Origin of the sequence: Enterovibrio gelatinilyticus (genome assembly GCF_028683095.1) — a bacterium.
GTDB lineage: Bacteria > Pseudomonadota > Gammaproteobacteria > Enterobacterales > Vibrionaceae > Enterovibrio > Enterovibrio gelatinilyticus.
Genome location: NZ_JAJUBC010000020.1, coordinates 1 through 57,671, shown reverse-complemented (window position 1 = coordinate 57,671; position 57,671 = coordinate 1). Strand labels below are relative to the sequence as shown.

General features: G+C 45.9%; 50 protein-coding genes and 2 riboswitches (1 of these 52 running past the window's edge). Of the genes, 26 read left to right on the top strand and 24 right to left on the bottom strand.

Going from position 1 to position 57,671, the window contains the following annotated elements:
* A protein-coding gene (gene mukB, locus LRP50_RS16585; protein ID WP_274165580.1) for a chromosome partition protein MukB crosses the window boundary here: on the top strand, positions 1-1,880 show its 3' portion. The gene continues 2,584 nt to the left of window position 1, outside the view; the window shows 1,880 of its 4,464 coding nt (coding positions 2,585-4,464); its start codon lies beyond the left edge, outside the window; its stop codon occupies positions 1,878-1,880.
* Between the two features lie 98 nt (positions 1,881-1,978).
* On the opposite strand, the gene LRP50_RS16580 is transcribed toward mukB, so the two are convergent.
* The 3 genes from LRP50_RS16580 to LRP50_RS16570 all read right to left on the bottom strand — a co-directional run bounded on the left by LRP50_RS16580 (position 1,979) and on the right by LRP50_RS16570 (position 5,853).
* Positions 1,979-4,294, bottom strand: a complete 2,316-nt coding sequence (locus tag LRP50_RS16580; protein ID WP_274165579.1) for a methyl-accepting chemotaxis protein — start codon at positions 4,292-4,294, stop codon at positions 1,979-1,981.
* Positions 4,295-4,626: 332 nt separating this feature from the next.
* Positions 4,627-5,133, bottom strand: coding sequence for a GNAT family N-acetyltransferase (locus LRP50_RS16575; RefSeq protein ID WP_274165578.1), 507 nt, complete (start codon positions 5,131-5,133; stop codon positions 4,627-4,629).
* Between the two features lie 24 nt (positions 5,134-5,157).
* Positions 5,158-5,853 carry an aspartate/glutamate racemase family protein gene (locus tag LRP50_RS16570; protein ID WP_274165577.1) on the bottom strand — a complete coding sequence of 232 codons (696 nt, stop codon included), beginning with the start codon at positions 5,851-5,853 and terminating at the stop codon, positions 5,158-5,160.
* Between the two features lie 149 nt (positions 5,854-6,002).
* Here LRP50_RS16570 and LRP50_RS16565 point away from each other — a divergent pair, with 149 nt between their 5' ends.
* Positions 6,003-6,134: a hypothetical protein gene (locus LRP50_RS16565; RefSeq protein WP_274165576.1), complete on the top strand. Its 132-nt coding sequence runs from the start codon at positions 6,003-6,005 to the stop codon at positions 6,132-6,134.
* A 191-nt stretch (positions 6,135-6,325) separates the two neighbouring features.
* On the opposite strand, the gene LRP50_RS16560 is transcribed toward LRP50_RS16565, so the two are convergent.
* Positions 6,326-7,543 (bottom strand): EAL domain-containing response regulator, encoded by a 1,218-nt coding sequence (locus LRP50_RS16560; RefSeq protein ID WP_274165575.1) that lies wholly within the window; start codon positions 7,541-7,543, stop codon positions 6,326-6,328.
* Between the two features lie 255 nt (positions 7,544-7,798).
* Between LRP50_RS16560 and LRP50_RS16555 the strand changes: the two genes are divergently transcribed.
* Entirely contained in the window at positions 7,799-8,680 is an 882-nt protein-coding gene (locus LRP50_RS16555; protein ID WP_274165574.1) for a DMT family transporter, read from the top strand.
* A 146-nt stretch (positions 8,681-8,826) separates the two neighbouring features.
* Here LRP50_RS16555 and LRP50_RS16550 read toward each other — a convergent pair whose 3' ends face one another.
* Positions 8,827-9,309 (bottom strand): MarR family winged helix-turn-helix transcriptional regulator, encoded by a 483-nt coding sequence (locus tag LRP50_RS16550; protein ID WP_028024093.1) that lies wholly within the window; start codon positions 9,307-9,309, stop codon positions 8,827-8,829.
* Between the two features lie 303 nt (positions 9,310-9,612).
* On the opposite strand from LRP50_RS16550, the gene LRP50_RS16545 reads away from it, so the two are divergent.
* The 6 genes from LRP50_RS16545 to mepK all read left to right on the top strand — a co-directional run bounded on the left by LRP50_RS16545 (position 9,613) and on the right by mepK (position 17,079).
* Positions 9,613-10,869 (top strand): imelysin family protein, encoded by a 1,257-nt coding sequence (locus LRP50_RS16545; RefSeq protein WP_274165573.1) that lies wholly within the window; start codon positions 9,613-9,615, stop codon positions 10,867-10,869.
* A 71-nt stretch (positions 10,870-10,940) separates the two neighbouring features.
* Positions 10,941-12,317 carry a di-heme oxidoreductase family protein gene (locus LRP50_RS16540; RefSeq protein ID WP_274165572.1) on the top strand — a complete coding sequence of 459 codons (1,377 nt, stop codon included), beginning with the start codon at positions 10,941-10,943 and terminating at the stop codon, positions 12,315-12,317.
* A 12-nt stretch (positions 12,318-12,329) separates the two neighbouring features.
* Entirely contained in the window at positions 12,330-13,385 is a 1,056-nt protein-coding gene (locus LRP50_RS16535; RefSeq protein ID WP_274165571.1) for an imelysin family protein, read from the top strand.
* A gap of 2 nt (positions 13,386-13,387) precedes the next feature.
* Positions 13,388-14,476 carry a DUF1513 domain-containing protein gene (locus LRP50_RS16530; protein ID WP_274165570.1) on the top strand — a complete coding sequence of 363 codons (1,089 nt, stop codon included), beginning with the start codon at positions 13,388-13,390 and terminating at the stop codon, positions 14,474-14,476.
* 101 nt (positions 14,477-14,577) lie between these two features.
* Positions 14,578-16,224: a L,D-transpeptidase family protein gene (locus LRP50_RS16525; protein WP_476397360.1), complete on the top strand. Its 1,647-nt coding sequence runs from the start codon at positions 14,578-14,580 to the stop codon at positions 16,222-16,224.
* A 303-nt stretch (positions 16,225-16,527) separates the two neighbouring features.
* A complete protein-coding gene (gene mepK / locus LRP50_RS16520; protein ID WP_274165568.1) occupies positions 16,528-17,079 on the top strand; it encodes a peptidoglycan L,D-endopeptidase MepK in 552 nt (183 codons plus the stop codon).
* Positions 17,080-17,168: 89 nt separating this feature from the next.
* On the opposite strand, the gene olsF is transcribed toward mepK, so the two are convergent.
* The gene (gene olsF, locus LRP50_RS16515; RefSeq protein WP_274165567.1) at positions 17,169-18,947 is read right to left on the bottom strand and encodes a bifunctional ornithine lipid synthase OlsF; all 1,779 of its coding nucleotides are present in this window, start codon (positions 18,945-18,947) and stop codon (positions 17,169-17,171) included.
* A gap of 35 nt (positions 18,948-18,982) precedes the next feature.
* On the bottom strand, positions 18,983-19,867 hold the full coding sequence (locus LRP50_RS16510; protein WP_274165566.1) for a UDP-2,3-diacylglucosamine diphosphatase: 885 nt from the start codon (positions 19,865-19,867) through the stop codon (positions 18,983-18,985).
* A gap of 219 nt (positions 19,868-20,086) precedes the next feature.
* Here LRP50_RS16510 and LRP50_RS16505 point away from each other — a divergent pair, with 219 nt between their 5' ends.
* A complete protein-coding gene (locus LRP50_RS16505) occupies positions 20,087-20,740 on the top strand; it encodes an MBL fold metallo-hydrolase (RefSeq protein WP_274165565.1) in 654 nt (217 codons plus the stop codon).
* Between the two features lie 12 nt (positions 20,741-20,752).
* Here the strand turns inward: LRP50_RS16505 and LRP50_RS16500 are convergent, their stop codons facing one another.
* Positions 20,753-21,448, bottom strand: a complete 696-nt coding sequence (locus LRP50_RS16500) for a DUF2982 domain-containing protein (protein ID WP_274165564.1) — start codon at positions 21,446-21,448, stop codon at positions 20,753-20,755.
* Between the two features lie 271 nt (positions 21,449-21,719).
* Between LRP50_RS16500 and LRP50_RS16495 the strand changes: the two genes are divergently transcribed.
* Entirely contained in the window at positions 21,720-22,097 is a 378-nt protein-coding gene (locus tag LRP50_RS16495) for a MarR family transcriptional regulator (protein ID WP_274165563.1), read from the top strand.
* Between the two features lie 346 nt (positions 22,098-22,443).
* On the top strand, positions 22,444-22,854 hold the full coding sequence (locus tag LRP50_RS16490; protein ID WP_274165562.1) for a hypothetical protein: 411 nt from the start codon (positions 22,444-22,446) through the stop codon (positions 22,852-22,854).
* 121 nt (positions 22,855-22,975) lie between these two features.
* Here the strand turns inward: LRP50_RS16490 and LRP50_RS16485 are convergent, their stop codons facing one another.
* On the bottom strand, positions 22,976-24,385 hold the full coding sequence (locus tag LRP50_RS16485) for a basic amino acid/polyamine antiporter (RefSeq protein WP_274165561.1): 1,410 nt from the start codon (positions 24,383-24,385) through the stop codon (positions 22,976-22,978).
* A 227-nt stretch (positions 24,386-24,612) separates the two neighbouring features.
* Positions 24,613-25,140: a SulA-like leucine-rich domain-containing protein gene (locus tag LRP50_RS16480; protein ID WP_274165560.1), complete on the bottom strand. Its 528-nt coding sequence runs from the start codon at positions 25,138-25,140 to the stop codon at positions 24,613-24,615.
* A 273-nt stretch (positions 25,141-25,413) separates the two neighbouring features.
* On the opposite strand from LRP50_RS16480, the gene LRP50_RS16475 reads away from it, so the two are divergent.
* Positions 25,414-26,055: a thiopurine S-methyltransferase gene (locus LRP50_RS16475; RefSeq protein WP_274165559.1), complete on the top strand. Its 642-nt coding sequence runs from the start codon at positions 25,414-25,416 to the stop codon at positions 26,053-26,055.
* A 101-nt stretch (positions 26,056-26,156) separates the two neighbouring features.
* Here LRP50_RS16475 and purT read toward each other — a convergent pair whose 3' ends face one another.
* From purT to sbcB, 7 genes are all read right to left on the bottom strand, one after another.
* Positions 26,157-27,332, bottom strand: a complete 1,176-nt coding sequence (purT, locus tag LRP50_RS16470; protein WP_274165558.1) for a formate-dependent phosphoribosylglycinamide formyltransferase — start codon at positions 27,330-27,332, stop codon at positions 26,157-26,159.
* 176 nt (positions 27,333-27,508) lie between these two features.
* Positions 27,509-28,393, bottom strand: coding sequence for a DMT family transporter (locus tag LRP50_RS16465; protein ID WP_274165557.1), 885 nt, complete (start codon positions 28,391-28,393; stop codon positions 27,509-27,511).
* 121 nt (positions 28,394-28,514) lie between these two features.
* Entirely contained in the window at positions 28,515-29,402 is an 888-nt protein-coding gene (cdd, locus tag LRP50_RS16460) for a cytidine deaminase (protein ID WP_274165556.1), read from the bottom strand.
* A 135-nt stretch (positions 29,403-29,537) separates the two neighbouring features.
* Complete coding sequence (locus tag LRP50_RS16455; protein ID WP_420791233.1) at positions 29,538-30,242, bottom strand: CidB/LrgB family autolysis modulator; 705 nt, start codon at positions 30,240-30,242, stop codon at positions 29,538-29,540.
* On the bottom strand, positions 30,242-30,589 hold the full coding sequence (locus LRP50_RS16450) for a CidA/LrgA family protein (RefSeq protein ID WP_274165554.1): 348 nt from the start codon (positions 30,587-30,589) through the stop codon (positions 30,242-30,244). Before LRP50_RS16450 ends, LRP50_RS16455 begins: the two co-directional genes overlap by 1 nt.
* Positions 30,590-30,706: 117 nt before the next feature.
* Entirely contained in the window at positions 30,707-31,207 is a 501-nt protein-coding gene (locus LRP50_RS16445) for a hypothetical protein (protein WP_274165553.1), read from the bottom strand.
* A 134-nt stretch (positions 31,208-31,341) separates the two neighbouring features.
* Complete coding sequence (sbcB, locus tag LRP50_RS16440) at positions 31,342-32,766, bottom strand: exodeoxyribonuclease I (RefSeq protein ID WP_274165552.1); 1,425 nt, start codon at positions 32,764-32,766, stop codon at positions 31,342-31,344.
* A gap of 262 nt (positions 32,767-33,028) precedes the next feature.
* Between sbcB and LRP50_RS16435 the strand changes: the two genes are divergently transcribed.
* The 8 genes from LRP50_RS16435 to LRP50_RS16400 all read left to right on the top strand — a co-directional run bounded on the left by LRP50_RS16435 (position 33,029) and on the right by LRP50_RS16400 (position 42,254).
* Positions 33,029-33,919 carry a TauD/TfdA dioxygenase family protein gene (locus LRP50_RS16435; protein ID WP_274165551.1) on the top strand — a complete coding sequence of 297 codons (891 nt, stop codon included), beginning with the start codon at positions 33,029-33,031 and terminating at the stop codon, positions 33,917-33,919.
* Between the two features lie 548 nt (positions 33,920-34,467).
* Positions 34,468-36,123, top strand: a complete 1,656-nt coding sequence (locus LRP50_RS16430; RefSeq protein WP_274165550.1) for a peptide ABC transporter substrate-binding protein — start codon at positions 34,468-34,470, stop codon at positions 36,121-36,123.
* Between the two features lie 9 nt (positions 36,124-36,132).
* Positions 36,133-37,080, top strand: a complete 948-nt coding sequence (locus LRP50_RS16425) for an ABC transporter ATP-binding protein (protein WP_274165549.1) — start codon at positions 36,133-36,135, stop codon at positions 37,078-37,080.
* Between the two features lie 10 nt (positions 37,081-37,090).
* Positions 37,091-38,107, top strand: a complete 1,017-nt coding sequence (locus LRP50_RS16420; protein ID WP_274165548.1) for an ABC transporter ATP-binding protein — start codon at positions 37,091-37,093, stop codon at positions 38,105-38,107.
* Positions 38,104-39,072, top strand: coding sequence for an ABC transporter permease (locus tag LRP50_RS16415; RefSeq protein ID WP_274165547.1), 969 nt, complete (start codon positions 38,104-38,106; stop codon positions 39,070-39,072). The genes LRP50_RS16420 and LRP50_RS16415 overlap by 4 nt, the downstream gene beginning before the upstream one ends.
* Positions 39,069-40,013 carry an ABC transporter permease gene (locus tag LRP50_RS16410; RefSeq protein WP_274165546.1) on the top strand — a complete coding sequence of 315 codons (945 nt, stop codon included), beginning with the start codon at positions 39,069-39,071 and terminating at the stop codon, positions 40,011-40,013. Before LRP50_RS16415 ends, LRP50_RS16410 begins: the two co-directional genes overlap by 4 nt.
* Positions 40,014-40,189: 176 nt before the next feature.
* Complete coding sequence (locus LRP50_RS16405) at positions 40,190-41,377, top strand: NnrS family protein (RefSeq protein ID WP_274165631.1); 1,188 nt, start codon at positions 40,190-40,192, stop codon at positions 41,375-41,377.
* A gap of 88 nt (positions 41,378-41,465) precedes the next feature.
* Complete coding sequence (locus LRP50_RS16400) at positions 41,466-42,254, top strand: class II glutamine amidotransferase (RefSeq protein WP_274165545.1); 789 nt, start codon at positions 41,466-41,468, stop codon at positions 42,252-42,254.
* 90 nt (positions 42,255-42,344) lie between these two features.
* On the opposite strand, the gene LRP50_RS16395 is transcribed toward LRP50_RS16400, so the two are convergent.
* Complete coding sequence (locus LRP50_RS16395) at positions 42,345-43,115, bottom strand: nucleotidyltransferase family protein (protein WP_274165544.1); 771 nt, start codon at positions 43,113-43,115, stop codon at positions 42,345-42,347.
* A 343-nt stretch (positions 43,116-43,458) separates the two neighbouring features.
* On the opposite strand from LRP50_RS16395, the gene LRP50_RS16390 reads away from it, so the two are divergent.
* Positions 43,459-44,094 (top strand): 2OG-Fe dioxygenase family protein, encoded by a 636-nt coding sequence (locus tag LRP50_RS16390; RefSeq protein WP_274165543.1) that lies wholly within the window; start codon positions 43,459-43,461, stop codon positions 44,092-44,094.
* 99 nt (positions 44,095-44,193) lie between these two features.
* Positions 44,194-45,594 carry a MipA/OmpV family protein gene (locus LRP50_RS16385; protein WP_274165542.1) on the top strand — a complete coding sequence of 467 codons (1,401 nt, stop codon included), beginning with the start codon at positions 44,194-44,196 and terminating at the stop codon, positions 45,592-45,594.
* Between the two features lie 214 nt (positions 45,595-45,808).
* Here LRP50_RS16385 and LRP50_RS16380 read toward each other — a convergent pair whose 3' ends face one another.
* The 4 genes from LRP50_RS16380 to LRP50_RS16365 form a co-directional block, all read right to left on the bottom strand.
* Positions 45,809-46,285: a hypothetical protein gene (locus LRP50_RS16380; RefSeq protein WP_274165541.1), complete on the bottom strand. Its 477-nt coding sequence runs from the start codon at positions 46,283-46,285 to the stop codon at positions 45,809-45,811.
* A gap of 196 nt (positions 46,286-46,481) precedes the next feature.
* Positions 46,482-47,081 carry an FMN-dependent NADH-azoreductase gene (locus tag LRP50_RS16375; protein WP_274165540.1) on the bottom strand — a complete coding sequence of 200 codons (600 nt, stop codon included), beginning with the start codon at positions 47,079-47,081 and terminating at the stop codon, positions 46,482-46,484.
* Between the two features lie 292 nt (positions 47,082-47,373).
* On the bottom strand, positions 47,374-48,072 hold the full coding sequence (locus LRP50_RS16370; protein ID WP_274165539.1) for a TSCPD domain-containing protein: 699 nt from the start codon (positions 48,070-48,072) through the stop codon (positions 47,374-47,376).
* Positions 48,073-48,140: 68 nt separating this feature from the next.
* On the bottom strand, positions 48,141-50,297 hold the full coding sequence (locus tag LRP50_RS16365; RefSeq protein ID WP_274165538.1) for an adenosylcobalamin-dependent ribonucleoside-diphosphate reductase: 2,157 nt from the start codon (positions 50,295-50,297) through the stop codon (positions 48,141-48,143).
* A 623-nt stretch (positions 50,298-50,920) separates the two neighbouring features.
* Between LRP50_RS16365 and LRP50_RS16360 the strand changes: the two genes are divergently transcribed.
* Positions 50,921-51,601: an HAD family hydrolase gene (locus LRP50_RS16360; RefSeq protein ID WP_274165537.1), complete on the top strand. Its 681-nt coding sequence runs from the start codon at positions 50,921-50,923 to the stop codon at positions 51,599-51,601.
* A 115-nt stretch (positions 51,602-51,716) separates the two neighbouring features.
* Here LRP50_RS16360 and LRP50_RS16355 read toward each other — a convergent pair whose 3' ends face one another.
* The gene (locus LRP50_RS16355; RefSeq protein ID WP_274165536.1) at positions 51,717-53,108 is read right to left on the bottom strand and encodes an alanine/glycine:cation symporter family protein; all 1,392 of its coding nucleotides are present in this window, start codon (positions 53,106-53,108) and stop codon (positions 51,717-51,719) included.
* A gap of 111 nt (positions 53,109-53,219) precedes the next feature.
* A riboswitch (glycine riboswitch) is annotated at positions 53,220-53,343 on the bottom strand.
* A gap of 20 nt (positions 53,344-53,363) precedes the next feature.
* A riboswitch (glycine riboswitch) is annotated at positions 53,364-53,443 on the bottom strand.
* A 323-nt stretch (positions 53,444-53,766) separates the two neighbouring features.
* Here LRP50_RS16355 and LRP50_RS16350 point away from each other — a divergent pair.
* Both LRP50_RS16350 and LRP50_RS16345 read left to right on the top strand, forming a co-directional pair.
* Positions 53,767-54,921: a hypothetical protein gene (locus tag LRP50_RS16350; protein WP_274165535.1), complete on the top strand. Its 1,155-nt coding sequence runs from the start codon at positions 53,767-53,769 to the stop codon at positions 54,919-54,921.
* Between the two features lie 65 nt (positions 54,922-54,986).
* On the top strand, positions 54,987-56,141 hold the full coding sequence (locus LRP50_RS16345; protein ID WP_274165534.1) for an amidase family protein: 1,155 nt from the start codon (positions 54,987-54,989) through the stop codon (positions 56,139-56,141).
* A gap of 536 nt (positions 56,142-56,677) precedes the next feature.
* Here LRP50_RS16345 and LRP50_RS16340 read toward each other — a convergent pair.
* On the bottom strand, positions 56,678-57,671 hold a 994-nt coding region (locus LRP50_RS16340; protein ID WP_274165533.1), incomplete at its 5' end, for a hypothetical protein.

Genomic DNA, 57,671 nt, shown 5'->3' with positions numbered 1-57,671 from the left:
AAATTCGCAGCCAACTGACGGGTGCAAAAGAAGCCATTGCGTTGCTGAACAAGCTTCAACATGTGGTGAATGCACTCGAAGATGACGCGGTGGAAGCACGCTTAGAAGAAGTTCAGGCACGTTTGGCACAAGCTGATGAAGCTCGCCATTTCACCCGTGAGCACAGCAAGACATTGGCGGAGCTAGAGCCACTCCTGTCCACGCTTGATGCCGACCCAGAGCAGTTTGATGCATTGAATGATGCTTATGTTCACGCTGATGAGTCCTTGCAGTTTCTTAAGAAGAAATTGTTTGCGCTGTCAGATCTTGTTGAGCGTCGTCACCATTTTGGTTATCAAGATGCGGTGGCATTACTTGATAAGAGCAGTGAGTTAAACGAACAGCTAAAAACCAAACTGGTTGATGCTGAACGTGCACGTACGCGTTCTCGTGAACACGTTAAGCAAGTTCGCGATCAGGTGAACCAGTACAACCAATTGCTGGCGTCTTTGAAAAGTTCGCACCAAGCGAAGCAAGAAACCGTCGCTGAGTTTAAGCGTGAACTGACGGAGTTGGGTGTTCGCGCTGATGTGGAAGCCGAAGAACGTTCACGTATTCGTCGCGATGAGTTGAATGCACAGCTGTCCCAATCTCGTCAGCGTAAGAGCGAACTAGAGAAAGGCTTAACTTCGGTTGAGCTTGAGATGAAGTCGCTGCTCAAAACACTGAAAAAAGTGAGCAAAGAATATGCTGACTTGCGTACCTTTGTTGTAAATGCGAAAGCGGGTTGGGTTGAAGTCCTCAAAATCGCACGTAATAGTGGTGTTGAGAAGCAGCTTAACCGTCGTGAAATGGCGTACATGTCGGCGGATGAATTACGTTCATTGTCTGATAAATCCTTGGGTGCATTGCGTCTTGCTGTTGCAGACAACGAAACGCTTCGTGACGCACTGCGTTCGTCAGAAGACATGGCGCGTCCAGAACGCAAAGTGTTGTTCTATGTCGCGGTGTACCAGCACCTTCGTGAACGTATTCGCCACGACATTATTCGCACGGATGACCCAGTAGAAGCTATCGAAGAGATGGAAGTTGAACTGGGTCGTTTGACGGAAGAACTGACGCAGCGTGAGAAACGTTTGGCGATTAGCTCTGAGTCGGTTGCGAATATTATTCGCAAAACGATCCAGCGTGAGCAAAACCGTATTCGCGTCTTGAACCAAGGCTTGTCGAATATTGGCTTTGGCCAGGTGAAAGGCGTTCGTCTGAATGTGTCTATTCGCGAGACGCACGCGCAACTTCTTGCTGGCTTGGCGGAAAATGCCGAACAACATCAAGATTTGTTTGGTAACAATCGACTGACCTTTTCTGAAGCGATGGCGAAATTGTTCCAACGTTTGAACCCACACATCGATATGGGCCAACGTTCACCACAAATTTTGGGCGAAGAGCTTCTGGATTACCGCAATTATCTTGAGTTGGGCATCGAAGTTAACCGTGGTACAGACGGTTGGTTACGTGCTGAATCTGGTGCGCTGTCGACGGGTGAAGCGATCGGTACAGGTCAAGCTATCTTGTTGATGGTCGTTCAGAGCTGGGAAGAGGAATCACGCCGCCTTCGAGGTAAAGACGTTATCCCTTGTCGTTTGTTGTTCTTAGATGAGGCTGCACGTTTGGATGCGAAGTCGATTTCGACCTTGTTCGAGCTTTGTCATCGTCTAGATATGCAGCTTCTTATCGCAGCACCAGAGAACATCAGCCCAGAACAGGGAACAACCTATAAGCTTGTGCGTAAGATCTTTAACGATAAAGAACATGTGCATGTTGTTGGTTTGCGCGGTTTTGGTGAGGTGTCACAGCCAAGCATATCGAATCAAATGCCTTTAGAAGCGACCGTCGAGTAACACTCGATAGTACCTAAATAGCAAAGACAAAAATGCCAGCATTGCTGGCATTTTTTATTCTTAATGATCAGTGGGCTTTGGTCATTTTTAAAACGCACTCAAGAAATTTTAAACATGCCAATTTGATGAGTAAGCTTAGTCGCTTGCTCATCAATACTATGTGCCGTATCCGTCGTGTCGTGCGCACGCTCGGACACAGAGTTTGCTGAACGCGCTATGTTATTCACATTCATCGTGATCTCTTCGGTCACCGATGATTGCTCATTTGTTGCAGTGGCTATTTGTGCGTTCATGTCATTTATTGCCGTCATCATTTGGGCGATTTCTTCGAGCATGTCATTGTTTTTATCGCAATTACCCACACTGCTCGCCACGAATTGGTTAGCGCCACTGATACCGCTAACAACTTTCTTCGTTTCCGCTTGAAGCGATTCAACTTTCGCCCGGATTTCTTCTGTTGAGGTTTGGGTTCGGATGGCTAGAGATCTCACTTCATCGGCGACGACTGCAAATCCACGGCCTTGTTCGCCAGCACGAGCCGCCTCTATGGCAGCGTTTAGGGCAAGAAGGTTAGTTTGTTCTGCAATTCCCTGAATAACATCAAGGACAGTACCGATCGAATCACTCTCAGCAGATAATTGCTGCATAGACTCAGTGGCGTCTCCCATTCGAGTGGAAAGTTGCGAAATTTCGCCGACGAGTTGCTGACCGACATCGGCGCTTTGGCGGATAGACTGCACGACAGTTTCTGATGACTCCGATGCATTGTTTGCATAACCAGCGACTTCATTGATTGACGCACTCATTTCGGTGGCGGCTGTTGCTACCTGATTTGAGTTTGTTGCCTGCTGGTCGACTTCATTTCGCATGGAGTCAATATTGCTTTGAATGTTTTTCGATGCAGTACCAAGTGATTTTACCGTAGTATTAGCACCTTGAATGACGTTCATAAAATCTTCAAGCATGATGTTCATCGATTTTGAAAGTTCAGCAATCTCGTCTTTCCCCGAGGCGTTCAATCGTAGGGTCAAATCATGTTCTTTCGCAATGTGAGAAATACGTTTTGTGAGCGCCGTTATCGGTTTACTGATGCTTCCAGCGACAAACCATGCGAGAACCAAAGAGCCTAGAATCAATACACCGCCGATTGCGATGGCGAGTTGGTGTAAGGTGCCTTGCAGTTGATGCACTTCATAGAGCGATTCTGCTGTCTCAATCTCTGCAATCAGCGCCCATTCCTGTCCCAGTATCGAAATGGGACGATAGGCAGCAAATACATTTTTACCTACGTGATTGACGCCAGAAACAAAGCCGGTCTCTCCACCCAGTGCTGCGTTGGTATGCGCGGAATTGATCATCTGTTGTCCCGAAGACGACTCGGTGAACGCAATTCTCTCTACGACCGTATCCGGAATGCCGCTTTTTAGTAAGGTATCAAGATAGGTTTCTTTGTTTTCAGCAAGCATACGTGATTGAGAGCGTATTAATTTGTCTGGACCTACGAGGAAAGTTTCTCCTGTATCGCCCATTCCATCTAATTTCCAGTTTCCTTCATAGGTCATGATGGAATTAATGCTATCTATGGGCATTTGGAAGATAAGCACACCAACATTTTGGCCATTTTTGACGACGGGTGTTCCTACAAATGAAGCTGGGCTGTCGTAAGAAGGGTAGTACGGCGCAAAATCAACGAAACTGAATGCCCCTTTTTCCAGATCTTTGGCCTGAACAAAAGCATCAGCGAGACCGCTTTTACTGTAGGGGCCGCTAATCAAATTTGTGGCGTAATCGAGCTCTTTGAATACCGAATACACGACATTGCCGCCGTTATCCACCAAGAAGATATCGTAATAACCAAACGATTCTAAAAAGGTTCGATAATTACTATGAAAAACATCGTGGATCTCGCTATAAGTCGTTTCATCAGAGGCTTTATCCAACAAATGTTTGTTTCCAAGTGGGTGCTCATTCAGGCCAATGTATGCTTGCTGTAATAGTTTTCCATTGAGACCTATGGTGTCGAGATTTTGTAATACGTCGGATTGTTTGCCGTTTGTTTCGGTGTAGGTGCTGCCAAATTCGTTGGAGTAGTAACCTTTCAGGATCTCTGCTTGATTGGGGGCAAGCACGGCTTCAGTTTCTACACTTTGAAAACTCTGTGAAAACTGGAGCATGGCGTCTTCAGTCATGGTGGAGTTAGCGAGATTTGTTAATTGCTTAACGATAGTGTTGAAGTAGCGCTCAATTTCAGATTTTTTAACTTCTCTCGCTGACATCAACTGGTTTTTGATTTGATGCTCCATTGCTTCGCCGGAGGCTTTGTCTGCCGTGATTGTGAGCAGCGCTGCAGAGATGATGACAGCAGCGGCGCTCACGGTGACGAAAGCAGCTTTAATTTTTGTTGAGATGTTCATGCTGTTTGCTCCAAATTTTAGTCATTGGTTGCAAATTTGATTCTCATTAAGTGTAGGAAAGCTGGCATGATTTGTTACGGAATTCGATATTTTTCCTACAAAGCAAGGTTAACGTTATGAATTTGAACATTAATAAATTAATTGTATTAATTTCCATAGCTTGTCATCGATAGATTGAAGAGTAAGTCGTGAAATGACAGGTAAAGCCTCAATGTTTGTTTGGCTTTTTACGATGTTGAAAGCGTCTGACGAGACTAAATAAATAGACATGACCAAATGGTGTGATCATGTCTGTTAGAGTAGGGGTTGTATGGCAAAAATTCGTTGTTATTTTAATGATCTAGTGTGGTTTTTTCCAAAATAGCAACTGAGTAGTACTGCTCAAATTTGTAGCCAACATCTGTTAGGTATCCCACTTGTTTGAATCCAAATTTTTCATGCAAGCGTAGAGAGGCGGGATTGGGTAGTGTAATGACTGAATAGGCGCGTCGGATAGGGGACCTGTTCATTTTTTCCAGTAGCGCAGTCATGAGTTCTGAGCCCATTCCTTTTGCTTGTCTTTCATGATGTAAGTAGATAGTTATTTCACTACTGATTTTATAGGCGAGCTTTTCTCGAAATTCACCGTTGTAAGCAAATCCTACAATCATTCCCTGTGCATCTTCTTTGACCAGTACATGGTAATAACCATCGCTGTTTAATAGTTTTTCAAACCATGCTTGTCGGCGCTGTATCGACCAAGGGTCATAATCAAATGTAATTGCTGTGTTCAACACATAGTGGTTATAAATGGCATTGATAGCATCAAGGTCTAAAGCTGTCGCATATCTTATTGTCACTCGGTTATTCCTTTTACAGGGCGACTATTCTTCATTTATCGCTAGTTTAACGGCAGCAGAGGCATGTAACTCTGTGGTGTCATACAGCGGAATGGCTGTGTGTTTTTGTTGAATGAGCAAGCCGATTTCTGTACAGCCAAGGATGACCGCTTCGATGCCTTGCTTGTGAAGGTCATCAATCACAGATAGATATTGTTTGCGGGAATGTGCAGAGATTTTCCCTTGGCAGAGTTCTTGGTAAATAATCTCGTGAATAATGTCTTGATGCCACTCTGGTGGTACAGATACCTCGATACCATGCTCGTTGAGTCGCTCTTTGTAAAAAGGCTGAGACATGGTGAAGCGGGTACCTAGTAAACCAACGTGTTTGATTCCGTCATGCTTTAACTGCTGGGCCGTCGCATCGGCGATATGAAGTAAAGGGATCGAGATCACCGCTTGCACTTCAGAAGCAACTTTGTGCATGGTATTTGTGCCTATCAAAATAAAGCTGGCACCGGCAGTTTCTAGCTTTTTTGCTTCATTGGCGAGTATGGCTGCTGCTGCTTGCCAATCTCCAGCGCGTTGGAGAGATTCAATGTCAGCAAAATCAACACTACTAAGAATCATTTTCGAAGAGTGATGACCGCCAAGCGCTTCCTTTGTTTTTTGGTTGAGCATGCGATAGTAAACCGCTGTGGATTCCCAACTCATTCCACCGATTAACCCAATTGTTTTCATTTGCGTGATCCCTACAGTCCGTTGCTGAAGAAACGATGTTGTCTGCTTCCGCTAACTTACCAGTAAATACCATATAATCTGTGAAAAGACACTGTCGCTAACCAAATTGAAATCAATCCGATCAGTTTTGGTGTCGTACACGATGGAATATGAAATATGAAATATGGAACTTGATGTATGAAGTTGTGTGTTTGGCCGAAGGCTTGATCGTGCTTGGCGGGGGAGACGTCATCCAAATTGATTCGCCCACAGGCGGTTCGCTTAAGAAAGATCTTGAATGAGATTGCTCAAGAACCGGACGTTAGTCTTGAGCAGATCATTTATGCATTTGTTCATCGCTTGCCGAATCGCCATCACCGATCGCGGGCTCTGAAAAAATTCAGCGTGTCCGGTCCGCTGCTGTGGCGAAGTTTCTTGTTTTTAGTCGGGAACTTTTTTGTTTTAAGTCAGGAACAAGGGTGCTGTGTTTAGCTTAGCCGCTCGTTTTTGACGTAGCGCCGACACCTTTCAACCAACTGTTGTACCAGTTCTTCAAGCTTTCTATGGCTTTCGGTCGACAGATTAAAAAACCCTGTAGCAGTATGCCGGGGTATCTTGAAGAAAGATATTCCAGATCTTCAAAGTGTTCTATACCTTCGGCGACCAAATCTACATCAAATGAGTTTGTAATTTCAGCGAGTGACTGAACAATCACCTGACTGAATTGATCTTGATGAATGTGGTTGATTAAAGTTCTGTCAATTTTCACTTCAGTAAAAGGTAAATTACGAAGTTGATTGATATTGGTAAATCCCGTTCCAAAGTCATCCATTGACAACCCATACCCTCTTATCCTGAGCCGATTGAGTGACTCCATCTGTTCGGGCGTTTTCAGGGCATACTCTTCGGTGATTTCTAACACGATGCGTGATTTATCAATGTGTTTTTCTTTAAAGAGAATTTCGAGTCGATTGGGGATCTCTAAATCAGCGAGTTGCTGAGCGGACAGGTTGATGCTGACATGTACGTTGTCGCCAAAGATTTTCGAGAGTTCATTCATATCGTTGGCAGTGCTTTCTGCCAGTTGCATTGTTATCAGATCCATCAGGTCATGCTTTATTGCTGTGGGTATAAAGCGCCCTGGTAGCACAGCATCTGTTTCTCCTGGCAATCGAATACGTGCAAGGACTTCGAGGCTTTGGACAAGGTTTGTTTCAGGGTTTAATTTGGGTTGGTAATAGGGGATAACTTGATGACGTTCTATACAGTTCAAGAGCTCAGCTTTACCCATTTTCTTAAAGTGGGTAAAACGCCGTTCTTCAATTTGCTCCATTCTATCAAGTATTAGTTTCAAGGCATCGACTTTTATCGGTTTGGAAACGTTACCCAATAGGCAAATAGACTGTTGCCTTGCGACTTCAGCTGCGAGTTCAATGATCCGCACGTCAAGGTCGGACATGATGCAAACGCCACCTTTGAAATCAATCTTTCCTAGCTCTCTTATCACGCCCATTCCATCAATCTCAGGCATATTAAGATCGGTAAGGACGATGTCATACTTGGTAGGAAATTTATGTAATTCATCAATGACTTGAGTCGGTGACGAAAAGCTAGTGACGTCTCGATAGCCAAGCTCTTTCAGCATTCCCTCTACCAAGGCTAAGATAGCGATGGAATCATCGACAATCAGTATTCGCCTTTCTTTGTGCATTTCTATTCCCTTGAGAAAAGTGTATCACTATTAAAACTAGATGCATCTCAGAAAAACACAAACGTCAGTTGAGTATGAAAAATCATACAATGCGGAGTCGGACGTAAATTTTGAATCGGTTTAAGCGCTTAGTCATTGTTCATTGATTTGAAGCAATACGTTATTGCCGTCTTGTTGATATGGCCGATTCTGGCGAAAGAGATGCGCGAATGCGGTTAGTATGGTTTCCAAGGGTATCTCAACGCAGGATTTTTCATGGAAATTAACAGAAAAGACTCCTTGGAACTGGTGTTGCTCGCCGCACTTTGGGGGGCTTCTTTTATACTTATTCGTTACGCTGTACCCGAATTTGGGCCGTTTTCTCTCATTTTAGTTCGCGTTGGTCTTGCAGCTTCATTGTTGCTGCCAGTTCTCATTGTACGTCGTCAATTCCCTGTGTTGAAAGCGCATTGGTTCCACGCATGTGTTGTAGGTTTATTCAGTTCTGCCGTGCCTTTCTTGTTATTTGCCTATGCGATGATGAGTGTTACAGGAAGCTTCGCATCTATCGTCAATGCCGGAACACCAATATGGGGGGCAATCATTGCCTATTTGTGGTTAGGGGAATCCATGACCAGAAATCGCGTTTTTGGCCTTCTTTTGGGCGTGGTTGGCGTCGTGATTCTTGTTTGGGGGAAACTTGACTTTGGTGACCAAGGATTGGGTTTTCCTGTGTTAGCGGTATTAGGAGCGACCTTTATGTATGGAATCGCTGCGAGTTATACCAAACGCTTCTTACATGACATTCCTCCGCTTGTTACTGCGACGGGCAGTCAGATAGGGGCAACATTGTCTTTACTTCCTTTTGGTATTTACTTTTGGCCCGACGCAGCGCCGAGTGGTGCTGGATGGATTGCAGCAATGGTGCTGGGATTTGCCTCTACGGGCTTCGCGTATGTGATATTTTTTAGGCTAATTGCTAACGTTGGCCCTGCGAATACGATGACAGTGACATTTTTGATCCCCTTGTTTGCAGCAGTATGGGGTGCGATGTTCTTGGGCGAAGTGATTACCATAAGAATGATGCTCGGTGCGCTTACCATTTTCTTGGGAACTGCACTAGCAACTGGGTTTCTATCGCGAAGAAAAACGGGGTAGATGTGGGTGGTCAACAATGAGTAGCCATGATGCGCGGTGATTGAGCAGATAGCTATCGACCTGAGGGTTAATAAAGCTAGTCGACAAAGACCGGTAGAAACAAAAAAGAGCCCCAAAAGGCTCTTTTTTTGTCTACGCCTACGAGGCTATTGAGATTCTGACGTTGTTAACGCAGAAACTTCCAGCAGAGGCGCAGCATCAATATTGTCAGCATTCATCATCGAAGAGATTCGCTGTACGGAGGAGATGAGCAAGGATTGCTCCCACTCTTCCAGTGATTGAAAGCGAGAAATGAAGCTGTCCTGCAAAGGCTTAGGCGCTTGCTCAAGCGCTTTTTCACCCTCTGGTGTTAAATGAGCGTGCACCTTTCTTTTGTCTAAGTTACTTCTTACTCGAACGATAAGGTTTCGGCTCGCGAGGCGATCTAAGATGGTCGTCGCGGTGGCTTGGCTCATATTGGTATGGTTAGACAGTTGACGAATAGTCACTTCATCCAATTCGTGAATAGCACTCATTAATACAAGCTGAGGACCTGTTAGGCCTGCGACTTTGTTTAGCTTACGTGAATGTAGGTCAATGGCTCGGATAATTTGTCTAAGCGCAACCAGCACCTCTTCGTGCTTCTCCATCGAAGCGTCTCCTATAACTGCAGCAGGGTGAAAAACCGCGAAATTATCTGCGTAAAACGCAAATAATAAAAGGCTTTTTCAATAACCTTACACACAGGAAGCGAAAGATGCGATATCGAGTAGTCACAGAATCTCATTCGGGGTCGAAAACGATGTCATAGATGGCGCATTTGCAGCATGTTAACAATAATGCGCATTCAAATGATATTTTTTATCATTATCATTTGAAAAGGTTGATAGTGAATGTAATAATCATTCGCGTTTGTAATAACTGGTTACATATCAACTTTTCAAGGACAGATTATGATGTATTCCTCTCGTGCCATGGCTCTCTCTGTATTTTCACTTTCGCTAGCTTCTTTTCCCTCGTTGGCAGCGACGCCAGATCAAGTTGTTAGCCACTATGCCGATCTCGCTCATGCGGTTTATAGCGATTCGCATCGCACGGCAATACAGCTTGATACGGCAATCAACGCGCTGATTGATAAACCGTCAGCACAAACGTTGGCGACAGCGAAAACAGCGTGGCTTGCAGCTCGAGTACCGTATCAGCAATCTGAAGTGTTTCGTTTCGGCAATGCCATTGTTGATGACTGGGAAGGGCAACTGAATGCGTGGCCTTTGGACGAAGGTTTGATTGATTACGTGGCAACGGATTACCAGTATGAATTGGGTAACGAAGGCGCGGTAGCTAATATTATTGCTAGCAAGTCGATTAGTGTGGGCAATGAAACCGTTGATATTCAGCAGATCACGCCGGAGCTTATTGCATCATTGAATGAACTGGGAGGGTCTGAAGCTAACGTGGCGTCAGGATATCACGCCATTGAGTTTCTGCTTTGGGGGCAAGATCTGAATGGCACGAGCAGTGGTGCGGGTGAGCGTTCTTATACCGACTTTGCTTACGGTGAGTCATGCACAAGTGGAAATTGTGATCGTCGCAGAGACTATCTGAAAGCGGCATCTGAATTGCTGATCACTGATCTGGCGTGGATGGAAAACCAATGGTCAGCGGGTGTAAGTGGTAATTACCGTGAAACCCTGCTTAACGAAAACGTTGAAAATGGTCTGCGTAAAATGTTGTTTGGCATGGGGTCTTTGTCGTTAGGTGAATTGGCGGGTGAGCGTATGAAAGTGGCTCTTGAGGCCAACTCTTCAGAAGACGAGCATGATTGCTTTTCGGACAACACTCACAACTCCCATTATTACAACGAGCAAGGGATCTATAACGTCTTCACCGGCAGCTACTCTCGTGTAGACGGCTCTGAAGTGAGCGGTCCATCTTTGTATGACATGGTGAAAAAAGCGAACCCTGAAAAGGCGGGTGAGATCCTTGCCGAATTCGATTCAGCGCGCAGTGCCGTCTTCAAGATGGTGGAATCAGCTGAAGTGAACGGTGTGTATTTCGACCAATTGATTGCCACTAATAATGCAGATGGCCATCTAGTGATAAACAACGCGATTGCTGCACTGGTTGATCAAACTCGTGGCATTGAGTCTATTGCTGGTGAGTTGGGTATTAGCAATCTTAATCCAGATAGTGCCGATCACCAGTTCTAAGAAATAAACAATTAAATAGGGAGTTGCGGCAGGTCTGTTGCAGCTCCTTTTGACGTATTTGGAAAGTAGTCATGAAATACACGGTTTTACTGTTTAGTGTCTTTGCATCGTTGTCATTTGCAGGCGAAATAAAGTCGGGTGGAGACACGACAACAAGCAAGCAAGGCGCGAATGCTTTTTCTCAACCCGCCACCAACCTTCCCCTCAGCGAGCGCATTGACTTCAGTGTTGGCAACAGTTTTTTTCGAAACCCTTGGGTAAGCGCTCCAGCATCGACTGATGCCAGAGACGGCCTTGGGCCTCTGTTCAATACCAATGGATGTCAGAACTGCCACATTAAGGATGGGCGAGGCCACCTACCTCTGGCAGGCGATCAAAATACAGTATCGCTGCTTATCCGCCTAAGTATTCCAGCCATGACTGATGCGCAAAAAAAGCAGCTTATCTTGTCCGGGAATATTCCCGAGCCCACTTATGGTGGACAGTTACAAGACTTTGCACTTCCTGGCGAAAAACCCGAAGGTAGAATTGTCGTTAATTTCGATTATCACACTGAAACGTTTAGCGATGGACACACTGTTGAGTTACGCAAACCAAAGATAACGATTGATGACTTGAACTATGGCGCGATGCACTCCGAAACCCAAATGTCCGCACGCATAGCGCCACCAATGATTGGACTAGGCTTGCTGGAATCGATACCTGACGCGACGTTATTGGCCATCGCCGAGCAGCAACGAAAGGAAAATAAAGCCATTTCAGGGCGTCCCAACTATGTGTGGGACGTAGTGCAAGAGAAAACTGTAATTGGTCGCTTTGGCTGGAAAGCGGGTCAGCCAAATTTAATGCAACAAAATGCGGCGGCGTTTAATGGAGACTTGGGCTTAACCAGTACTTTGTTTTCTGATGAAAACTGCTCGGTAGCGCAAGACTTATGCCAGCGTTTACCAAACGGTGGTCAACCTGAAGTCACTGAGAAAATACTCAATTTTGTCGAGTTCTATTCGCAACACCTCGCAGTGCCGATGCGTAGAAACCTTGCCGATCCTTTAGTGCAACATGGTGAGGTGTTGTTCCAAGAAGCGGGCTGCGCAAGTTGCCATCAATCTACGATACAGACAGCAGAGCGAAAAGATAGGCCAGCACTTAGCCAGCAAACGATCCACCCCTATACCGATTTACTTCTGCATGATATGGGACAAGGGCTGGCAGATAACCGAGGCGAGTTTCTCGCGACCGGACAAGAATGGCGAACGGCACCGCTTTGGGGTATCGGTTATACCCAGGAGGTGAACGGACACACAGAGTTTCTGCATGATGGACGTGCTCGAACGGAAATGGAGGCGATTCTTTGGCACGGTGGAGAAGCAAAAAACAGTAAAGAAGCAGTGTTAGGGTTCAATGCGAGCCAGAGAGCCGCATTGATAGCATTTCTCAAGTCGTTGTAGGAATGGAATGTGATGATTGATTTAGCTAACAGAGCACACTGGCTATGTGGATTTTCCCTTTTGGTGACGCTGTCACTTATTTCTGGGTGTGACAGCCAAGCGACTAACATCTCCGTTTCAAATATGCAGCTGGGAGAGCAACTTTGGGGTATTCAAAAACAATCAACGTCATCATTTATACGTGAAGCCAAGGTGTTAGAATCTGAAATTGCTGCTCTGTGCGAAGTGAAAACGCATGAGGCACTTGCTGGGAGTCAGACGCAGTGGGTGAAAACCATCAAAGCGTGGCAGTCCGTGGCGGGCGCGAATTATGGCAACGAAGCGGCGATGTCCTTGAGTTGGCAAATTCAATTCTATCCTGACAAGAAAAACACCATTGGACGTCAGATCGGGAAATTGCTTAAGAGTGACAAGGACATGTCCGCGTTATCGCTAGAAAATCAAAGTGTCGCGGTGCAAGGTCTTGGGGCACTTGAGTGGTTACTTTTTGATGGCATGCAGAAGGGTGAATCTAAGATCGATATATTGGTATCACGCTGTCCATTGACTCAAGCAATTTCATCACATCTGGTGTTTTCGTCAGAGCTGATGGCTTCGGCATGGCAGGACAATCTTTGGAAGGGGGCGGCCAAAGAACAGCGCGAGAGGGATGCGTTGAATATCTTGGCTAGTCAACTGGACTCAGCCATTAAAACCCTGTCTCTGCCAATGGGAAAGCCTGGTTATCCTAAGCCATATCAGGCGCAAGCATGGCGTTCAGGTCAATCACTGGCGTTGTTGCGAGAGCGTATCGAAGCCTTACAAGCCCGCTATATCGGATCGGTTGATGGTGTTTTACGAGAACAAGGTAGAGAGGCATTAGCAGATCGACTGGTTAAACACTGGAGCTTTGCGTTGGAAAGCGTACCGAACGGCGATGCGATTAAGCCTTATCTATCAGAACCTGCCGAGTACCGCAAATTAATAACACTGTCGAATAACTTAGAGTATATCAAGATTGCTTTGGCTGACGAAGTCGCCGCGGCGCTGGGTATGGTCGTGGGCTTCAACTCGACAGACGGAGACTAGTCATGGTGAGCCAAAAACGACGACGCATGTTGTTATCAGCATTGGCGGTGTTGGCCTCTGGTGGCAGTGTTGCTGGTGGACTATATGCGCGGCATCGAGTGTCTAAGACCGCGACGCCATCTTACATAGGATGTGCTCGTCAATCAGACGGTCAGTTCAATGCGACGGCCATTGATGATACGGGAGAGGTCTGTTTTACCTCACCACTTCCATCACGTGGTCACGGAATAGCTGTTGATCACCAAAAGCGTTTAGCCTTTGTATTTGCTCGTCGGCCAGGCACTTATATCCGTGTGATATCAACAGAGACGGGTAAGGTTTTTTCTACTTATCATTCCGATCCTCAACGCTATTTTTATGGTCATGGCGATGTGCTGGGTGACGTGTTGCTGACAACCGAAGGTGTTGAAGGATCAAGCGAAGGTGTGATTGGTATCTACCGTATTGCTTCCAATGGCAGCCTTACCAAACTTCGTGAGATTGTTGGTTTTGGGATTGGCCCGCATGAGCTTAAAGTCGTCGATGAGCTTACTTTGGCTGTTGCTGTTGGGGGAATACACACGGATAAGCGAATACCAATGAACCTCGGCACGATGAAGCCCGCTTTGGTATTCATCGATATTCCATCAGGGAACGTCACTCAGCAATATTATCTAAAAGACCACCAATTAAGCATCCGTCATCTTGCGGTGAGTTCAGCTAAAGACGTGGTGATTGCGCAGCAATATAAAGGTGATACCGATAAAGTTTCACCATTATTAGCGATAAAGCGAAATAATGGTGACTTTGTAACTCTCAAGGGGAGTACTGAGCAGTGGACGCGTTTTCAACACTACATCGGCAGTGTGGCATGCACGGATAAACAAGTGATAGCTACCTCACCTCGTGGCAATTGTTTTGGGGTTTGGGATATTGAAACGGGCGAGCTCCAGTCACTATCAGCCTTGATGGATGCTTCTGGCGTCTCGGCTGAAGCTGACCGTTTTGCGTTAAGCGCAGGCAGTGGCAGGGTTGCATTTCAACTGGCTAGAAAAAGTATTAATTTTCATACATCTGGCGTGACCTGGGATAATCATTGGGTCATGCTATGACGTCATACTTTTCTAACTCTTTGTTTTTCTAGATTCATAAAAAATCCGCCAACGAAAGCCGCGTCCTTTGCCATACTAAGATCTCAATTGGGAGGTAGCGCATGTTTTTAGCTCGTACGTTTTTTAAGGCATTATGGGTGGTAGCCTTAATACCTATGTCCTTATGGGCATCGGAACCTTCTGATATGCAACAAAAGCCGTCGTTATCTGCGCTAACTTGGGTGAAACAAGCGGAGTCAGAAGTCGGGGTGGTTTCTCACACAAGCGATCTTGCCAACATCTATGAGTTTTTTTCTTTCTCCCCCATTTGGCATGATTATCGCGCTAAAGATGAACTAGAAACGCAGATCAACATTATTTCTCTTGCAGGATTGAGTGAAGATTTTGAATGGCGTGCGCTTATGCTGCGGGATCTAAGATCGAGTGGTGATTGGCGAGCATACGACGTGTTTGCCACCGACAGTCTGCTTGCGTTGACCCGTTATATCGATGGTATCCCAACTCATGGGAAAAGCTGGTTCTTTGGCACCGATATTACAGATGATTTACCGCCACCAACACTGACCAAAATCAACGGACTTGTTGCAGCTGGAAGCCGAAACCAACTTTTTGATTATGTGTTTAAACTGCGCCCAGATACGCCACAATATCGCGAAATGGCGAAAGCAATCGTTAAGCTCCAAGACGTAGAACAACGGTATTGGCCCAAGTTTGCGCAAGGTGGGCTGATACGGCCGGGTAAAGAACTCGATGACGCAGACAGTCTGATCACCAGTTTGGAAAGGCATGGTGTGTTGAGCGGCACTGAAGCTCAGCGACTAAAAATCGCACAAGTGAGTGACTACAACGCCACATTGGTTGGTGCTGTTAAGCGCTTTCAGGCTCGTCACGGCTTGAAAGAAGATGGTGTAATAGGCAATAAGACCCGCCAATGGCTGAATAAATCGGTAAATGCTCGCATCCAAATTCTTGCTTTGAATATGGAACGTTTGCGCTTATGGCCAACTGAGAGAAGCAAGATCATTCTGGTGAATATTCCCAATTACGAAATGGAGTTGTGGATTGACAGCGAACTCGTACTCGACAGCAAAGTGGTGGTTGGACGTCCAAGTAGAAGAACCCCATTGTTTGATTCTCGGTTGGATTCTGTTGTATTCAACCCTAGCTGGAATGTCCCTGTGACGATTATGCGCAAAGACATTCTTCCTAAGGCGCGTCAAGACAATGAGTATTTGTCCAAGCACAGCTATACGGTGCTGAGCAGTTGGGTAAATGGCGATGTGATCCCTCATAGCGATATTGACTGGGACAACGTCACGGACAGAAATTTCCCGTATCGTTTACAGCAATCCCCAGGCGATTTTAACGCACTTGGGCGCTACAAATTTAATACCCCTAATGGCAATGCTATCTACCTGCACGACACGCCTGCAAAGAGTTTATTCAGTAAAGAGAGAAGGGCGTTCAGTTCAGGGTGTATTCGTGTTCAAAAAGCGGAAACATTGGCGCAGGTATTGTTGAGTCGTTCTGGTTTGGAGTTTGGCGATTATGACTATTACCGTCAGCATCTCGAAACCAAATGGGTGACACTGAGGCAAAAAGTTGCAGTTCATACCATCTATCAAACCGCATGGGTGAATGGGGAAGGCAACGTTGAGTTTCGCAGTGATGTTTATCATTACGATGCAAGACCAAAACGCACCCTAACTTCGTTAGGGGCTGTCGCTGCAAATAATCCAACCTTTTAATTCCACATTCTTGTGAAATGAGATCGTCATACTCGAGTTGCGTGAGGTTGCTTGAGTAAAAATAGAGATGTGCGCCACACTTACACATTTTTACATTTTACTGACAAAGATAAAAAACCATCTAAATTCATCACGAAGCGGTGCTTTTTACAGCTGTTCGCTCATTTTAGAGACACTTGACCGTTTGATTCATATATCAACTGCCGTTAGATTCCTGTTTGTTTAAAGCGCCATTAGCTGCAACGTCAAAGCAGTGGGCGACTTATTTTGTGAATTTTAGTTTTTGGGAAATAGTTGGTTTTTATGAACGGTTTGGATACCCAACGTCGCCGCTTCTTGCTGGGTGGTGCGGCGTGTGTGGTAGCGGCAGCGTTACCGAAAAAGGCACTTGCTCTACCTTTGGCCTCCGGCGAACCTCGTGTACTGTCGATGACAAGCATAAACACGGGTGAACACCTAAATATTTGCTATTTCGACGGTCAAACGTATCTTGCGAATGAGCTACATGAACTTAATAATTTGTGTCGTGACCATCGTAGAAATGTCTCAACCGAGATGGACAAGAAGCTGTATGACCAGCTGACGGCTATTTATCAAAAGGTAGGGGCAAAGCATCCTATTAGTATGGTGTCGGGTTATCGTTCACCAGCCACGAACGAAATGCTGCGCAAAAAGGGTGGGGGTCAAGCGAAGAAAAGTTATCACATGACTGGGCAAGCCATCGATTTCCATATTGAAGGCGTGCCATTGGCAAGTATTCGTGATGCTGCACTTTCGCTGAAAGCTGGGGGAGTAGGCTATTACCCCAACAGTGGTTTCATCCATATTGATACAGGCCCAGCAAGAACGTGGTAGTGATCGCTAAAATACCTCGTTGAGTTGGAAGACAGTTGATGTGAAAAGGGCGTAGCTTTCGAGCTAGCGCCCTTTTTGTTTTTAGACGGTTAGACCGGGCTAGTCTGCTTATTTGATTGGCGTTTTGGGGCGAGTTCAGTTGATTGTTGACCATTGTTAGGACGCAAATAGCGTTGACGTTTCTTCTCTTTGAGCTTGCTCATATCAACCATAACTAAACCATCAATACAGTCTGAAAAATCGGGGTCTACGCCGAAATCGAGAAACTGAACGCCGCCGGTCTCACAAAGCTCGCTGTACTGTTTGTACAATGTCGGAATACTGGTGCCGAGATTATCGAGCAATACCTTCAGTGTTTTTAAATCTTGCTGGTAATCATTCCTACAGAAGTGATTAAGTAACTCATGTTCTTTCTGGCTATCAATATTAAATGGATGCTTTGATCGCGCCACGTCAGACGTCGCACCAAAATATGTACGATAGAAAAAGATAAGCAACTCTTTGGCGGCATGTGGCATGGCATTGCTGATGGTGACTGGACCAAACAAATAGCGATAGTGGGGGTGCTTAGAGAGGAATGCACCTATGCCAAGCCACAGATACTCTAAGCTGCGTTTACCCCAATACTTGGGTTGCACAAAGCTTCGCCCAAGTTCCAATCCTGCATTCAGGTAAGGGGTCATGCCTTCGTCGTAGTTGAACAAGCTATGGGTATATAGTGATTGAATGCCCTGCTGAGCGATGACGGCTTGGGTATCGCAGAAGCGATAGGCGCCAACGATGTCTAGACACGCAGGATCCCACAGCACCAAATGAAAGTAGTGTTCATCATATATATCGATGTCACGTCGCTGACCTGTCCCCTCGCCGACGGCGCGAAATGCCACTTCGCGCAGCCTCCCGATTTCCCGCATAACCGATGATTCGTTTTTGTAGCGATAGAGGTAAATGATCTTTCCATCGGGTGTGATGCCTAATGTCTCAGAGTTTTGCAGTTCTTCTTGCAGTGCTAACGGGTTTTCGGGAGGGGCGATGGCTGATTCGGTGGGAAACAAACCCACTTTACCTTTTGCAATATTATATAGGTGTTTTTTGACCAACTTGACCCGTGTTTTAGTGGGTAAGTTCTTGCTCGCGTGGTAGCTGGTATATGGGATGGCTTCGCCTATCGTGAAGGTGATATGGCTATTTTTTTGCCCAAACATTTCATTCACCAAAAGCAACGTAGATAGTGGTTTGTAAACCATAGAAGCGCCATAGAACACGGCTGAATTTCTGCCATCAACATGTATGGGGAGTATGGGTGCTTTGGCTTTGGTCGCCATTCTTAGAAAGCCGTTCTGCCAGTCAATATCTCTAACACCCGTAGGACCCAATCTAGATACTTCACCCGCAGGAAATATGATGATGGCCCCTTCATTGTTGAGCCAGTCATCAATGTTTCGCAGATTATCCTTTGGGGTCTTGCCCGACATGTTATTCACCGGTAGCAGACAGTGGTGCAACGGCTTAATTTGCATCAGCAAGTTATTGGCAACGGCTTTTACGTCAGGACGAATTTCTCTTACCAACTTGAGCAATGCTAACCCATCAAGTGAACCTATGGGATGGTTAGCGATGATCACAACACGGCCAGCACGGGGAATGCGTTCTTTTTCGCGATCACTCGTGAAGTAGCTAAAGTGAAAGTAGTCCAATACTTGCTCGACAAATTCGAAACCTTTCAGGTACGGGTATTTGTTAGCAAAATCATGAAATGCTTGCTGGTGGAGCAACTTGTGCAACGTTGATGATACGGGCTTTGCTAGCCAAGGCTTTTGCGCCAAATTCGGATAATGGTGAGTGATTACTTCATCGATATTGAACATAGTTTTCCTAAAATGACCTTTTTCAATTTGGTTGATCAAGCGGCTTCTGAGTCTTTATCTTCAGATTGATCGCTCTCAGGCTCATTGCTCATAAAGTCATGGTGTTCAACGTCAACGCTTTTAGGTGACATTGAAACTAATGAGGGGTCGACAAACGCGTTGGTTTCACAAATCAATTCTGGCTTTTCTGTCCAGCGGATCAGTTGCAGTGTGCCTTCGTGTTGTTCAATGAGTGCCGTGCAGTTTTCAATCCAATCACCGTCATTGAGATATAGCGTCCCGCCAATGTTCTTCATGCCCGGGTGATGGATATGGCCACATACCACGGCATCAGCCTCTTTTCTCAGCGCAAACTGAACCGCCGCGTTTTCAAAACGGGAAATGGCAACGTTCGCAGATTGGACTTTGGATTTGATATAAGACGCCAACGACCAATAGGAGAAGCCCATTCGCCGTCTTGACCACGCCCACCATCTGTTGAGAAATAACAAAAAATCATACCCGACATACCCAGCTAACTCCGTGAGTCGGCTGTGGCATACGGCGTTGTCGAATTCGTCGCCGTGAATGGCAATGATGCATTTGCCGGAGACTGTTTCATGTAGATAGCGTGCATGGACTTCGATGCGCCCAAAATCGAAGGATAGGTAATCGCGAATGGCTGCATCATGGTTGCCAGGCACATAAATTAAGCGGGTACCGGCGTGGGCTCGCTGAATCAGTAAGGAGATAACTTCACTATGTGATTCTGGCCAGTGTCGGTTTGATTTCATGGAATGGAAGTCAACGATATCTCCAACAAGAATGATGGTGTCAGCCTCATGGTGCTGGAGAAAGTCGAGAAGGTATTTTGCTTTGCAATCTTTGTTGCCTAGGTGAAGATCTGAGATCCACAGGGTACGCACTGAGATTGAATTCATAGCTTTCCATTTATTGGTCAAAACGTGTGATGTGACAAATGACAAGCTACGACGGTTAAATGAAAAAAGAACGTCAGTATGGTGACGTCTTGGTGTCAGCGAGTTGACAGCAAGATGACATAGCAGGCGCTAAATGCGAGCGGGATAGGATGACAACATTAAAATAGTGGAAATAGCATGGTATGCTTTGCGCGTTTTCGCATTTATACGGATTGTATTATGGCTTTGAAGTTTGAGATTGTCCCTGTTACCGCTTTTCAGCAAAACTGTTCCATCATCTGGTGTGATAAAACCAACGAAGCAGCATTGGTCGATCCCGGTGGCGATGTGGCTACATTGATTGCAAAAGTTGATGAGCTAGGTGTAAAAGTCACCAAAGTGTTGCTGACTCATGGTCACCTTGACCATGTGGGTGGAACGGTGGATATTGCAGAAGCGTATAAAGTGCCAGTTATCGGCCCTGAAAAGCAGGATGCATTTTGGCTTCAAGGGTTACCGAAACAAAGCGAAATGTTTGGCTTTGCGCTCACCGAGTCGTTTGAGCCAAATCAATGGTTGAATGATGGCGACACGGTAACCATTGGCGAAAGCACGCTGAATGTGATTCATACGCCAGGACATACTCCTGGGCATGTTTGCTTCATTAGTGAAGATGATCGTATGGCATGGGTTGGCGATGTACTGTTCAATGGCAGCATTGGTCGTACCGACTTTCCGAGAGGCGACCACGCAACACTGATTAGCTCAATCAAAGAGAAGCTGTTTCCTCTTGGAAATGATATTCGCTTCGTGCCTGGTCACGGCCCAACTTCAACGTTTGGTGTTGAGCGTCAACAAAACCCGCATGTTGCTGACAATATGCCGATTTGGTAAAGGAGTCCTACTTTACTCTGGTTTCTCTGCGGGATGTCGCCCCGCAGAGGCTAAATACCGACGCGTTAATCCCACAAAATCCTCTAGCGGCCGGTCTAATAAATCTTCACTGACAAACACGTCGTAGCCCAATAGTTCTCTTGTATATTTCATGCGGTTTGCCAACATCGCGACTAAACCTTTGTAGACTTTTCCACTCGCCCCAACATAGGGTGTGTCGTCGAACATCATGTCTTCGAGCTTAGTTTTACGCTGGGTTTCAGATCGTCTATAGGCTGTTAGCAATAAACCTCGTTGCTCCATAATGATGTGGCTAGCAAGACGAAAACTGATTCCGTCTAACAAAGGTTCATAGTCTTTGAGCTTGATGCCAAGCCATGGCATAGGTTGGTGCCAGCCTTGAGTAGAAACAGAGGGGATGCCAATTTCCCGGATATCACGCCATTTTACGCTCCATCCACCTTTTGGCGTGTGGTGTTGGAGGTGCATGTCGGACAGTGAAAATGAGAGGCGTTGTTGGTCGATGATACGAGCAATGTAAAAGCCTAAACCACCAAGAAGACTTACGCCTAGGAAAGCTGGAATTGCATTGATCTGTGGATTAACGATGACGAGCGTCAACACAATCATGATAAGCACTATGACTGCAATGGAAAAATATTTACCGAGCTGTTGGTATGGTGGATAAATCAGCAACTGCTTGTTCACTTCTTTAGAGATCCTTTATTCGATACATAATCAAAGCATAGTGCGATCACTCCGTTAACATAACATTCGAGAGATGCCTTAGTCATTCAAAGAGGCGCTGTTTAACTTTCAAACAAAATAACAAGAACTTTCCGACACTTGGCTCAACTTTCATCCGAAAACACGGTTAGCGCTATAAAACCCATGCGGATTTTGGTATAAAACGCGCTTTGTTTTTCACCCTGCTGTATCAGGGGATGCTTAACGCAGTGCATCGGAGTAGGACGATTTAATGAAGATCTCTCATAAACGTAAAGTTCAAGGCAAACTTCAAAAACACATTAAAGCAGTGAAATCAGCTTCAGTGGCGTCTTTGAAAAAAGAAAAGCCAGCGAAAGCCGTTGTAGCGGCAAAACCGGCTATTGAGCCAAAAACTGAAACAGCACCTAAAGTTGTGGCGAGTACTTCTCTGACTCCGAAACAACAGCAGGTTCTGGATATTGTCCGTCAAAATGCTGAAGGTCTTAATCCTAAAGGAATCGGTCTAGCGGCTGGCCAGGAAGAAGCGAAAGCGGCTTCATGGGCGAGCGCGGCATTGAAGAAACTGGCAGAAGAGGGTGTGGTTGAACGCCTACAAGTGGGTAGCAAGGTGCTTTACAAAGCGCTTTAATTTCTCCACCGCTTCATAAAGTTTTGGACCAGCTTTCGAGCTGGTTTTTTTGTAGGCAATTTTCGCTAAAAATTACACCACTGTTAACGTGCTGTAGCCGTTAATGATGGTGTTTTTGTTTATGAACAATGAATCGCTGATCAAGCCCAAACTTCTCGTTTATTTGCGAGATTACTCTCGAAAAATACATATAGTGAGTGGTAATTTGAATGTGCCTAGTTTGTTTAATACACCTGTTTATTAAACCAATGAGGGTTATACCAAGCAAGCCTACATCTTCAGGTTGCTTGGGTGTAGTTAGCATTTGGATGCGAATTGGATTGAAAATAAAGCAGCAGGATTTGCTATGACAGGATATGTTGGTGGAACGGAGAGTCATCTGAGTGGCGTAATCAACTTTGATTACACTCACTTTCTCTGTGAGTCTAGCCGCGAGAGCTGGACTTTTTCTCAAGCCCTAATGGTGCAAGTATCACGCTGGCGTCGTCGTGGCGCAATTGAGCCAGAGAATACTAACTGTGCCTTTCCAAGTGAGGCGTTTGCATCCGCTGTTAGCCATTCACTCTCTTCTTTGTACAGTGATGTTTCTAATCTGATCACCTTGATTGAAGAGGCAAAGAAACAGCACATTGAAGCGCTGAACATCATGCTACCTTACGCACTTGATGAGAGTGAGTTGGATAAAATTCGTCGTAAAACTCATGTTCAAATCACACAGCTGGAAGAAGAGCGTGATGTCCTTCAGGTTCAGTTTTAGCTGTGAAGTTTGTTTGCCAAATACCTAGCTAATTACCTCGCCGTTTATTTGCGTAGGTTTGCTCATTTGATGATGATTGTGAGTAGGGGTGAAAAACGGCGTTTCAATGGTATATCCCGCCTTAAAGTTTCACTCCGTTGGCAATCAGATAAACGGCAACAATGCCTGCAATCACAACACCAATAAGAATGAACTTGTTCCTTCCTTTGAATGCAGGCTCGCCGCTTTCGTGCTTCGCAAACAGATAAAATGCAATGCCGGGAAGATACAAGAGCGTTGCTAGAAGCAGGTGGTGGAACCCAGAGGCGTAAAGTAACCAAATGCCATAAAGTGTCGCTAGTGTTGCGATCATCCTTACTCGTGTGGTGCTCAGTTCGACACGCGATAATTTAAGAAGATAAGCTCCCACCAATAAATACGGCACCAAAATCATTTCCGATGCAACAGTGAGAAGGTCGTCATAACCTCCTCCAATGAGATACATAAAAATTAAACACAGTTGCACCACCGAACTGGTTAGCCAGAGCGAATGTGTGGGCGCACCGTTGCTATTGGTTTTCGCAAAGCATTTTGGAAACATGCCATCTTTTGCCGCCGTATAAGGTGTCTCTGTCGCCAGCAGAGTCCAACTTAGGTAGGCGCCACAGACCGAAATAATTAAACCTGTACCAATGATGACAACACCCGCCTTACCAATTAATGCCTCGAGAATTTTCGCTGTTGATGGGTTAGGGTATTTCGCAAGTTCAGGCGTTGAAACTACCCCCATTGCAAGCAAAGTGACTGACACGTATAAGAATAGGCAGGTTAATAGCCCCAGAATAGTTGCTCGACCAACATCTTTACGATTCTGTGCTCGGCTCGAGACCACGACAGCGCCTTCAACGCCAATAAATACCCACACAGTGATCAGCATGGTTTGTTTTACCTGATCAAACAGGCTGGGTTCGTTGGCGATAGTCACACCGCTAAAATCGAAGGTAAAGGTGTGCCATTTGAAAGCAAATAACGCAGCGACAATGAAGATGATGATAGGGATAAGTTTAGCGATGGTAGTGACATAGTTGACGATGGCTGCAGTTTGGACGCCACGCATTACCAATGCGTGGACGAGCCAGATCAGAATGGATGATAACCCAACAGATAGAAGGGTATTTCCATTGCCAAACAGCGTCATTGAGCTCGTGTCGAAGAACAAACCCAATGTGCTAAAAACGATAACGAGGTAAGAGACATTCGCGACGGCAGCACTTAGCCAATAACCCCATGCAGAAAAGAACCCACAAAGATCGCCAAACCCTGCCTGAGCATATCCAAATACACCGCCAGTAATGTCGGGTTTGTTCATGGTCAATTCTTGAAACGTCAGTGCGAGACAGACCATGCCAAAACCCGTAATCGCCCAACCAAGTGTCACGGCGGCAGGACTAGCGATGGCTGCCATGTTTTGCGGCAAGCTAAATACTCCCGCACCAATCATTGAACCAATGACGAGCGCAGTGAGCGCCTTTAAATCTAACTTATTACCCAAAATAACTGCCCATGCTATCAATCTAAGAAGTGAAAGAGTGAAGTGGCTGAGTATAGTTAACAAAATCTATGGGTCATTTGTTCAGAAATGGGATTTGAAAATAATGGATGCGATTGATGAATCAAAGAATGTAGAGGTGCAGGTCTAATTCATAAAGGTTTCGCGACAATCAGAATCGTTGATAGCTGATTGTCGCGAGGCAGTGTTTGTTGTTTATAACCATTGGATCAGTGCAGGCGTTCAGAAAATCCATTGATGACAAAGCCTTGGGCTTGAGTATTTTCTTCGCCTGACGTTATGCACTGTTGTTGCAAAACGGTGTCATTAAAATCTTCATACTCACCAAAAGCAATCACGGCAGACGAAGTATCTGATGCCATCGCTTTCTTCATCAATGCAATTGCATCATGTGTTGAAGTAGGCCTTGCAATACGGATTTGAGATGTCTGAATACCCGCCTGTTGAAAAAGAGACAAACAAAAACGAGACGGCGGGGCAATCAAGGTAATCCATTTTTGGCTTTCACTAAATGACTTTAAGACTCGAAGCAAGTAAGCCAATTCACTCATATTGTTTTGGTAAACGTTGACCGAAACCAATCCCCCATTTGAATTACCTTCCTGAGAAAAGGTATTTGAACCAGTATGACGATAGCTTTTTGCACCGGCAGCAAGACGAGCATAATGCTCACGCACGACTGGGCGTGAAAGCGACTGATGAGGTACTGAATGGGGAGTTGCATACGAGTGTTTCATCTCAAATTCCTGTATGTTTATCCAATACTGTATGCCTATACAGTAGTTATTATTTACACAAAAAACAATAGGGAATGAGAAAACATCGAGACGCTGATCACGAATATGGGCGTATTGATCCTTTGAAACTTACATGGCGTGCTCGGATATACGAGTTTTATTGTATATGTTTTGTTGAGTCATACCTTGAGGATGCAGTTCGTCGGCCAACAAAACCATGTTGTTTGGGTATATGATAGAGGCCACTGTAAGTATTTTTCTAGAGAGCTGAAGATGGATCAGGAATTTTGGCATAATCGCTGGGCAGAGAATCGAATTGGCTTTCACCTCACAGAGACAAACCCTTCTTTATTAAAGCATTGGCAAGCTCTTCATCCTCAGCGTCATGAGGCGGTATTCGTGCCGATGTGCGGTAAGTCGGTCGACCTAAGCTGGCTTGCGAGCAAGCATGATGATGTTGTTGGTGTTGAGCTAAGTGAGATCGCTGTTCGTGCGTTTTTCTCTGAGCATTTATATACCCCCTTGGTGACCGCAATCAGCCCAATGATGAAGCTGTATCAATTTGATGAAGTCTCCATCTACAGTGGAGACTATTTCTCTGCGCCATTGGCTCAGTATCCACTGATCTATGACCGTGCAGCACTGATTGCTATGCCAGGTAACCTTCGTCAGCGTTATGTGGCTCGTTTGCTTTCTTTGTTGAAGCCGGGTGGGCGTATTTTATTGGTTACCTTGGATTATCCTCAGGATCAAATGGATGGCCCTCCATTTAGTGTGACTGGCGATGAAGTGCATTCGTTGTTTGATGGCTACAAGATCACTTGCCTTGATCGTGATGAAAACAGCGATCGGCCACCAAAGGGTAAAGCGGCGAGTCATTTTGTGGAAGAAGTCTGGCTTATCGAGTCAGAGTAAGCCAGGTTACCGCTCCGTTAATTGTACGGGCTCAATAAACACGCCACCCATTAAGGTGGCGTGTTTGATTACGGCGGTTGTAGATTGAAGTAATAGAGAAACTACAGCTCAACTTTTACGGCAGAGGCTACAGCGACTGCTTTGCTTATCGCAGCATCAATCGTGTTGTCACGTGCTAGCGCAACGCCAAGGCGGCGTTGACCATCAATGTCAGGTTTACCAAACAAACGAACTTGCGAATCTTGGTGGCGCAGCGCTTGTGTTAGACCCGTAAATCCTATGTTGTTTGACGTGCCTTGGCCTAAAATCACTGCGGATGCGGAAGGGCCGAACTGCCTAATGTTGTTGATGGGTAGTCCTACAAAAGCGCGAACATGAAGGGCGAATTCTGACAAATCCTGAGAAATCAATGTCACCATACCGGTATCGTGTGGGCGAGGGGAAACCTCACTGAACAGCACTTCGTCACCTTTAACAAATAGCTCGACGCCGAACAAACCATAGCCGCCTAATGCCCCCACCACTTTTCTGGCAACGTCTTCCGCGGCAGCACGCGCTTTATCACTCATTACTTGTGGTTGCCATGATTCGCGATAGTCACCGTCTTCTTGGCGATGTCCAATTGGTGCGCAGAAATGAATGCCATCAATCGCGCTAATGGTAAGCAGGGTAATTTCGTAATCAAACTCGACAAAGCCTTCGATGATGACGCGTCCGGCACCTGCACGCCCACCTTCTTGAGCGTATGCCCAAGATGCCTCAATGTCAGCATCGGTTTTAATCACACTTTGGCCTTTGCCAGAGGAGCTCATCACCGGCTTAATCACACAGGGTTTACCCACAGATTCGACTGCACTGCTGAATGCTTCAAATGTATCGGCAAATGCATAAGGTGATGTGGCGACACCAAGGTCTTCTGCAGCTAAGCGGCGGATGCCCTCACGGTTCATGGTGAGTTGGGTAGCGCGTGCGGTAGGGATAACATTGAGCCCCTCTTTTTCTAGCTCAACAAGGCGGTCTGTTGCAATCGCCTCGATTTCTGGGACAACAAAGTCAGGTTTTTCTTGTGCAATGATCGCGGCGAGCGCATCACCATCAAGCATATCGACGACATGGCTGCGATGTGCGACTTGCATCGCGGGTGCATCAGCGTAGCGATCACAAGCGATGACTTCAATGCCAAGACGTTGGCATTCGATGGCCACTTCCTTACCTAATTCACCAGAGCCTAATAGCAAAACACGCGTTGCGCCCGGACGAGTAGCAGTTCCAAACATGATTATCTTCCAACAATGCAATTAACTGCTGGTGATTTTACCTTAAGCAAACGTTTGCGCAAGCGTTTGCTTTGGCGGTTGGTCCGTTATTGGTTGCTATGATTCTGATTGAGTATGGGCGTACTGAAACAAACGGCCACTAAAAGTGGCCGTTTGTATACGAGAGTTCTAGCGGCTTAAGCCGTTCTTGGTTTGCGAGTTTCCCAATGTGTAATGAAAAACACGGCAGCGACAATAATGGCAGCACCCAACCACAAACGACCTGGCGGTACCCAGCCAAACACTAAGAAACCAAATAGCACGTTGAGTGGCAGTTTTGCGTTATCAAAAGGCTGCACAAATGACGCATCTGCCGCCGCATAGGCTTTGGCTATGGCCCATTGCGCAATGGCAGTTAGTAAGCCAGCCCCGAGAAGCATGAGCCAAGCTGTGTTACCTGTTGGCAGCGTCCATTCGGGGATCGCCAAAACAATGTTGAACGGGGTAATAAGCAGAAGGAGATAAACCACCATGGTTGTTGGTGAATCTGCATGAGATAACTTTTTCACCATCAAGGAGTATGTCGCCCAGAAGAATGCAGCCCCAATGGGTAATAGTGTCGCCAAGTTAAAATCATCAGACCATGGCTCAAGAATGATCATTGCGCCGATAAACCCGCTTAACGTAGCTATCCAACGGGCAGGGCCAACACGTTCACCCAGAAATAAACCTGAGCCTATGGTGGCGAACAAGGGGGATGTCATTAGCAGCGCGATACCTTGCCAAATCGGTACGGGGTAGGCAAGCGCCCACAACCAAAGTTGTATCCCAATGACTGAGAAGAACACGCGTAAACAGTGCATGCCGAGATGGTCGGTTTTTAATGCTTCACGAATTCCCATGCTACGCAGCCAAGGGATCATCGCAACAAGCGCAATGAAGTATTGGATAAAGGCGACCGTCGTAGAAGGCAGTTGCATCTTGAAGCTAACATATTGGGCTAGACTATTGACCATCGCGAAGCAAACGCCAGCGGTAAGCATCCAAGAAGCGCCAATAATGGGGTTGTGAGGTTGGCTCATGCGTGTTCAGAATTTAGAAAAAGTGACGTGATAGTAGCTAACTTTTAACGCGGGGTATAACGAAAACGCCAGTGTTTGCTGGCGTTTTTCTTTTTTGGACGACAAATGTGCGTTATTAGCGCTAAATCGCCAAATAACCCAACGGAATGTCTGGGTTTAGTGCTTCAAGAATAGCTTGTGTATCTTGCAGATGGCTAACAACAGCACGGGCTTTTTCAACCAGAACAACCTCTTGGATGTCCTCCAATTTAACGTCAGCCAAGTTCATCGCAATGAGAGCAACTTGAAGTGGTGGAAGGCTTGGATTGAATGCCGCATTTTCAGCATACATGCCAGAATATACGTTGCCGTTGATGTCTCGAATTGCTGCACCACTCAAATTGTGTGAGTAGGGGGCATGGCTACGATTGGTTGCCGCGACGGCAGCTTGTACAAGTGGCTCGTCTTCACTGATAGTTAAACCGTGATCAACCGGCGCAAGCAGAGGCTGTTCGATACCGAGGTCTGCTGGCCCAAATGGCTCAGGCAAATATTCATGCAGCAATTTGGCATCACGGTTGGGCAGTTGAATGTTGAGCTTATCAGCGCCGTTAATTTCGTTCATAAACTGGCGGCAGTGACCACAAGGGCTGTAGTTAATTGTGATGTCTTTTAGTGCCGTTTCGCCTTTTAACCATGCATGACTAATGGCTGATTGCTCTGCATGAACAGCTTGGCTCAATTGAACGCCTTCAAACTCCATGTTTGCACCAAAGTAGAGCTTGCCTGATTCGCCACGAGCAATAGCACCGACATAAAATTTAGAGATGGGTGCAACAGAATAGGCTGCTGCCAAAGGCAGTAATGCAACGCGCAGGTCTTGATCTGACAAGCCTGTGATTTCAAGCAAGTTATCGTATTCTTGTGCGCTAATAGTCGCATCAAATTCTGGAGAAGCGCACAGCGTTTCTATGGCTTCTTTCAGTGGCGACGAAAGCGCTGAAATGGCTTGTTGAATGCTAACTCGCATGTTTGCTCCAAAGGCAATGGTATGGCTGAGTATTCTACGGGCAAACGCTGGATAATAAACGTGATCAAAATCACTAAGTCAGTGCAATCATATCTCATGTTTCATAAATATAGGTGACCTCACATGAATTCGATTTCATTTGAAGCAAGTCGTGATTGCGTTGCAATTAACAAATAACTCAACGATATGGAAGATAAATGGGGCAAGTATTGCACTGATAATGCCGCAAATAACCAATGCTAACGAACTGAACGCACCTTCCTGATAGTTTGTCTCTGCTGCTTTTGCCGTTCCAATTGCGTGAGATACTGCGCCAATTGATAATCCACGCGCCAACGGTGATTTGATCTTCATGGCGTTTAAAAGTGGGTAAGCGAACAGTGCCCCGAGTAGACCTGCAATAACCACCAGAGCGGCAGTAACCGCGGGTATGCCGCCAATACTTTCAGCCGTACTTAATGCAAAGGGCGTAGAAATCGACTTGGGCAAGACAGACGCCGCAATTTGTAAATCGCCGCCAGCTAGAAGAGCGATAACGGATCCAAGAATCATTGATAGAACACTTGCACCTGTACAAGCTATCAATATGATTTTCCATTGGCGTCGAATCACGTGCATTTGTTCGTAGAGAGGATAAGCCAGAGCGATCACTGCTGGGCCGAGCATAAAGTTTATGATGGCATTTTGGTCAAAATAGGTTTCATAGGTATTGTCCGTGAATACCAGTAATGGCATTAATACCAACATACTGAGCAGCATCGGATTAAAGACGGGATGGCGTAACTTCAGCGCAACCTGACGGGCAATAAAATACGTGACTAATGTAGCGAACAACCAAATCATTCTTCGCTCCCCTGAGATCTATCAACGAGTTTTGCCACAATAACGAACACCAACAGTGAGCTTAGTGCTGTGGCACTGAGTAGTGGAATTGAATCGCTGATGAGCAAATGGAAATGGTTCATTAATCCCATGCTGGCTGGAATGAAAAACAGCGGCATGATGGTGATGAGCAATGTACAGGAATCTTTAACCCAGCGAGCGGGTACTATACCTGTTGTGAGGCTCACAAAAAGTAACAGCATACTTACGATGCTGCTGGGTATGGGAAGATGTAACAGCTGAGTCAACAAACTACCAATCAGGTAGTAAACGGCAATGAGGACAAAGCCAAGAAGATGTTTCACGGAGAAAAGCCAGCAAGGTTGAACGTAATGCTATTTTAAACTGAGCTGGCTATGAAAATCTTGTTCAATGCGAGGTTATTCCCACTATTGCACATTAGTTAGGCAAATGTGTTCGTGTTACATAAAGTAGGCAAATGCAGCGGCCACCGTTAAGAGCGATATCAATGTGACAGCGATAATAGGAAGAATGTGACGATTGGTACCGATGTTATCAATCACAGGTTCGTCAATGTGAACATCGAGCGGATCTGGCACGGATGGATCCGGCGCAGGCATCGCCTGGCGTTGGTAGGTCTTTTGAGGCAAAGAGACGCGATAACCATGATCACCAACCACATCTAACGGAAGTGCTTTTTCGCCTTGTCGATATGACTTAGATAGCAGTGAGCACAGACTGCTTTGATGCTGAGAAAATGAAGAATCAGGCAGAGAAGTGGATGCATAGAGCACGCGAGCAGATAGCACCTCCCCCGCATGATAACAAAGCATTTCCAGCAACCGACATTCTTCATAGGTGAGTGTTGTCACAGAGCTGTCTTGCCAATACAAGGAGCGGCTTTCAGGCTCGAAATCGACGTCAGAAAATCGGTAGCATCGACTGTTAACTTTCGTGACCATTTAATCATCCATATCACTATCTCTTATAAGAAAAGTGTGGACTCAAATCACAGAATTTCAACCGTAACACCCCTGTTTATTCAGGGGTGTATAGCGCACATCACACGGTATTTAGGGAAAGTCAGTGATAAACACTAAGATACAAGCGATTCAACGTAATGATAAACGGACTTAAGGATGGACAATTTTTTTTCATCGCTTTGATGTTCTTCCACCAGATCTTCTAACCGCGTCATATATTCGGGCAAGTGAGTTTCGAAATAATCACGACGATGAAGGTGCCAGTTTTTCTGTTCGCTATCGGTTAGCGTCCATGAGAAGTTTCGAGCACGATAACGGAATAACAATGGCTTAATACGTTGGTCTGACACTTTAATATCAAGCGCGGCAAGGTTTTCAGGCTTAGTTTGACGAATGATATCCATGGTAGAGCGATCAGACGGTGAGAAAAAGCCATTGTATAACTCGGCGTCTACATTATTGGAGGTCGCATATTCTGGCTTCTCCGCATATAGCGCGACCAGTTTCTCTCGAACCTCTGGATGGGCTTGAAGTTTTTTGAGATTTTCCAAGCAGAACTGACGATCGATACCTAGCCTTTCTGCATCTTCAGGTCGCAAGGTCTTAGCTTCAGCAAGCACTGGGCATTTATTGATATGAATGAGCTTTATAGGGGCTGGAAGTTCATCATGGGCGAGGTCAGCGCGTTTGGTGTAAAGACGCTCGCGCAGGGCATCGGCATCGAGATCAAATAAAGGGGTAGGGTCTAACGCTAAATCGACAGCAATAACCGCATTCTTGTTGTCTGGGTGCCAAGCAACAGGCACAACCCAGCTTGTGTTACCGCGCTCTGTGCCGAACATGCCAGATACATGAACCAATGGTTTCATGGCAACAATATCAATTAGTGCGGTCAGCTTGTTCTTATTGCGGTGCGTATATAGGTAATCAAATAAGCGAGGCTGGGCTTGCTTGAATTTTTTCGCCATTTCGATAGTGGCAATCACGTCTGCCATCGCGTCATGCGCATTGGCGTGTTCAATACCATTAGCGACCGACAAGTGTTCCAGTTTAAAGCTGGTAAACCCCTCTTGGTTCTCGGGCCACTCAATACCGTCTGGACGAAGCGCATATGCTGCGCGCATGGCATCTAAGAGATCCCATCTTGAATTCCCGTTTTGCCAGCTCCAGCCATACGGGTCAAAGAAGTTGCGATACAAGGTATAACGAGAAACTTCATCATCAAACCGGATATTGTTATAGCCAACGGAGCAAGTTCCTGGCTGAGAAAACTGCTCATGGATCTTCGCAATGAACTCTGGTTCAGGAAGGCCTCGACTTACCGCTGTTTGTGGTGTTATCCCCGTGATTAGACACGCTTCAGGTTGAGGAAGGTAGTCATTCGGTGGCTGACAGTAGATCACCAAGGGTTCACCAATGATATTGAAGTCTTTGTCTGTCCTTACTCCTGCAAATTGGCAGGGGCGATCAAGTGCTGGACTGATGCCAAAAGTTTCATAATCAAAGAAGAAGAATGTCGGTTCGTTGGTGTGTGCCACGTTGGTATCCAAGGGTTTGAAAGACGAGGCGATGTTACCGCAAATCAAAAGAGAAATCTTGCGGAGGAAAGGAAAATAGGTCGATAGCACCCTATGCCAACGAGTGGGGGATTTGGCGTCCAACGACTTATAATATTGTGTGATGGGTTGATCTAAGGAGCACACTGACGTTTTGTTGAGTTGCTAAGGTGTATGATGAACGATAAAGACGCTTTGCCCGTTCTAATACGTCGACAACCTGCTCAATCATTTGGAAGGACAGATGCTAACAATCACGCCACTCACTCCCCATATTGGCGCCATCATTGATGGTGTCGCGCTTGCATCGTGCAGCGACGACGATTTTGCACAGATATATCAGGCATTTTTGAACGACAAAGTGGTGTTTTTCAGAGATCAGTATCTTTCTCCTGATGAACAACTCGCACTTGCTCGTCGGTTTGGCGAGTTGGAAGCGCCGCATCCATTTTTCCCCCATGTTGATGGCTTCCCACAAGTGAGTGTGATTGAAACGACGCCGGGTAATCCGCCAGGGAAGAGCTATTGGCATACGGACATGACATGGCAAAAAGCGCCGCCAAAATGCTCAGTGCTTTGCGCTCAACATCTTCCTGATGAGGGAGGGGATACAATTTGGACGTCAATGGAAGCGGTATATCAATCCTTACCTAACGCAATGAAACAATCTTTGCAGGGACTAACGGCAACTCATGCTGTTCACGGTTTTGCCGGTAGTCGGTTTGATAAAACCAACGCGAAGGGCGAAAGTAAAGTTGCGCAGATAGCTGGCAAAATGAATGGGGTACAACACCCATTGGTCGTTCGTCATCCAGAAACAGATCACCCCAGTCTTTACATTAACGAACAGTTTTGCCAGTACATTGATAACCTCGATTTGGAATGTGTAGAAATAAACGCTCTCAGTGAAAAAAACGGCAAAGACGGGGATAATTTGCTGTCTTCACTATTTTCTCTGAGTCGTGAGGAGGCGTTTCAGGTTCGATTTACCTGGGAAGCAGGGAGTGTCGCTATTTGGGATAACCGCTGCACCCAACATTTCGCTGTCACGGATTATGGTGATAAGCCACGTAAACTTCATCGTGTGGTGGTTAAAGGCGAAAAACCGGCTGCCATGCCAACTCTGGATGTTTAAACCACACGCTATCGTCCCGTTTTAACTCCCGTCGACGATAGCCTGCCATCTTGAGGTCGCGGAATACGTCGTCCACTTCTCAATCTATTAGTGCCTAACTATTCACTGTGGGCTATGGTTTGGGTCGTCGAGGGATTGTGCGGATCTCACGTTAACCCTAGACAATTTAAGGGCTTGTAAGCGACCATCTGTATGTGTCGCTACCCTCACATGCTCTCCCTTCATAAACATACCGCATGATTACCCATAAAATTAGCATTGCCATTGTGATGCTTAATGTTTATTGGTGTAACCAATTGAGCTGTAAGTATTTAAATTGTTAAAAATGTTTAAATGCGACCTGTTCGGGCATTTTCGTGATTTATTTGTTCTTTCTGCATGAATTGTAAACAATGTGCAGTCGACAATAATCGAAACATATGTTTAACATTGAAGGCATATGCGCAATTTTCAACTGCATTTAGTTTTGGGGCTAATGAAACCACCTTAATTGCGCATGATATTTGGGTAACGGAATTTCCCCAGCTGCATACAAAGGAACTGATAAAATGAAGAAAACAATCCTCGCATTGGCGATGGCAGCACCTCTTGCGCTTTCGGCTGCATCAGCAAGCGCTGAAACCCTGAAAATCGGTATGTCTCAATACCCTGAAGGCTTGCACCCTATTCTCGTATCAAACGTTGCAGCTTCTTATATTCTTAGCACGGCGCATCGCGGCACCGTCATTTATGGTAAAGACTGGCTGTTACAATGTAACGCCTGTGTGGAAGTGCCAAGTTTTGAAAATGGTCTAGCGGAACGTATAAAGCTAGATGATGGAAGTGAAGGCATCAAAATGACCGTCACAATTCCTGACGATCTTTTCTGGGGCGATGGCGTTCCAGTCACCAGTAAAGACATTAAGCTGGGTTACGACATTGAAACGGACGAGCGTGTTGGAAATCCGGGTTTGCAAGAAGCAAAAACCATGGAAAAACTGGTTCTGCTTGATGACAAAAATTTCGAAGTGTACCTGAACAAGATTACGTTTAAGTACAATACCTTCATCCCAACGCCGATGCCTGCCCACGTGGAAGGCGAGCTATATGAGAGTGACCCAACCAGCTACTCGAAAACGACCAAGTACGCGACAGAGCCTACGAATCCCGGTCTTTACTACGGCCCATTTGTCATCGCCAAAGTAAATCCGGGCAGCTTTATTACTGCAGAACAAAACCCGCACTGGAAAGGTAAATCCCCCGTCATTGATGAGCTTATCTTTAAAGCAGTTGAAAATACGTCGGCGCTTGAAGCCCACTTACTTTCTGGTTCAGTTGACTATTTACCGGGCGAACTTGGCCTTTCTCTTGATCAAGTGCTTCAACTAGAAAAACGCCACGGCAATAAATTCAACGTTCACTATGAGCCGGGTCTGCTTTACGAGCACCTAGACACAACAATGGACAACCCGCATCTTGCTAAAAAAGAAGTGCGTCAAGCGCTGCTTTACGGCGCAAATCGCCAACAGCTAGTTGATAAATTGTTTGCGGGCAAACAGCCTGTTGCCGATACCAACGTGAGCCCGCGTGATACGACGTTCTTTGCTGATGTTAAGCGTTACGAATACAACCCAGAAAAAGCCAAGCAATTGCTTGTTGATGCGGGCTATACCCTGAAGAACGGTGTCATGGTTGATGGCGATGGTAATGAACTCCAAATTGAACTGATGACAACGGCGGGCAACAAGACTCGTGAGTTGGTACAGCAAGTGCTGCAATCACAGTGGAAACAGATTGGTGTGAAGGTGAACATTAATAACCAGCCAGCACGCGTCTACTTTGGTGAAACGTTGAACAAACGTAAGCACAAAGGCCTTGCAATGTTTGCTTGGTATTCATCACCAGAAAGCCCACCACGTACAACCTTGCTTTCAACCAACATTCCGACTGAAGATAACGGTTGGTCTGGCCAAAACTACATTGGCTACAAGAACCCAGCGATGGATGAACTGCTGAACAAAGTTGAAGCGGAACTGGATACTGAAAAGCGTAAGAAGATCTTCCATGAGATTCAGAACATTTACGCGGAAGATTTGCCGGCGCTGCCATTGTATTTCCGAGCAGATAGCTTTGTGATGCCGAAATGGCTAGAAGGTGTGACGCCGACGGGCCACATGTACCCGTCAACTAACTGGGTTGAAGAGTGGTACACCACTAAGAAGTAGGAGCCGTCAATGGAACAGACGATATTGGATGTTCGTCGTCTGCGGGTAGCCTTTAAAGGCTACCCAGCGGTTAACGATATCAGCTTTCATATTAAGAAAGGCGAGATTCTTGGTGTTGTGGGAGAGTCAGGTTGTGGTAAGAGCCTTGCTGCACTTACTTTGATGGGGCTTCAACCCAATGTCATGAAAGCCAGTGGTGAGGTGGTTTTCCGTGGTGAAAACCTTCTCAACAACAGTGATGCGGATTGGCAAAAAGTACGCGGTGAAGGCATCGCCATGATTTTCCAAGAGCCGATGACAGCGCTGAATCCTGTTGTGACTGTCGGCGATCAAATCGCGGAAATGTTTGAGCTTCACCGTGGTAGTAATCAAGCCGAATCAAAAGAACGTGCGATAGAAATGCTGGAAAGGGTGCATATCCCTGATCCGGTTCGACGCGCAAAAGCCTACCCACATGAACTCTCCGGTGGGATGCGACAGCGTGTAATGATTGCCATGGCACTGGCATGTGAACCGGAGCTGATCATCGCCGATGAACCGACAACGGCATTGGATGTGACGGTACAAGCGCAGGTTCTCGATTTGCTCGAAGAACTGCGCGATACCACAGGTACAGCGGTTCAGTTCATCAGCCACAACTTGGGCGTTGTTTCGCAGCTCGCAGAGCGCGTTATCGTGATGTATGCAGGGCGTATTGTAGAACAAGCGACAGCTGAAGAGCTATTTGCAAACCCGCAACACCCGTATACCCAAGGCTTATTGGCAACGTTACCTAAAATTGGTGGAGCACGTGATGTGTTGCCAGCGATTCCTGGAGCAGTGCCACCTCTTGATCTGCGAGGCAATGGATGCCCGTTTGCAGATCGCTGCGGTAAAGCAACGCCAACGTGTGTATCTACCATGCCTGAAACGGTTGAACTTAATGCCGTGCACACCGTTGCGTGTCACCATATCTAAGGACGGACCTATGACATTATTAAAACTAGACAATGTCTGTCAGCGCTACCCCATTGGACAAAAAGGGTGGTTTGGGAAACCTGCGCAAGAGTTGAAAGCCGTAAATAAGATTTCCCTTTCATTAGATGAAGGGGAAACCATTGCAATTGTTGGTGAGTCTGGTTGCGGAAAATCAACGCTAGGGCGCATGGTGGCGTTACTCGAACACCCTGTGGAAGGGACCGTAGAGTTAGCCGGTATTAAAACCGCAGATCTAAAAGGCGACGACCTCAAAGCGCTTCGACGTAAGCTAGGTTTGGTGTTTCAAGACCCATACTCAGCACTAAACCCTCGCTTACCTGTTTCTGAACTGGTGGGCGAACCGCTTGAGGTTTATAACGTTGGAGACAAGGCATCACGTAAGGCAAAGGTCATTGATGCTCTCATCGCGGTAGGGCTCAGCGAAGATGCTTTAGATCGTTACCCGCATGAGTTCTCTGGTGGTCAACGTCAGCGCATTTGTATTGCTCGTGCATTGGTACTTGAGCCTCAATTGATTATCGCGGATGAGCCTCTTTCAGCGCTCGATGTATCAGTGCAAAGCCAAGTCCTCAACTTGTTTGCAGAATTGCAGCGCGAACGAAACCTTTCTTTTTTCTTCATTAGCCATGACATGGCGGTGGTCGATTATCTTGCCGATACCATTGTGGTGATGTACTTAGGCCAGATTGTTGAGCAAGCGCCGCGCGATGCATTTTTTGCTAATCCCGCTCACCCTTACAGCCAAGCCTTATTAGCGGCAGTACCAGAAGTGGGCAGAGGAAAACGACGCAAAGGCTTATCACTGCAAGGTGATGTGCCAAGCCCAATCGATCCACCTAGTGGTTGTGCGTTTCACCCTCGCTGTGCGAAAGCGACAGACAAGTGCAAAACGGAAGCACCTATCGCGTCGCTATACGGCGGAGACAGCAAACACATTGTTGCGTGTCACTTTCCGAGTGAAGTGATAGATGCAAAAAAGTTTGATTGCAAGGAGGCCACGGTATGATGCAGTTCGTTATTGGCCGGGCATTACAAAGCGTATTTGTTCTGTTTTTGGTCTCATTTGTTTCTTACGCACTTATTGGTCTGATGCCTGGAGACCCGATTGATTTAATGGCAACGTCTGATCCGAACATGACAGCGGAAGATGTTGCCATGCTTAAAGCACTGCAAGGTTTGGATCAGCCGTTGGTTCAACGGTATTGGAACTGGCTGGTGGCAGCGGTGCAGGGGGATTTCGGTTACTCTCGTTTGTATTATCAACCCGCAGAAGATGTTCTCATTCCGGCGGTTTGGAACACCGTGAAACTGGTTGGTATTGCGACGGTTCTTTCACTGGTTATCGCGATACCTGTTGGTGTCATCGCAGCATTGAAACACCGCACTTGGGCGGATTACGTCATCAGTTTTGGTGCGTTTGTTGGCTTTTCAACGCCAGCGTTTTGGTTGGCTTTGATGCTGATCCTCGTATTCTCTGTGACACTAGGTTGGTTACCAGCAGGCGGAACCGGAGAAGCGGAAGGTGGCGGTTTTTGGATTGAAATTAAACACCTTATTCTTCCTGTTATTTCGCTGACCGTATTGAACGTGGCAAGCCATTCTCGTTACGTTCGTGGCACCATGCTAGAGGTGATGCGTCAGGACTACATTCGAACTGCGGTAGCAAAAGGGGCGTCAAGAACGCGTGTTATTTTCCGTCATGCGTTGCGTAACGCCATGATCCCTTTGGTCACCATTATCGCGTTGGATATTGGCTTTTTGTTGTCGGGTGCACTTATCACCGAAACCGTGTTCGCATGGCCGGGAATGGGCAAGCTAATCTTCGATGCCATCATGGGCAATGACTACAATCTTGCATTGCTTGGTTTGATGGTGATTACCTTTACCGCGCTATTGGGTAATTTGTTGGCAGATATTGCTTACGCGAAATTGGACCCACGAATCAGTCTGACAAAAGGAGCTTCAGCATGACACAAGACATGACAAATGCTGCTCCGGTAGCAGCGCCAAAGCGCCAAGCATCTTCACCATGGGTTTTAGTGTGGCATCGCTTTTGTAAGCACAAAGCCGGTCTGGTCAGTGGTGTATTTATTCTGCTATTCGCCATTCTTTGCTTTAGTGCGCCACTGCTTGCGAGTTGGTTTGGGCATGACCCATTTGAAGTAGACTTCTTTGCGCGTTTTGAACCCGCGAGTGACACGCACTGGTTGGGTGCTGATGAACTTGGGCGAGATGTCTTCCTTCGCTTGCTTTACGGCGGTCAAGTGTCGTTGTCTGTGGGCGCGGTTGCAGCACTCATGACCGCGGTTCTGGGTACATTGGTAGGTGTGTTTGCAGGTTACTTCGGCGGAAAGTTGGATGCGGTATTAATGCGTATTGCTGATTTCACGCTGTCTCTGCCTACACTGCCTCTGATGATCGTCATGGCAGCTGTAGATTTGAGTAAACTCGGTTTGCCTGAAAGCTGGGCGCAAGGCGAGAATGCAAGCTTCATTCGCATCATCGTTATTGTGGCTTTGTTTGGTTGGCCAACCACCGCGCGTTTGGTTCGCTCGGGTACGCTGTCGCTTCGAGAGCGCGACTATGTAAAAGCCGCTGTGGGCTATGGTGCATCACCATGGCGTATTATTCGCCGCCACGTACTTCCAAACGTTCTGTCACCCGTGATCATTGCGACCACGATGGCATTGGGTGGGGTAATATTGCTGGAAAGTGCATTGTCGTTCCTAGGGCTTGGCATTCAGCCACCAATGCCTTCTTGGGGCAATATGCTGCAAAATGCTCAGGAGGTTATTTGGCAGTCTCCGGGTTTGGCCATTTACCCAGGTATTGCAATATTGGTGACTGTGATGGCATTTAACTTTTTGGGTGATGCGCTGCAAGATGCGCTTGATCCTAAGTCAGATAACTAAACGTACTCTCACTTCCAAAAGCCAGCATCTGCTGGCTTTTTTGTTTTCCGACATATGAAATTTTTCTGGTTGGATCGACGATTCGTCAGTTACATCCAGAGTCTTCTTTTCAATTCACCTTAAACATGTAAAAATAATGCATGTTTTAAGATTCCATCTTTTAGGTGAATGCTATGATGCTCAATATCGTCGATAAACAAAAAGAAGAACAGATTCCACCCGTCCTTCGTCTCGGTTTTAGACCCTTCTTTCTTGTATCAGGTATTTACGCTGTGTTTTCCATCGCGGTATGGGTGTGGCTATTTACGAGCGGCAGTCCATCACCACTAAGTGTTCCGACTATGTGGTGGCATGCTCATGAGATGTTGTTTGGTGTCGCGATGGCCGTTGTTGCCGGCTTTTTACTGACAGCAGTACAAACGTGGACGGGCGTAAAAGGCACGTCGGGAGTCAAGCTCGCGTTTATTGTCATGCTTTGGTTAGCAGCGAGAATCCTGTTTTGGACTGATACGCCTTTGTCAGTGATAGCGATTGTGGATACCGCATTCCTTGCAATGACGGGCTGGGAAGTGGGTTATCGAGTAATCGTCACTAAGCGTTGGCGTAACCTGTTCTTTATTCCTATGTTACTTGTGGCTGCAAGCGCTAATTTGGCAAGCTACGCCACAGTCAAAGGTATGCCGCCGTTTTCATCCAGTGCATTGTGGCAGGCGATGTTGTGGTGGTTCATGATATTGATCTCTGTGATGGGTGGTCGAGTGATCCCATTTTTCACTGCGAAGCGTTTTCAACTTGAGCCGCCAAAACCGATGTTGTGGCTCGATGTTGTGGCGATCCTTCCACTGCTGCTGTTGGCGATAATGAGCTTCTTCCCTTTGCTTCCTGTATTGGTCAGTGCTGTGTTGATGGGTATCGCTGGTTTAGCGCAGGCTTATCGTCTTTATCGTTGGCAGGGGTTGAAGTCGATGGGTGAGCCTTTAGTGTGGTCACTGCATTTGTTTTATTTGGCGCTTCCTGTCGGCTTAATTGCAAAGGCCATTTTTGTCAGCAACCCTTGGATTTCCCACTCCTTGATTCATCTGTTCGCTATGGGGGCTTTAGCTGGTGTCATACTGGCAATGATTGCTCGGGTGAGCATGGGTCATACAGGTCGTGCGATTTATAAAGGACCCAAGTTCAGATTCGCGTATTTGGCATTGGTGTTCGCCACGTTAGTGCGGGTGGTGGGTGCGATACTTTGGCCTGAGTATTTGCAAACATGGGTCATTGTAGCGGGAATAGGATGGGCCGTTGCATTCGGTGGCTTTGTGATGTGCTTTGGACCGATGCTGTTGAAAGCGCGCGTTGATGGTCATCCTGGCTGAGCCGCGTTTCGTGCTTTTGTGGCACGTCGCACTGCAATAAACCGAGATTGCGTCATACTACTGATATGATAATCAAGGAGTAATTGTCGTGTGTAGATGGCTGGCGTACCAAGGTAAACCGTGTTTTCTGGATGAAATGCTACATCAGCCTAATCATTCGTTGGTGATGCAAAGCATGGAAGCGTCAAAAGCGGTGACAGCAGTAAACGCTGACGGTTTTGGTGCGGCTTGGTACGGCGAAAAGCCAACGCCTGCGCTTTATCGCGAAGTGCTTCCCGCTTGGTCTGATGCTAACTTACGGTCTCTCGCAGAACATACTCGTTCACACCGATTCATGGCGCATGTTAGAGCATCGACTGGCGCAAATACATCTCGAGAGAATTGCCATCCGTTCAACGTAAAAAATTGGCTCTTTATGCACAATGGGCAAATCCCAGAGTTCGAAAGAGTTCGGTATCAACTTGAGCGACAACTCGATGAGCCTTGTTATTTAAAGCGTAAAGGTACAACAGATAGCGAGCTGATATTCCTCCTTTTAATGCAGCACGGGTTAGAGCAAAACCCCAAATTGGCATTAAGACGAGTGATTAGCATGATTGAAGTAGAGATGGGCAATAAGGGCATTAATGATCAGCCTTTCAAGGCGGCATTGTGTATCAGCGATGGTCATCAATACTGGGCTTTGCGTTACGCCTCGTTCGGTACGCCACCAACCATGTTTTATAAAAGCGTCGACAGCGGTGTTGTACTTGCATCTGAGCCGTTTGAGCTAGACAGACATGAGTGGAAAAGTATTCCAGCTCAAAGTTTTGTTGAAATGGTTGGTGAGCAAGTGACAGTGACGGAGTTTAGCCTTAGCGCTGAAAGCACGGAATAGGAAGCAGTGATTTCGACTGTAGAAAGCGTAAAGCATTAACATGCAAAAAAATAAGGGCGCAGAGTGCGCCCTTATAGTTTTTGAAATGCACTAAATGGCAATACCGTACGGTTCATAACCTTGCCATGCATGGTCATACAAGGCACGAGACTCTTTTCGTAGCTTTTCAATTTTTGCCACTTCATATTGGCTCAAATCACGAGCATTCAACGTCGCATTGCGCTCGATGGTTTGTATCTGCTCGTAGTTCTCATGCTCCTTACCATTTTTAACCGCAGAAATGGCTTTTAAGTGAAGTTGAACTTCAGCAATCAGTTTGCTTTCTGGCAAAGCCACCAAGACTTTAATATCTCGATATCCAGATGGGCGAGGAGTATGGAAACGATTGATGACTTCCATTGTTTTCGCTGACGCAGCTAATTGCTCATAAGCGATATTCAAATCTTCTATTGAGTCCGTTTCCACGGTGATTCGAACGATGTCAGTGAGGCGTGATACATCACCATCGAGTTCTTTATCGACCTTTTCGGTTGCGCGATCCAGTCCTTTCAATCCAGCGGATAACACGTTGCCGTTACTTTGTTTGGCAATGTCGCTGGCAAGTTGTTCTAGTTCTGCCTGAGCAGCTGGGGCTGCGGCATAAAGCTTGGTTAAATCGGCATGTGGTTGTGCGATGGCTTGGGCACGGAATGAAGGAATAGAAAACAGCTCTGAAAGGCTCGCTTCGTGACTTGCTTGTGGCTGCTGATATGAAATGCTCTGGCTAATTTCGGGTGTTTTTACGTCGAGTTGCTCTGCGTAAGCAGGTACACGAATCACCAAAATAGGAACGATAATCAGCGCTTTAAACATTCTTCCCATCTAAATACCTCTGTTGGTTGAGGGTCACTCGGTTAGCGTCCTGTGAGTGACTACAACTTCATCATATCGACTGAAGATGAATGTTAGCTGAATGGAAGGACGAGGTTCTAGGTGAAGTTCTCAATCTGTGTTTTTACACGAGGCTCAGATCAAATTACGCAAATTATTATTCTGACATTTGTTATATGTATAGTTTATCTGTGCGTATATCCCATATCGATTAATTAATCACTCTGTATAAATTTGTCAAAACTGATGCGGTGGCGTTAACTTTATGTGAAGACTGTTGTCGTGTGCTTCTTATCCGAAACACATGACGTTCAATCGAAATGGAGGACGTATCATGTATCATCCAGACTATCTCATGCAGCTATGTCATATCAGCGACCAAGCGGTACGAGAATTAGAACCAACCTTTGAGCATTTGCCAACTACCCCGTACGCCGATGGTCAATACAGGCTAAGACGCTATTCCATTGTGCAATGTCATGACGGTTCTGTGCGCCACATGCCGCAGCATACCTTTGTGCAAAGTAAGTCAATTAATCAGCATCAAGGTGGAATTGTTCGCCAATTTGAAGATCTATCCGACAACGTGCTTCACTCAGAAGGTTTTTTTGAGCTGTGCCGATTGTTCAAAGACAACAATGAGTTGGATGATCACCAAGATATTGAGATACATCAGATGCGTGTGATTACACTTAGCGACATGACGCCAGTGTCACCGGAAGGTGTCCATCAGGATGGGTTTGACCATATTGCGATTGCGGCGATCCATCGCCAAAATGTGCAAGGAGGCGAAATTCTTGTCTATAAAGACAAAACGCAAGAGCCCTTTTTTTCATTGGCAATGAATGATGGGGACGTCGCATTGCTTGACGATCACGCAGTGTGGCATAACGCGAACCCCATACGCCCCATCAACCCTGCTCTCATTGGGCATGTCGATCTCTTCGTGTTAACGGCGCGAGAACACTAGTCGCAAAAGGGAAAGGGTGGGCAAAGTAATTGCTTTTCCACTCTTTTTTCGACCTCTCTGTCCGGAAAATAAACTGAGTTAGGTTACAATAGAGCCAATGTGAAATTATCGTTCTGTTTTCTAATGCCGAGCTTATCTAAATCTGTTGCTTTCGCTACTGCCATACTTGCGCCGCCTAGTTGGGGTGATACTGACGTTCAAAATACGCCTATTCTTGCTGTATCCGAATCCTCACCAACCGAAAGTGTTGACTCTCTGCGATTAAAACGAAGTGAAGACTGGGGCATTGCTGCAACAGTAAGAACGGCAGGGGTTCCTTATACTGAAGGCGGAAGTGCGAATGTATCTAGCTTTGTGCCGATGATGTTTTATGAAGATGAAGCTTTTTTTATTAGAGGTACAGAGGGTGGTATCCGTTTGTGGGAAGATGGTGATTGGCGAGCGAATGCAATCCTTCGTATGCGTTTCATCGATTTACCCACCGCTGTTCAGAACGATGTTGGTGGTGATACCGGTGATTTTGGCTTCCAACTCACACGTCAGTTAGGTGATGGTTGGTATGCAGATATCGACGTGCTATCAGATAAAGACTCGCGCTTTCATGGTATTGCCAAACTTGGAAAGCAATTGTTGACGGATAATGCCGATATCGAAGCAATGGTGTCAGCGCGCTATAAAGGCGCTAACTTTAACAGTTTCTATTACGGGCTGTCAGAATATAGAAATGAAGGCGAGCATATTGGTGCTGGAGTTGATGTCAAAGCGGGTATGAGCGCACGATATCACGTGTATTCGAACCTGTATTTGGTGGGGGCGGCTTATGCGACTTATTTCGATGAGAATGTTCGCCACGCTTCGACTATTGATACGGATTGGCAGGGCGAAGTATACGCGGGCTTTGGCTTTTTCAATGACAATAAACGCCACGGAAAGAAAGAGATATCAACAAGACCCTATTGGCGATTGGCACAAGGTTGGGCGACGCCATCAAACATTGGTGAGATTATTGCGGGTGATTCACAAAAAGACCCGTATGGAAACACCCTGACATCCTTCTTCTATGGGCATCCACTCAGTGATTCTTTGTTTGGCATTCCTTTGGATATTTATCTTACCCCAGGCATCGTTTGGCACTGGAGTTCGGAAGTACAGGCTTCGTCGCCTGAATACGTTATGGCGATAAAGGCCTATTACACGTTTGATTGGCCAACAACGTGGCGATTTGGTGTGGCAGAAGGTCTGTCCTATGTGAATAACATAACTCATGTTGAAAGATCGGAGATGGAGCGTAAAGGGTATGAACCCAGCCATCTTCTTAACTACTTAGATTTTTCCGTGGATGTGAATGTAGGTGACCTGATTGGCAAAAAGAGTTGGAACAACCTCTGGCTTGGATATTCCATTCATCACCGCTCAGCCATCTTTGAGAAAGCCAGCCAGTTTGGACGAATAAAAGGCGGCAGCAACTACAACACCATTTACTTACAAATGGATTTTTAACTGATCTAGTGGCTGCTTTATGTGGTTGAGAGCATTCAGTGGAGCGATACGTAGGCGATAAAAAAACGGGCGATGTTAGCCCGTTTTTTTATGCCTGTTTATACCCAATCAACCTGACGCCCTCACTGAGGGCGAGCTTTACTGAGGTCTTGATAATAACGTCAGTAAAGCTTTCTGAATCCTGTATCTTCAGGCGGTTTGGCTATATCAGTAATTACGCTGTATAGGGCAGGTAGCCAGTGAAACCGACAATCTTCCAACCTGATGGCGTTTGCTTTAGATAATAAAGCGTTTGCCATTTTAGGATTTCAGGTTCTTTTCCGACAACCTGTATGGTGCCATCGAACTGCTTACGAGCGATCGCTTTGCCGTCTTTCACTTCGATTTGTTCAAGTGTGGTCAGCGTGTGAATGGCGTCTTCGAGCGGTTCTGCATATTCAGTATCAAGACTGGCTCTTGCCGCTTCTAACCATGAATCGCGGTAATCATCGAATCGAGAGAAGGCAAGGTTCCAGTTTCCTGGGTCTTGGTCAAACCCAGCGTTAACAGCGAAAAATTCTTGTTCTAGAAAATCGTTCTCAACCATTGACCAGTCCGCTTGGGTGTAAGCCTTAATATCTTTGGCTACTAGCATGTCCCAAATTTCTGCGCGGTCAGAATCTTTACCCAAAAATGGATTGCTTTTAATCACTTATAACTCCAAATGAAGGAATGTTAGATGCGTCATGAAACGGGATTTTTAGATAAAAGAAAATGACGGTTGTATCAGGCTGAGAGGGAGATCGATATTCGTTCTTCGGACCGATGAAAAAAAGGGCGATTAAACGCCCAAAACAGATAAAGCAAAGCGCAAAGAGATGACTCTGCAGCGCTTTGACGTTGGCAATCTATGAAGTTAAAGACATCCGATCGGAAAGTTCGTTTGATGCTTGTTCCAATGATGCCGCAGCAGAGGCTTCACCCATCGCAAGCGCTTCACTGTAAACAAACTCAATGTCACTAATGCCAAAAAAATTCAATAAAGTAATCAGATAGTTGGTGATATGGTGTTTCGGTGTGTCTTTGTGTAAACCACCACGTGTGGTAACAACAATGGCTTTCTTTCCGGTTAGTAGGCCTTTAGGGCCTTGTTCTGTGTAGGTGAAAGTAACGCCTGCTCGCGCGATAAGATCGAACCAGTTTTTAAGTTGCGTTGGAATGTTGAAATTGTACATGGGCGCTGCGATTAACAAGGTATCACAGGCTTGGATTTCATTGATCAATTGGTCGGATAATGCCAGTGCGTCTTGTTGTCGCTGCGTTGGGTTTTCCGCGCCACGCAAGCCAGCCATTATTTCACCATCGAGCATAGGCACAGGGTGAGCCGCTAAGTCGCGATCGATAACGAAATGGTCATTACCGAACTGTTCAATTGCCCCGTCGATCAGTTTTGTCGATGATGAAAACTCGCCGAGAATGCTCGATTTCAAAACTAAAACACTTGCCATTAGACGCTCCGTAAATTCTTTATAAAATACTGATTTCTTTATTGATGATAACTATAAGCAAAACGTTGGGCATGACAAAGCGTAAATTTCCGTCGCTATCATTCGAAAAAATCGAACAAGTTGAGATGCAAGGCTTTCAGGATTGGAGATCACTACATCGGCAAAGGGACGCCTAGATCATAACGTCAGTAAACCTCGCTGAATCCTGCATCTCCAGATTGTTTGGGTATAGATAGGCAGATAACAAAAAGGCTTCCTAAGGAAGCCTTTCTCTAAGATGACACTAGGTGCATTAGCCGCACTTAGAATCGCCGCAGTTCAGACAGGTTTGGCAACCGTCTTTCACAATCACGGCTTTGTTGTGGCATTTGTAGCAAAGGGTCGCACTAGGTGGAAAGCTGGTATTTACAGGCTCTTCTTCCTTCACTTCTTCTTTTGCCGCATTTTCAGCGCGTTTGGCTTCAAGAAATGCTTTTTGGTGCTCATCCATTTCAGGGTTACGCAACATGCCGATTTTCATTAGGTGCTGTTCAATCACATTGCCGATTTCAGCAATCAGTGATGGTACGTATTTCCCTTTGTTCCAGTAGCCACCTTTTGGATCGAACACTGAACGTAATTCTTCAACCAAGAAAGTGCAGTCACCACCTTTACGGAATACCGCAGAAATGATGCGTGTTAGCGCCACAATCCATTGGTAGTGCTCAAGGCTTTTGCTGTTGATGAAGATCTCGAATGGGCGGCGAATCTCATGATCCGTGCCTTCGTTCAGAACTACATCGTTGATCGTGATAAACAGCGAATGCTCAGAAACATGCTCTGGTGTTTTTAGCTTGTAAGTGGTGCCAAGCAAGATTTCTGGACGCGGCATCTCTTCATGCATCGTCTCGATGGTTGGCAGTTCTGGCACAAGCGCAACTGGCGCAACGTCAGCAGAGTCTTTGCTCTTTACTTTGTATGAAACAATTTTGCTTTCAATTTTACGTGTCATAACGAATTACTTCTTTCATAGTGGATGGCTTGATCTCAAGCCATCCCAACAATTGTATTCCGGTGTGATTAGAACTTACCGTAGTAGCCTTCTTTCAGCGCATCGTAAAGGTTCGCTGCCGAGTGGATTTCACCGTCGTACTCAATCTTTTCGTTGCCCTTCGCTTCGAAGGTAGAACCGTCTTCTAACGCGAATACATACGTGGTGTTTTCAAGATCTTCTTCTTTCACCAATACGCCTTGGAATACTTCTGGGTTGAAGCGGAAGGTCGTACAGCCTTTCAGGCCTTTGTCGTATGCATCCATGTAGATGTTTTTGAAGTCCTCAAATGGGAAGTCAGTTGGTACGTTAGCTGTCTTCGAAATCGAAGAGTCGATCCAACGCTGCGCGGCAGCTTGAACTTCAACGTGCTGACTTGGCGTAATGTCATCAGCAGTAATGAAATACTCCGGCAATTGCTCGTCTTCTTTCGTGCTGTAAGGCATTGCTTTGGTGTTGATCAGTTCGCGATAAGCCAGCAATTCGAAGCTGAATACATCAACGCTTTCTTTCGATTTCTTGCCCGGTTTAATTACGTTACGCGTGTAGTGGTGAGCAAAGCTTGGCTCGATACCATTACTGGCATTATTCGCAAGAGACAGTGAGATGGTTCCTGTCGGTGCGATAGAGCTGTGGTGGGTAAAGCGACCGCCTTTTTCTACCAGTTTTGCAATCAAATCAGGGCGAATGTCGCCAATCTGCTGCATGTAACGGCTGTATTTTGCGTGAAGTACTTTACCTTTCACTTTGTCGCCGATCTTAATGCCATCTGCCGCCATTTCTGGGCGTAGACGTAGCATTTTTGCGGTAACAACAAATTCTTGGTCCATGACAGGTGCAACGCCTTTCTCTTCAGCGAGTGCAACAGCTTGTTCCCAACCCGTAATCGCCATTTCTTGAGAAACTTGCTCAGTGAATGCGATAGACGCAGCGCTGCCGTATTTGTGACGCAGCATGGTTAGGGTTGAGCCTAAGCCCAAGAAACCCATACCGTGGCGACGTTTGGTTTCGATCTCTTCACGTTGTTTTGCAAGCGGCAATTGGTTAATTTCAACCACGTTGTCCAGCATGCGTGTGAAGGTCGCTACAACCTTACGGTACATCTCCCAATCGAACTTCGCATTCTCAGTGAATGGGTCACGAACGAATTTGGTTAGGTTGACTGAACCTAGGAGACAAGCGCCATAAGGTGGGAGAGGTTGCTCGCCACACGGGTTTGTCGCACGAATTTCTTCGCAGAACCAGTTGTTGTTCATCTGGTTCACTTTGTCGATCAAGATAAAGCCCGGCTCAGCGTAGTCGTAAGTTGACGTCATAATGACGTTCCAAAGATTACGTGCTGGCATAGTGCGGTAGATCTTACATGCGATGCGGCCAAGTTCGTCTTCAACAAACCCTTCGCTGCTCGGCCAGTCTGCCCATACGATGCTTGCATCGTTGTTTAGGTCAGTTTTGTCCTGGCGTGCTTCTTTTTCAGTCACAGGGAAAATCAATTGCCATTCGCCGTCATTCTTCACGGCTTCGATGAATTCTTCGTTGATCAGTAATGACAAGTTGAATTGGCGCAGACGACCGTTTTCACGCTTCGCGCGAATGAATTCCATCACATCAGGGTGACGGATATCCATGGTCCCCATTTGGGCACCTCGACGTCCGCCAGCAGACGACACGGTAAAGCACATCTTGTCGTAAATATCCATGAACGACAGTGGGCCAGACGTGTATGCGCCTGCACCAGATACGAATGCACCGCGTGGACGAAGGGTAGAGAAGTCGTAGCCAATACCACAACCTGCTTTTAGCGTTAGACCCGCTTCGTGCACCTTACCCAAAATGTCATCCATTGAGTCTTCAATGGTGCCACTTACCGTACAGTTGATGGTTGATGTCGCAGGTTTGTGCTCGAAAGCGCCAGCGTTAGACGTGATACGCCCTGCTGGGATAGCACCGTGACGAAGCGCCCACAGAAATTCTTGATACCATTTATCTTGTACCGATTTTTCTTCGAGATCAGCTAGAGCACGAGCAACACGCTTGAACGTATCGTCGAGTGTTTCGTCGATTGCGTCACCGTGTTTGCTTTTTAAGCGGTACTTGCTGTCCCAGATTTCCATGGACGTATCTTGGTATGGAATTGCTAGAACACCAGTAAGTTCGATTTCAGAAGCTGACTTGGTTTTGGCCATTATAAATTGCACCTCGAGAGTAATGCCGACTTGTTGAGCGAAACTTGTCCAAAGACACTATATTGTGTCTCTGATTGGCAAGGGCGCAGATCAAACCACTATATCGTGTGATCTTCAAGTCTTGACAAGCACACTTTATCGAACAAATTTTACTTCTCTTTCTGTCACAGCGCGTTGTGTGTTCAAACTGTTCTGATAGTAAAGTCAACAAGCGAGACGGTGCCCATAATTTGGTCACTTTCGTCACATCAGATACAAACATTGTTGTGTTAACAATATGCTATTGAAAGGTTGATTGAGTGGGCTGCCTCTGATCCGCTTCTATATAGTCATGGCGTTCTATTCGGCCTCTCATTTATACAAAAAACACAACGCGCAGTTTTCAACAATTTGTCGTACACATCCACTCTTTTTCTTACCGTAAGTTATTGTCTATTTTCGTGATTTACAATACGGGGTGCACTGAGTATCAAGACAGTCTACTATCTCTAAATATGCATATTAGAGTTGCCAATGGACTGCGTATGTAAATACAATGTTTCGTTTGCGTGTCTGGGAAATGCCAAGCGTGATATCAAATCAGCCTTGAGTAGAGTAATGACAAGATTTGAGGAAAGGCGCTAATGAACCTGTTTATGTTAGATGTCGATGGTACGCTTATCGATAGTTATGATTTTGACTCCGATTGCTTCCGATCTGCGGTTGAAGAAGTGATGGGTATAGAGTTAACCGATGATTGGGGGGCATTCACCAATGTCACCGACGTCGGTATTTTAGAAGAACTGATTGAGCAACAAGGAATGCGACATGAAAGGATGCGTATTCTAAGAGAAGTGAAAACACTATTTCTGAAAAAATTGCGTTTATATATTGCCAGTAACGCCACAGAAGTTGCGGCAACGCCTGGCGCTATAAAATTTGTTAATGACATGAAATCTCACCCGAACGTGATTTTAGCGATTGCGACGGGTGGTTGGGAAGAATCAGCGAGAATGAAGTTGAAAGCGGCTGGGTTTGACGTTAGCGGCGTTAGCTTTGCATCTTGTTCTGATGCGATGACGCGCAGTGAAATCATGGCATTGGCTGCATTCCGAGCCAAGCAAGATACTGGCGCTATTTTCACTCGTCGTGTCTACTTTGGTGATGGTGAATGGGACAAGATGGCAACGAGTACCTTGGGGTATGAATTTGTCGCAGTGGGCACGAAAGTTCAACATCACACACGTATCCCTAACTTCGCTCACTATGACGCTATCTTCGGAAAACTCGGTCTTAGTGACATGCTCAATGCTAAAACTGCGTAAGCTCGCTTGAAGCAGTCATCGCATCAAAAAAAACAGCGCCTCTTGGGGCGCTGTTTTTTTGTGCTTATCTTCTAGCTATCTTAGTTAGGCAGTCTCTTAGCGATAAAGCCTATTGCTAAACATTGATACGCGGACACTTGTCTGGCTGATTGGAAAGCTTCGTTTTTAACATTTCGAAATACGCATTGGTTTCATCTGCGACTACATGGCGAAGCATGATCAAACCGATAAGGTTAGGAATCGCCATTAAGCCATTGACGATGTCAGCGAGTAGCCAAATCATGTCGAGTTTGATGAACGCACCAGACAAGACTAAGGCAACAAACACCAATTTGTAGGGTAAGACTGCACGTTGCCCAAATAAGTAAACGACGCAACGCTCACCGTAGTAGTTCCATCCCAAAATCGTCGTGAACGCAAAGAACATTAAGCCAATAGCGACAACGATAGGCCCAAAATCTTGGTTAAGGCCAAGTGAGAAGGCTTCAGTGGTCATGCGTGCGCCTTCAATGTCCATTGACCATACACCTGTCAGTACAAGAGCTAGACCTGTCATCGAACAAATTACAATGGTGTCTAGGAAGGTACCCACCATTGAAATCAGACCTTGGCGAACACATGAATTGGTTTGTGCAGATGCCGCAGCCATGGGGGCGCTACCCAATCCTGACTCGTTTGAAAACACACCGCGAGCAACACCTGATTGAATCGCTAACATAATGCTTGCGCCAACAAAGCCACCCGTTGCTGCTGTGCTGGTAAATGCAGATTCGACAATCAAACTGATTGCGGAAGGAATCGCGCTTGCGTGATTAAACAATATGCCGACACAAGCCGTGACATAAACCACCGTCATTGTGGGGATGATTTTGCTAGCGATGCCTGCGATCGAGCGAATGCCACCAATGGTGACGGCTGCTACTAACAAAGTGAGTACGATTGCAGTGACATGTTGAGGGACATTGAATGCGATAAATCCAGCGTCAACAATGGCATTCACCTGAGGGAATGTTCCGATACCAAAGCAGGCAACACCAATCGTGAAGAAAGCAAAAAGGCGAGCAAGCCACTTTTGACCTGCACCTTTTTCAAGGTACAGCATAGGGCCACCCAGCATGTTGCCGTTTTTATCCTGTTCGCGATATTTCACAGCAAGTAGGCATTCTGCGTATTTGGTTGCCATGCCGAATAGGGCTGCCATCCACATCCAAAACAGAGCGCCTGGGCCACCCAATTTTATTGCAGTCGCCACACCAACTATATTGCCGGTGCCTATGGTGGCAGAGAGGGCTGTGCACAATGCGGCGAAGCTAGAAACATCACCTTTGTCTTTCACGCCTTTTTCTTTGGTGAAAAGGTACGTGAGTGCAAGAGGGAGTTTAAAAAATTGAATTGCACCAAGACGGAAGGTGAAATATACCCCCGTGCCTACCAGCAAAAGCAGTAGAGGTGGACCCCAGACAAGATTGTCGATGGTTTGAAGAAAGTTATAAAGTGAATGGTTCATGATTCCCCCTTTCATGCCAAGCTTTCAATGAAAAGTAATGAAAGTGTGGGCTTAAATTAAAAGGAGGAGAATAGCTGCACAAAGCAGCACTAAAGCGCAAGCTATAGTGCAGTTTTCTCCTCTGTCCTTTTGCCTGAGAGTTTCACTCAAAAATACGTTCATTAAGAAATGAGGGTAAATTGAGTTTGCTCCTTCGGCGGATAGGTCGTGCCTATCTCTCTCCAGAGGCTCCTCCAACAACAGTCCTTACTCAGGTGCAAATGCACGGTATGAGTGCCTGAAAGATTTACTTCTTCGGCGGATGGCAAAGGCCATCTCTCTCCTGCTGTCTTCAACGGAACGTCAAATTGTCGATAGCATCATAGATCACAAAAAATCGAATGCAATGAAAAATCGTGAGTTGGATTAATTTTCACTCTGAGGTGGGTGAAATTGATGATTTCTGTTAAGTAAATGTGCCAATATTGATAATTAAAAACGAGGCCAAGCACAAAACTTCATCAATTGAATGCGCAGAACTATGTGGAAATTACTATCTTAATAGTGAGACAAATAGAGGCTGGCATTTCATCGCAACACTTGAGGGTTCCCCCTAAAACACTCAAGTTTTCTCTGCCGCTGCCGATAAATCTTTATCAAAGTAATCAAATAATTAGAAATGACTACGTTTAATGAACTACTCGGTACCAAGCCGGGTGACACTGAATCGACAGTGAAGCAAAGGTATAAGCTGCTTTCAACACGAGTTCATCCTGACAAAGGTGGGTCGAAGGCATTGATGCAGCTTGTTAGGCATGCCTACGACAATATCGTTAAAGGTCGAGGTGAGAGCGCCTTATCGATTCCTGCTTCTGTGTCTGCTAGTGGAGCGAGCTCTTTAGCGTTAGAGCGAGAACTCCTACGCGCCAAGAAAGAGCGAGACGAATTTGAAGCCTTAAACCAACTTCTTAAAGTACAACTCACCCAAGCTCGAAAAGGGCAGGGTATTGGCATCAATACAAATGCAAACGCTGATTTCTCACGTAAGGTGGCCCAACTGGAAGGTGAGCTCGTACTATTAAAAGAGGAACGCAATCGCCTTGCTCTTCAAAAAGAAAGCGCGATTGCCGAGCAAAATAAGCTCGCGGGTGAACTACGTCGAGCTTTGTCTGACAACGAAGTGATGGAAACGGAGTTGGACAGGAAGTCTGGCATGAAAATGCCTGGTTTGCTTATTTGGGCTCAAAAGTTTTGGCTTCCAGCCATGGCGATGTCTTCGCTCGTTATCGTATTGGTCTTGAGTGTGAAAATGCTTGATTGGTCATTTGTAACCGGATGGTTTGACGAAACGCCCCCTGAGGCGGCTGCGCCCATCGTACGAGTGGTTCATGCTAAACCCAGTGAAGAACAGGTGGCATTGGCTGTCAGCAACGTGTTGGACGCCGTACAGACAGAAACTGAAACACAAGCATTGCCGTTTTTGAAGCTAACTCAGCAAACTGGTATATGGTCTTTGGCATCGTACACCGAGTCAAACAAGCCTTACATTGCAATACGCAGTGATAATGGCTCATACATAGTGAATGATTGTTCTGGCGATTTTAGTTTGTATCTGAATGAACCTTATAAGCCACTTCGTGTTGCGGCAAACTTGATATATCAGCATCAAAATCAACATTTCCATGTCTACAGAATCCCTTATGGACAAGGATCTTCTGCAAAAAGTTGGATACAAAGTAGAAAGCTAAAAATCAATGAAGAGTTTTTCACGAGTAAGTCATTTAAGTCCAGTCGATTGGAACTGCTAGATCAGTGTCAAAAAACAACGTTGTAATGAGCAAGGAAGAACAATTAGATATAACCTTATGAATATTGGATAGAAAAGGATCGTTGCCAACGATGTCAGAAGAGAGTTACTTTCTAAAAGCATTGAAACCTATTCGTCAAGATGTCCCATCAGGGGTTATATCTCGTCAGCGACTGGTGGTGAGCGATTGTGTGAGTGTCAAAGGCTTGGTGACAGGGATTGGCATTCCTGAATGGTCTGATGGACATGCGCCCGCTAAGAACGATGCCAGCGTGGTGACAACATTGATGCATTCTGGTTGTAAGCTGTTAGGTAAAACTCAGTCAGATGATTTTGGTACGAGTATTAGCGGGCTTAACCCGTTCCTAGCAACGCTCACAAATCCCATACTGCCTAATATTCGATTAGGTGGCTCGTCATCAGGAGCGGCAGTTGCGGTAGCAAAAGGCACTGCGACTATCGCCATTGGCAACGACTGTTGTGGGGGGGTGTTGATCCCTGCATCGTATTGTCACCTTTTTGCATATCGTCCATCGCAAGGCATGGTTGACTTGAGAGGAGTCGCTGCATTGTCTCCTTCATTTGATGCAATTGGCTTTATGACAAAAAAACTTCCAGTCCTACAACAAGTGGCTGAAAAATGTTGGACGAAGCCAGCTAAAGCCGTGCGCTTAAGAGCAATGAAATACGCGACATCTCTATTTCAGGATCTTTTACCCATAGAAGCCATGCTTGAATGGGAAGTGACAATGAATAAAGCGAAAATCTATGTTGAGCATGTACCTAATTTTAGCAAGTTAGCTTTGACTCAGGCTCATAACATTCATTCTGTGATGCTGGGTCGAGAAGTCGATTTACAATATGGTCAGTGGCTTGATGTCCATAACCCCAAGCTTTCTGATGAGACGGCAGAACACTTAGAACGTATTCGCGGAAACAGCTTTAAAGAGTTTGTTGTGACGAAAAAGAAAAGAGAGCTGTTTAGCGACAATATGCAGGGCTTTTTTTCTTCCGGTGAAGTTCTGATGATTCCAACGTCTCCAGGACAAGCGCCAGACAACATGTTTGTTGATAACACCTTTCTCTTAAATCAACGACGGCTGTATGCGATAGCCGAAGTGGCTGGATTAGCACAACTCACGATTCCGTTTGTCACCGTTGGCGGCGCACCGATGGGGATTTCTTTTCTTGCTCACCCTGGCGAAGATCGCCTACTTTTTGAAGCCGCTAGTCGGTGGCTTGTGTAGATATTCCTCCGCCATTTCCCGCTGAACTCTTTTCTTTCACTTAGGTGTAACACCGTGATGTGCATACAGTTTAATGCCTCACTATGCACTCATTTTTTCCACGATAATTTACCTGCAAATAACTTTGTAGTTTGGCATTAGGTCAAGAAAAATTTATTTTTTTGTAATTATTCTCATAACATTATGTTTTTAATGGTAAAAATAGCTTTTGCCTTGCTGCTGACCTATCAACAGATTCTGTGGATAACCACGTGAATTAATTGGGGGGTTGATTTTTAACTTGATGAATTTTAAGTGGTATTTTCGCAGTTTTTAGACGTAACGGACAATGCTTGGGTTGTGTATGACTTAGTGTTAACAAATTGCACGTAAAGTGATGATGGCTTGTTTCAATTTGCCGGAATTTTGGGGCGTTTTTACTGCCAAAGAAAAAGAGAGGAAAGTGGTCAAACTGACCTCTCTATACCCAATCAACCTGAATCCTGCATCTTCAGATTGATTGGGTACATAAGTCTTCGACTGACATTTAAAATGAATTAAAGATCCAATGAAGCCCCTTGTTGCTGCTCAATCAGGTCGTCCGCGCCGTTTTGGTTAACATCATTTCCACCAAACTGATCTTTACTATTTAATTGACCGTCTTCATTAGTGTCAAAGGCGGTAAAGCGAGTACTGCTCAGGTCATAATTAGTCCCATCGTTTGAAGCATTTTGACTTTCCAAATCTAGATAGTCGGGAATGCCATCGCTGTCACTGTCAGGGGCGTATGAAAGAATGCCTTCGAAGTTAGGGTGATCAATTAATAGGTTCCCATCGAAATCGTTTAGACCAATTTCAACGATATCTGGAATAGAATCGTTATCGCTATCAAGGTCTAGGTCATTGGATATCCCATCACCGTCTGTATCGGTGGTGAAGGCCACACCTGCTAGAGGGGAAACAGGGATTAGCTGGAAGTCCCCCAATCGGATCCCACCACTGTGGAAGCTACTATCAACATAAAAGTCAGGTGTTTGACCAGAATAGAATGTTGTTCTGAGTATCGTTCCATTATTACGATAAATGATAACCCCTTGTTGGACATCGATGGAGAGCGTATCGTCGATGGAGACCGAGCCAAATGTTCCAAGGCTAGAGCCATTTTCATAGATATATAACGTCGAGCCCACAATATAAAAGGCATAGTCGATGTCACTGAAATACGCAGATGACTCAGTGCTTCCGAGGCCAATCATATTGTTACTACCCAATGCCCGAATTTCGAAGCTCAGGCGATAGTTATCGGTAAACCCATAGTGCGAGAACAGCACTGAGTTAGCCTGCAAAGACCAGCTACCCCCGTTGGCGTTAAGTTCACCGTTTGTCACGTTTACATTACCTGTGAGTACTGGCCACTCCGTAACAAGCACGGGCACTCTTAGTTCACCAATGTTGGACAGACCGTCATTGTCACGGTCTAAGTCAGCATTGTCACCGACGCCATCGCCGTCAGTATCGGTTGTCTCAGTGGCATCCGTTGGGAAGGCATCA

Excerpts from the sequence above, each read along its gene's own strand:
- LRP50_RS16580 (WP_274165579.1), bottom strand. The coding sequence starts at position 4,294 with ATGAACATCTCAACAAAAATTAAAGCTGCTTTCGTCACCGTGAGCGCC.
- LRP50_RS16570 (WP_274165577.1), bottom strand. The coding sequence starts at position 5,853 with ATGAAAACAATTGGGTTAATCGGTGGAATGAGTTGGGAATCCACAGCG.
- LRP50_RS16565 (WP_274165576.1), top strand. The coding sequence starts at position 6,003 with ATGAAATATGAAATATGGAACTTGATGTATGAAGTTGTGTGTTTGGCC.
- LRP50_RS16560 (WP_274165575.1), bottom strand. The coding sequence starts at position 7,543 with ATGCACAAAGAAAGGCGAATACTGATTGTCGATGATTCCATCGCTATC.
- LRP50_RS16555 (WP_274165574.1), top strand. The coding sequence starts at position 7,799 with ATGGAAATTAACAGAAAAGACTCCTTGGAACTGGTGTTGCTCGCCGCA.
- LRP50_RS16550 (WP_028024093.1), bottom strand. The coding sequence starts at position 9,309 with ATGGAGAAGCACGAAGAGGTGCTGGTTGCGCTTAGACAAATTATCCGA.
- LRP50_RS16545 (WP_274165573.1), top strand. The coding sequence starts at position 9,613 with ATGATGTATTCCTCTCGTGCCATGGCTCTCTCTGTATTTTCACTTTCG.
- LRP50_RS16540 (WP_274165572.1), top strand. The coding sequence starts at position 10,941 with ATGAAATACACGGTTTTACTGTTTAGTGTCTTTGCATCGTTGTCATTT.
- LRP50_RS16535 (WP_274165571.1), top strand. The coding sequence starts at position 12,330 with ATGATTGATTTAGCTAACAGAGCACACTGGCTATGTGGATTTTCCCTT.
- LRP50_RS16530 (WP_274165570.1), top strand. The coding sequence starts at position 13,388 with ATGGTGAGCCAAAAACGACGACGCATGTTGTTATCAGCATTGGCGGTG.
- LRP50_RS16525 (WP_476397360.1), top strand. The coding sequence starts at position 14,578 with ATGTTTTTAGCTCGTACGTTTTTTAAGGCATTATGGGTGGTAGCCTTA.
- mepK (WP_274165568.1), top strand. The coding sequence starts at position 16,528 with ATGAACGGTTTGGATACCCAACGTCGCCGCTTCTTGCTGGGTGGTGCG.
- olsF (WP_274165567.1), bottom strand. The coding sequence starts at position 18,947 with ATGTTCAATATCGATGAAGTAATCACTCACCATTATCCGAATTTGGCG.
- LRP50_RS16510 (WP_274165566.1), bottom strand. The coding sequence starts at position 19,867 with ATGAATTCAATCTCAGTGCGTACCCTGTGGATCTCAGATCTTCACCTA.
- LRP50_RS16505 (WP_274165565.1), top strand. The coding sequence starts at position 20,087 with ATGGCTTTGAAGTTTGAGATTGTCCCTGTTACCGCTTTTCAGCAAAAC.
- LRP50_RS16495 (WP_274165563.1), top strand. The coding sequence starts at position 21,720 with ATGAAGATCTCTCATAAACGTAAAGTTCAAGGCAAACTTCAAAAACAC.
- LRP50_RS16490 (WP_274165562.1), top strand. The coding sequence starts at position 22,444 with ATGACAGGATATGTTGGTGGAACGGAGAGTCATCTGAGTGGCGTAATC.
- LRP50_RS16480 (WP_274165560.1), bottom strand. The coding sequence starts at position 25,140 with ATGAAACACTCGTATGCAACTCCCCATTCAGTACCTCATCAGTCGCTT.
- LRP50_RS16475 (WP_274165559.1), top strand. The coding sequence starts at position 25,414 with ATGGATCAGGAATTTTGGCATAATCGCTGGGCAGAGAATCGAATTGGC.
- purT (WP_274165558.1), bottom strand. The coding sequence starts at position 27,332 with ATGTTTGGAACTGCTACTCGTCCGGGCGCAACGCGTGTTTTGCTATTA.
- LRP50_RS16465 (WP_274165557.1), bottom strand. The coding sequence starts at position 28,393 with ATGAGCCAACCTCACAACCCCATTATTGGCGCTTCTTGGATGCTTACC.
- cdd (WP_274165556.1), bottom strand. The coding sequence starts at position 29,402 with ATGCGAGTTAGCATTCAACAAGCCATTTCAGCGCTTTCGTCGCCACTG.
- LRP50_RS16445 (WP_274165553.1), bottom strand. The coding sequence starts at position 31,207 with ATGGTCACGAAAGTTAACAGTCGATGCTACCGATTTTCTGACGTCGAT.
- LRP50_RS16435 (WP_274165551.1), top strand. The coding sequence starts at position 33,029 with ATGCTAACAATCACGCCACTCACTCCCCATATTGGCGCCATCATTGAT.
- LRP50_RS16430 (WP_274165550.1), top strand. The coding sequence starts at position 34,468 with ATGAAGAAAACAATCCTCGCATTGGCGATGGCAGCACCTCTTGCGCTT.
- LRP50_RS16425 (WP_274165549.1), top strand. The coding sequence starts at position 36,133 with ATGGAACAGACGATATTGGATGTTCGTCGTCTGCGGGTAGCCTTTAAA.
- LRP50_RS16420 (WP_274165548.1), top strand. The coding sequence starts at position 37,091 with ATGACATTATTAAAACTAGACAATGTCTGTCAGCGCTACCCCATTGGA.
- LRP50_RS16415 (WP_274165547.1), top strand. The coding sequence starts at position 38,104 with ATGATGCAGTTCGTTATTGGCCGGGCATTACAAAGCGTATTTGTTCTG.
- LRP50_RS16410 (WP_274165546.1), top strand. The coding sequence starts at position 39,069 with ATGACACAAGACATGACAAATGCTGCTCCGGTAGCAGCGCCAAAGCGC.
- LRP50_RS16405 (WP_274165631.1), top strand. The coding sequence starts at position 40,190 with ATGCTCAATATCGTCGATAAACAAAAAGAAGAACAGATTCCACCCGTC.
- LRP50_RS16395 (WP_274165544.1), bottom strand. The coding sequence starts at position 43,115 with ATGGGAAGAATGTTTAAAGCGCTGATTATCGTTCCTATTTTGGTGATT.
- LRP50_RS16390 (WP_274165543.1), top strand. The coding sequence starts at position 43,459 with ATGTATCATCCAGACTATCTCATGCAGCTATGTCATATCAGCGACCAA.
- LRP50_RS16375 (WP_274165540.1), bottom strand. The coding sequence starts at position 47,081 with ATGGCAAGTGTTTTAGTTTTGAAATCGAGCATTCTCGGCGAGTTTTCA.
- LRP50_RS16370 (WP_274165539.1), bottom strand. The coding sequence starts at position 48,072 with ATGACACGTAAAATTGAAAGCAAAATTGTTTCATACAAAGTAAAGAGC.
- LRP50_RS16365 (WP_274165538.1), bottom strand. The coding sequence starts at position 50,297 with ATGGCCAAAACCAAGTCAGCTTCTGAAATCGAACTTACTGGTGTTCTA.
- LRP50_RS16360 (WP_274165537.1), top strand. The coding sequence starts at position 50,921 with ATGAACCTGTTTATGTTAGATGTCGATGGTACGCTTATCGATAGTTAT.
- LRP50_RS16355 (WP_274165536.1), bottom strand. The coding sequence starts at position 53,108 with ATGAACCATTCACTTTATAACTTTCTTCAAACCATCGACAATCTTGTC.
- LRP50_RS16350 (WP_274165535.1), top strand. The coding sequence starts at position 53,767 with ATGACTACGTTTAATGAACTACTCGGTACCAAGCCGGGTGACACTGAA.
- LRP50_RS16345 (WP_274165534.1), top strand. The coding sequence starts at position 54,987 with ATGTCAGAAGAGAGTTACTTTCTAAAAGCATTGAAACCTATTCGTCAA.